The organism is Mesorhizobium sp. B2-4-1 (genome assembly GCF_006442185.1).
In the GTDB taxonomy this organism is placed as follows: Bacteria; Pseudomonadota; Alphaproteobacteria; order Rhizobiales; family Rhizobiaceae; genus Mesorhizobium.
In genome coordinates, this window is sequence record NZ_VFVN01000003.1 from 1 (window position 1) to 57,671 (window position 57,671).

The following is a 57,671-nucleotide window of genomic DNA, read 5'->3' on the forward strand; positions in this document are numbered from 1 at the left end:
AGGATGATGAGGGTAAGGTAGGCAAGCGAGAAGCCGAGCGTCAATCCGAAACCCGGAATGACGCTCGGCTGTCGAAACCGCCAACCCGCCCGAGCGGGTGCTGTGATCATATCGTCCTGAATATCGACTGCTTACTGGGGCTTGTAGATCTGGTCGAATATACCACCATCGCCGAAATGGTAAGGCTGTGCTTTCTTCCAGCCGCCGAATTGTGGGTCGTCGATGGTGACCAGCTTGATCGGCGGTAGCTTGGCCAAGTCCTCTACCGGCACCAGATCGGGCTTGGCCGGACGATAGTGGTTCTTGGCGATGATCGTCTGCGCTTCCTTGGAATAGAGCCAGCCCAGATAGGCTTCGGCGACCTTGCGCGTGCCCTTGGCATCGACATTGGCGTCGACCAAAGCGACCGGCGGCTCGGCCAGGATCGAGGTCGGTGGATAGACGATATCGAAATTTTCGGCACCGAACTCGTCGAGCGCTAGATAGGCCTCGTTTTCCCAGGCAATCAGCACGTCGCCCAGGCCCTTTTGCGCGAAGGTCACCGTCGAGCCGCGCGCACCGGTATCGAGCACCGGAGCGTTGGCATAGAGCTTGCCTACGAACTCCTTCGTCTTGGCCTCGTCGCCACCGTCATTGGCGTTGGCATAAGCCCAGGCGGCGAGATAGTTCCAGCGTGCGCCGCCCGATGTCTTCGGGTTGGGCGTAATCACCTGGACGCCGTCCTTGACCAGGTCGTTCCAGTCGTGGATGCCCTTGGGGTTTCCTTTGCGGACGAGGAAGATGATGGTCGAGGTGTAGGGTGCCGAATTGTTCTCGAATTTCGTGCGCCAGTCCGGATTGATCTTTTTCGACTTGGAGACGATGGCGTTGATATCGCCTTCGAGCGCCAGCGTCACCACGTCGGCGTCGAGGCCGTCGATCACGGCCCGGGCCTGTGCGCCCGATCCACCGTGCGACTGCTGTATGGTGACCGTTTCCCCTGTCTCGGCTTTCCAGTGAGCGGCGAAGGCCTCGTCATAAGCCTTGTAGAGCTCGCGTGTCGGATCGTACGACACGTTGAGAATGGTGGTATCGGCGAACGCGAAACCGAGCGTGCCGAACTGGACAGACGTGGCGACCAGTGCGCCGAGCAGTCTCCTGAAACGAGGTTTGGTCATTTCTGCCTCCGTTGAACCCGCGTCAAATCTACCGAATTGGTAGAATTTAGATGCATTAAATGTTGCCTTTTTTGTTGTTTTGGAGAAAATCTTGGACCTGATTTCGCGGTGCGGAGAAACATTTTCCCTCAAACGTCCGCTGGCGAATCCCCATCGACCTATCTAGGAACAAGCGGGGCCGAAGCAAGGCTGTGGCATTTGGTCGGCACGCTATCCGGCTGGACTGGGAAATCGAAGCGCTGCTTGGCGGAGGGATCGTGGTTCAGGTGCCGCCATTCGCGTGCATAGTTCTTGAATCCGGCCGAGTGCATCGCGCCGAGCAGCAGCTTGCGGTTTGCCGTTGCTTCGCTTGCGGTACAGGAAAATTGTCCGTTCCGGCGTAACGGATATCCTGGCGGATCGAGGGGCCGGCAACGCGGACGAAGTCGGCGGGCAGGGCATCGGCGCGGGCTGGGAGGAGATTGCGGGTAAAGGAACTAGCGTCGCGAGTATTGTCGCCGCTACCGGTGAAGGTCGGCGCGAGGCGCTGTACCTTAGGCGAAGAAGCGCAATCCTCTGAATTGCTTGCGCAATCTTATTCAACAAACACCTTCACACTTGCCGCGCGTCCCGCCGCATCGATTACGGTCAAGGTCGAGTAGCCGGTGCCGTCCGGTTGCCATGTCGCGGTGCGCCGGCGGTCGATGCCGGTCAGCGGCTTGCCGTTGGCCAGCCAGCGGAACGGCGCGCGCCCGCCTTGCAGCTTCAGTACCAGCGGCGAGGCGTCGGCCGAGTTGGTGGCGAGATCGACGCGGGCGCCGTCGGGCGGAAAGATAATGGTCGGCGCGGGCTCTGTGGGGGTCGAGGCCTGAACCAGGCCGTCGGACCCGGCGCCGAAGCGGGCAAGCGTCACAGGCAGGTCGTTACGTCGAGGAGTGAAGGCGCCGGGGGGCTTGCCCGGCAGCGGCACGGTGGCGAGACCCGAGCGGACAAAGCCCTCGAACAGAATTGGGGCTGCCGACACATAGCCGGACAGGCCAGGCACCGCGCCTGCATCGGCCCGGCCGACCCAGACGCCCAGCACGTAACGGCCGTCGAAGCCGACCGACCAGGCATCACGGTAGCCATAGGAGGTGCCGGTCTTGTAGGCGATGCCGCGCTGCAATGCACCCTCGGGCGGCTTGACGCCCGACAGAATGTCGATGATTTGCCAGCTCGCCTGGTCGTCGAGGATGGTCGCGGTGGTGCGCTCGGCATCGGCCGGCTCGGTGCCATCATGCAGCGTGTGCGTCTTGCCGCCATTGGCGAGCCCTGTATAGAGCTGGACGAGATCGCGCAGCGTAATCCCAACGCCGCCAAGGCCGATGGCCAGGCCCGGCGCCTCGTTGACCGGCAGGATCGGGTTTACCCCAGCCTGGCGGAATCGGGCCGTCAGCCGCGCGGGACCGACCGCGTCGAGCACGCGGATCGCCGGCACGTTGAGCGACAGTTGCAGCGCCTCGCGGATGCTGACGTCGCCCTGGTAGCCCATATCGAAATTCTTCGGCCGGTAGCCGCCGAAATCGGCCGGGCTGTCCTCGATCAGCATTTCCTGCGCCACCAGTCCCTGTTCGAAGGCAAGACCGTAGATGAATGGCTTCAGCGTCGAGCCGGGCGAACGCACGACCTTGGTCATGTCGATCCAGCCGGAGCGGCTGGCGTCGAAGAAATTGGCCGAGCCGACTTCGCCCAGAATATCGCCGGTGCGGGAATCGGCCAGCACCATGGCGACGGAGAGACGCGGCCCAAGCTTGGCGGCGGCGTCGCGCGCTACCTGTTCCAACCCTTCCTGGACGCTCTTGCGGATCGTCAGCTTAAGCGGCTGGCCGGGAACCGCCTTGGGCAGCATCGCATAGGCGGCGTGCGCGGCGAGCGCCGGCAAGCTACGGCGCAGGCCAGACACATCGTCGAGCGCGGCGCGCGCGGCCTCGCGTTCGCCAAGCAGGCCAGCCGAGGCCATGCGGGACAGCACGCGGTCGCGGGCGGCGTGCGCGATCGCGAGGTTGCGGTCGGGCCGGCGCTTCTCCGGCAGTTGCGGCAGGGCGACGAGAAGCGCGGCTTCCGAGACGGTGAGCCGCTTCGGCTCCTTACCGAAATAGGCGAGCGAAGCGGCGCGCACGCCTTCGAGATTGCCGCCATAGGGTGCCAGCGTCAGATAGCGTTCGAGGATCTCGCGCTTGGACAGCCGCCGCTCGATCTGGATGGCGCGCAGCATCTGCTTGAGCTTGGAGCCGAGGCTGCGGCTGTCGCGCGGCTCGATCAGGCGGGCGAGTTGCATCGACAGCGTCGAGCCGCCGGACACGATGTGGCCACTGGTGGCGAACTGGCCGGCGGCGCGGGCAAGCGCCAGCACATCGACGCCTTCATGGTTCCAGAAGCGCTTGTCCTCATAGGTGACCAACATGTCGACGAACTGCTTGTCGACCTGATCGATGCGGGTCCCGAGCCGCCAATAGCCGTCAGGCGTGGCGAAGGCGCGCAAAAGCTGGCCGTCACGATCCTGGACTTCCGTCGAGACGGTAAGCTTTTCAGGAAGCGGAGGCGGGAAGGCGCGGTCGAGCTGCCACAGGGTAGCGGCGGAAACAGCAATAACAGCCACCAAGGAGGTGCTAGCGATAGCCGCGCGGCGCAGGAATTTTCTTGAGGGCATGGCGCTGCCCCTCATCCGCCTGCCGGCACCTTCTCCCCGCATAGTGGCGGGGAGAAGGGAGCTGTCGCAATCGTCGGCGCCTTTTCTGTAACGTTGAAAATTGGCGAAAGCCTTGGTGCAGGCCCCTTTCTCCCCGTCACTAAACGGGGAGAAGGTGCCGGCAGGGCAATGAGGGGCAGCGCAAACTTCACGTTCATGTCCGCCTCGACACCTTACGGCGCCTTGACCTCCATCACGCCGGTGGCGGTGCGGGCCGAATATTGCGGCCGGTACATGTCCTCCACCGTTGCGGCCGGATGGGCGTAGGTGCCCGGCGTCACGGCGCGCACGACATAGGCGAGTGTCAGATTGTGGTCGTGGTCGCCGTCACTGGGGTTGAAGGCGGCGACGAAACGGTCGTCGCGGAATTCCAGATGCGCGGCGTCGGTCTGTGCCAGCCAGGAGAAGTTCGACAATTGCGCGCTGGAGACCAGGCCGGGATTGTCGATCTCGAAGCCGGCCGGCAAAAGGTCGGTGATCAAAAGGCGCGAAGGCCAGTTGTTCTGTTCATTGACCTTGAGCACGACGACATAGCGTTCGTTCTGGGTTGCCTCCGTCACATTGGCTTCGGTGCCGTCGAGCTTGTAATAGGTGCGCTCAATGGTGAACCCGTCACCCCCGGCCGGCAAGGGCTGCACCGGCGATGCCACGGTGGTGACGACGGCCTGCAGCGGGGTCTTGCCGGTGTTGGCGATGGTGAGCGGGCTGTCGGCCACATCGCTGCCGTTGATCTGGCTGGAATAGCCGCCGGAATGCGGTGCACCGTTGACGGAAAGCGTGATCGAATCATTGCCTTGTCTGAGGGCGCGGGCCGCCAGCAGCATCCAGGATTCATCCTGGGTGCTGGTCCAGCGGACCTCGGCGCGTTCCCTGGTCACCAGCTTGATCAGCTCCGGTACGACCGACGGCACCGGCTTCGATTCCGCCGCAAGCGCCAGCATTGCCGCCCCGTCGCGCAGCGCCGAGCCGTAGTCGGAGCGATAGTAGTCATAGGCTGTGCTCGACTTGGCGAGCTGCAGGGCGGTCTTGAACGTCGCTTCCGAACGCTGTGTGTCGCCATACAGCGCCAGGCTCGCCGCCAGTTGGGCAACGGCCATCGGGCTGGTGAAGGCCTCGAGCTGGGTGTCCGCGTAATAGCGCAGGTCGCCGATCGAGGCCTTCTTGTTGCGGGCAAGCACGTAGAGCGCGTAGGCGATCTCGCTGCCGCGGTCCTGTACGCTCTGATCGTAACCGAGCGAGTTCTGCAGATTGCCCAACGCCTGGTTCATGGCGAGCGCCGGCACATCGTATTTCTGCTCGCGCGCCCTGGTCAGGAAGTCGGTGACATAGGCGTCGAGCCATAGATCGCCGGAGCCCGGGCCCCACAGGCCGAAGCTGCCGCCCGAAGCCTGGTAGCTCAGCACCTTGTAGATCGCGTCCTGGATGCGGCCACGCAGCTCGGGATCGCTCTCCATGCCGACGCCCGAGGCCATTTCGTTGACATAGAGCAGGGGCATCGCCCGGCTGGTGGTCTGCTCGGCGCAGCCATAGGGATAGCGGTCGAGCGTCATCAGGAGCGAAGGCACATCGAAGGCCGCCGCCTGCGAAACGCCGACACTGACCGAAGCGCCGTCGAGCAGGCTTGCCGCCAAAAGCTCCTTGTCGACGCGCAGCGCGCCGCCATCGCCCTTGAGGTCGACCACCATGCGGGTGGTGACCGGCAGTTGTGCCGGACGGACCGGCACGTAGAGCGTCTGCTCGACCTTGGTGCCGTCGGCGTGCGCTAGCTTGATGGTGAGCGAGGCATTGCCTGCCGTCTGTGCGATCAGCGGCACGGTCAGGGTCTGGCGCTTGCCCTGCGCCAGCGTCAGTTTCTGGGGCAGGGGCTTGTCGCCCGTCGAGAGGTCCCCCGTCGTGTCGATCGACAGCGCATAGTCGCCGGCCGGACCGTCGGTGTCCGCAATGTCGAGCCGCATGACGGCGGCGTCGCCGGGCGCCAGGAAGCGCGGCAGGCCGGCGGTGATCACCACCGGATCGCGCACGATCACGTCCGACTGGGCGTGGCCGACCGCTTCCTTGGTCCAGGCGACGGCCATGACGCGAACCGTGCCGTTGAACTGCGGAATATCGAAGTCGACGCGTGCCTTGCCGTCGGCATCGAGCTGCACCGGGCCGGAGAAGAAGGCGACCAGCTTTTCGGTCGGCGGACTGCCCTGCGCCTGCATGTTGGCGCCGTCGCCGCCGGTCCTGAGCTTGCCCATAGTACCGAGAGAGCCGTCGATCAGGCGGCCGTAGAGATCACGGATTTCCATGCCCAGCATGCGCTGGCCGAAAAACCAATTCTCAGGATCCGGCGCCTTGTAGTTGGTCAGGTTGAGGATGCCGACATCGACGGCGGCGACAGTGACATAGGCGTTGCTGCCGGGCTCTACGCCGGCGACCGCGACCGGGATCGACAGCTGCTGGCGCGGCATGGTCTTGTCCGGCGGGGTAAGGGTGACGGCGAGCTTCTTCGAGCCCGGATCGACCTTCAGCCATTTCACGCCGATGGCGCGGGCCGGCATGCGGCTTTCCTGCGCGTCGCCAGGCCGGAACAGGGTTGCCGTGACATAGGCGCCGGCGCCCCAGTCGTCGCCGACCGGGATGTCGACCGTGCCGCCGCCGGCCGGCACCGACGCCGTGACGGTCTTCAACAGCTTGTCGGAACCGATGTTGACCAGAAGTTCGCCGGCAAAATGCGGCGAGACCTTGAGCCTGGCCACTTCGCCGGCGGCATAATTGCCCTTGTCGAGCGCGATCTCGAGACCATCAGGCGTTTCGGTGGTGGTGGAGGAGACATACCAGCCGCCATCGAACTCATAGCTGGTCGCGGGTCCTTCCGGATCCGCCGTCTCGACCTCGAGCCGGTAGCGGCCCCAGTCGACCGGGATCGACACTGTCGCCTCGCCGTCGGCGCCAAGGTCGACCTGGCCATTGGCGATCGATTTGGTGAAGGTGACGGGTTCGTAATTCCATGAGTTGTTGGAGCGGTACCACTGGTAATTGCGCTCGACCTTGACCAGCGACCATTGCGCACCTTTCAGCGCCTCGCGCTGGCCGTCGGGGTCGACGGCGATCAGGCTGAATTTCGCCGTGCCGCCCTGCGGCACTTCATCATCGGCAAAGTCCGGCCGGATGCCGATCATGTGGCCTTGCGGGCGGATGCCGATATTAAGCGAGCGCTCGATTGCGCGGCCGCCGGTCTCACGCATACGGACCGTCACCTTGGCGTCGATGAGCTTCGTGGTCGACGGCAGTTGCTCGACGGAGACCGGGAAGGTCGCCTTGCCATCCTCGCCGACCACCGGAAGATCGGTGAACGGGGTGACGGTCGGTTCCGACGACTGCTCGTCGGCAAGGCCAAAGGAATAGCCGTTGAAGCGGTCCCAGTCACGCGCGGTCGACAGGGTCAGTTCGCCTTCGAGCGCGAGGCCAGCAGCCGGTGCGCCATAGAGAAAGCGGCCGTCGACGGTGATGTTGGCGGTTTCGCCCTGCGCGATCTCCTGCTTGTCGGCCTTCATGTCGAATTCGATGCGGTCCGGCACAAAATCCTCGACCAGGAACATCTGGCTGGCGACGGCCGGTTGCTTGGGATCGGTATAGATCGATACCGACCAGGTGCCGCGCATGGCGTTTGGCTGGAGCGGCAGATCGACGGCGTGCCCGCCGGCTGACGCGCCATCGCTGACGACGCGGCGATCCTCGACGCCGTCCGGGCGCGAGAAGATGAAGGTCAGCGGCAGGTTCTCGACCGCCTTGGCGGCGCCGTCACGGGCAAGAGCCGCAACATGCACCTCCTCGCCGGCGCGGTAGATGCCGCGCTCGGTCCAGGCGTAGACATCGAGCGCGCCCGGCGCTGCGCGTCCAGTGACGCCGCGGTCGGACAGGTCGAAACCGGCGCGGGCCATGTCGAGGAAGACAAAGTCGTTATCGCCCTGCCTGGCCATCAGCACGGCCGGCACCATGCCGCCGTCGCCGCGCGTCAGGCCGGGATTGAACACGGCATGACCATCGGCACCCGAAGTCGCGGTGCCGAGGATCTCGTTGTTGCGGGCAACCAGCGTCAGTTCGGCGCCCGCTATCGGCTTGGCGCTGCCCAGCGAACGGGCATAGACATTGAGCCCGTCCTGACCGGTATAGGTCGAGAGGCCGATATCGGAAACGACGAACCATTGCGTGGCCATCGAGTTGTAGTCGTCGCTCTTCTCGCTGACAGCCTGGGCAGTCAGCACATAGACGCCGGGCTTGCGCCGCGGCAGCGCCTCGTCGACCGGGAAGGAGGTGGTGACCTCCTTGTTCAGGTCGTTGGCGATGTCGAGCTGGCCTTCCCAGACCGGCTCGCCCATCTGCTCGGAAATGTTTGAGATGTCGTAGCTGTCGAGCTGATGCAGGAACTGGTAGCCGGACAGAAGCTGGGCCAGCGAGCGGTCGCCGATGCGATAGAGCTTCATCTCCGCGGCGTTCATGTTGACGGTGACGACGGGGATGCCGCGGCGCGCACCGGCCGGCAGCACGAAGCTGTCGCCGGTGAAGCGGGCCGAAGGCGCACGGTCCTGCACGTAGATCGACAGCACGACGGGCGCGGCGGTCACTTCGCCGATGGCGGCCGGCAGGCCGGCGCGGAAGGTCACGTCATAATGCTGGCCGTGTTCCAGTCCTTCGACGCAAATCTGCTTGTCCTTGGCTTCAACGCCTTTGGGCGGCTGGTTGTCGACGGTGACGAATTGTGCGTAATCGACGCCGGTCTTGACCAATTCCTCGGAGAATTGGGCGCAGATGCGCGGGGCGCTGGTGTCGGCATCGACGGTGTGGTCGATGACGCGGAAACCCTTGCGAGCCTTGAGATCGGAATAGTCGGCCTGGACCGCAGGCGAAGGTACCAGGGCAAGGCTGGCTTCATAGGCCTGCAGGGCGGGGCGATAGAGGTCGCGCTTGTCGAGGCCGGAGCCGATGAGCGCCAGCGTCTCCGCCCGCGTCCTGGCTGTACGCAGGAGCTTGTAGGCATTGAAGGCGGCCGACGTACCGTTTGCCGGCAAGGTGGAGGCCTCGGATGTGTTGGCCGCCGGCTGCACGGCAAGCGTTTCGCGCGCCAGGTTGAGCCAGAGTTGGCCATCGTCGGGCATGACAGAGACCGCGGCCTCGTATTTCTGCACGGCAGTGCGATGATCGCCGGTGAGCACCGCCTGCTCGGCCGCCGTGGTCAGCGCGGCCATGCCCTCGGTCGGCCTGTCATAGGCCGGGCCGAGCAGCCGGTTACGGTATTGCTGGGCCTGGTCAGCCATCCAGTTGGGGAAGAAGGCGAGTTCCGGCGGCGCGCCGATGTCGGGGTCGCCGTCGATATTGACGACCTTGCCCGCGACCGCGCCGTTGAAGGGCTTCAACTGGTTATAATCGGATTTGAGGAAGCACCATTTGGCCTTGGTGTTATAGGTGAAGGCGCGGCAGGCGGGATCGCCCAGGCAGGTGGTCTTGCATTGATCGAGCGTGACGTTCTGGTCGGACCGGAGGTCGAAACCGAAATAGTCGGAATTGTCGGTCGTTGCGACTCGCCGTGCTTCGGCCGCTTGCGCGACGTTACCCCAGGCCAAGACATTGGCCCAGGCGAAGAAGAGAAGGATCAGGAAAGACAGACGACGAGCCGCGCGCATTGCCATAACACCCTCCAGACAATTTGCAGACGTCCGGGCATGTTCAAGCTTCACTCAGGCTTGTCAACATGAGGACGCGGCAGGGTTCCGCCTGCCAACGGTTTCCTTTCCGGCCAACAGCCGGTAGTACCTCCATAGGACAGGGGATCACGCATTCTTGCGGCAATGCAAAAGGTGTGAATTCCAAGCCCGTCCTATTTCAGACAATTGGATTGTGGCCCCTTTACGAGCGCTTCAGAACTTCATTCCAATTTTTAGTTTGTAAAGTAGGTTGTCTTAATGCCGGCGTATGAAAGGCAGATGTCAGGGGGTACCGAGCCAAAGCGCGTGCTTTCGCGCGCGCTGCTTCTGGCCGTGATCTGCTGCTCGCTGATCGCCGGGCTGGGACCGGCGGCCGCCTTCGAAATCTTCGGCATCAAGCTGTGGGGCTCATCGAGCGATGAGGATGCCGACATCGTCGATCCGATGCGCTACGCCGTGACCATCTCCGCGCCCGACGCCGACAAGGACCTGGTAAAAAAGCTCGAAAACGCCTCGGCGCTGAAGAGCGACGAAGACCATCCCGTCTCCGGCTCGCTCGGTCTGATGGCCAAGGCGCGCAGCGATCGAGAACAGCTTGTGGCGGCGCTCTACGCCGATGCCCGCTACGAAGGCGTCGTCACCATCACCATCGAGGGCAAGCCGCTGGACGAATTGCCGCCGGACGCCGAATTCAAGGGTCCGCAGCCCATTCCCGTGGCCGTCAACATCGCCGCGGGTCCCAAATTCACCCTCGGCGATATCCGGCTGGAGGGTGACGCCGCTGGACTGATGAGCGCCGATTACGGCCTGATATCAGGCGGCGACGCTGGGTCTGGCGCGGTGCTCAAGGCCGAGGCGCTGATCGTGCGCACGCTGAAGGAGCAGGGCAGGCCGCTGGCCGAGGTGACCAGCAGGCACATCGTCGCCGACCATGACACGTCGACCCTCGACGTGACGCTGACGGTTGCTGCCGGGCCAGTCGCCGGCTATGGCGCGACCACGGTGGAAGGCACCGAGAAGGTCGACCGCGACTTCACCGAATACATGACCGGGCTGAAACGTGGCCGGCAATACTCGCCTCAGGAGATCGACGATGCGCGCGACAGGCTGCTGGCGCTCGAGGTCTTCAACAGCGTGACTTTCAAGGAGGCCGACAAGCTCGATGCCGAGGGCAACATTCCGATCGGTGTCCAGGTCAGCGAGCGCAAGCCGCGTTATTTCGGGCTGGGCGGCACCTTCTCGAATACGGAAGGGCTGGGGCTGGAGGGGTATTGGGGCCATCGCAACCTGTTCGGCCGGGCCGAGAAGCTGCGCATCGACGGAGCCATCAGCGGCATCGGCAGCAATGACCTGTCCGAATTGAACTACAATGCCGGCATCATGTTCGAGAAACCCGGCGTGATCGGGCCGGCATCTAAATTCTTCGCCGGCATCAAGACCGTGCTCGAACATCCCGACGCCTACGACCATTTCTCGGTCAAGGGCAACACCGGCCTGTCCTATGAACTGACCAAGAACCAAACCGTGTCGGCCGAGGTCGCGCTCGACTATTCACGCATCCACGATTCCTTTGGCAAACATAAATACCTGATCGCCAGCATCCCGCTGCAATATGTCTATGACAACAGGGACGTCAGGCTGAACCCGACCAAGGGTTTCAGGTTGCTGGCCTATGCCGAGCCGAGCTACGACATATTGAGCGGTGCCGCCTTCCTCAAGCTGAAGGGCGAGGGATCGGCCTATCAGTCGCTGGATACCGCTTCGAAATTCGTGCTGGCGGAACGTGTCGCACTTGGCTCGATCGTCGGCACCAGCCTGCAGAAGGTGCCTGCCGACCGGCGTTTCTATTCCGGCGGCGGCGGCTCGGTGCGCGGCTATGCCTATCAGGGCATCGGCCCCAAGGATTTCACCGGCCAGCCGATCGGCGGCCTGTCCTTCTTCGAGACCTCGGTTGAAATGCGTATCGCCATCACCGACACGATCGGCATCGTGCCGTTCGTCGATGCCGGCACGGTATCGACCAAGTCGTTCCCCGATTTTTCCGACGTCAAGGTGGGCGCCGGCGTCGGCTTGCGCTATGTGACGCCATTCGGGCCGCTGCGTATCGACGCCGCCGTGCCGCTCAACCGCGACCCAGGCGACCCTCATTTCGGCATCTATGCCGGCATTGGCCAAGCGTTTTGAACATGAAGACGGTCTGGCGCATCCTTCGCATTTTTCTCTACACGCTGCTGATCGTGGTAGCAGGCGCCATCGGCGCGCTTTTCGTGCTGACCAAGACCGAGCGTGGACGCGACAATCTCGCCGGCATCATTTCGCGCCTGGCCTCGAGCGACGAGCGTAAGGTCACCGTCAGCGGCATCGACGGTATCTGGTCGGGCGCGCTCAGTGTCGACCATGTCGTGCTGGAGGACCGCGAGGGCGCCTGGCTGGTGGCGCGCAAGGTGGCCATCGACTGGTCGCCGCTGGCACTGTTGTCCAAAAACTTCAGCGCCGACCGCATCGCGGCGGAGCGCATCGAACTTGCGCGTCTGCCGGTGGCCGGCACGCAGCAGCCGGCGCAAGGCGGCGCGACGACGCTGCCGGTTTCCATTGATATCAAGCAGATCGACTTGCCGGAAGTCGCGCTTGGCCAACAACTGGCCGGCAGCGGCATCGCCGAACTCGCCGCCAAGGCCTCGGTGAAGGCCGACGCCGCACCGCTGTCGGTCGAGACGGTGCTCAACATTACCCGCCATGACGGCAAACAGGGCAATGTCGACGCGCAGATCCATTTCGCGCCAGCGGACAACAAGCTCGACCTCAACCTCAAGGCGTCGGAACCGGCCGGCGGCATCATCGCCAATCTGCTCAATCTGCCGGATACGCCGCCGGTCGACATCGTCGTCTCGGGCACCGGCCCGCTGGCCAACTGGAGTGGCGTCGGTACCTTCCTTGTCGATCATCGGATCGTAACCCAGCTCACCGGCCGCCATCAGCTCACCGACAAGGGTAACTATCTCGAAGCCAAGGGCGACGGCGATTTCGCCCGCTTCCTGCCGGAGAACCTGAAACCATTGTTTGCCGGTAAGACCAGCTTCGATATGGCGGGCACCGCCACGACGGCGGGCGGGATCAGTGTCGACCGGGCCAACATCGACAGTGATGCCGTGCACGGCACCGCGACCGGTATCGTCGATCCCGCCGGAGCCAGCGATCTTTCGGTCGAACTCGCCGCCAAGGGGCCACCCGTGGTGGTTAGCGTCGGCAGCAAGGCGCAGCCGATCACGCTGGCGATCAAGAATGCCACCGCCCGGGCGTTCGGCGACGGCAAGGCGCCGGTCGTCGATATCGGCGCCTCCTTCGTTTCGATCGTCGTCGGCGGCACGCGGCTAGACGACCTGGCGGCGCAGATACACTCCGACGGTTTCGACATCCAGAACCGCACCGGGCCGGTTACCGTCAAGCTTGGGGCCGGTGGCCTGAAAACCGACGTCGCGACGCTGGCGCCGCTGGTCACTGGCAAGGTCGATGTCGGCCTGGCTGGTTCCCTCAGCAAGGACGCCATTGTCATCGATCAGGGCACGCTCCGGTCCGATGCGCTCAATGCCTCGCTGACGGCGACCGTGGCGCTCGCCGACCTGTCGATGCAGCTCAAGATGAATGCCGATGCCGTGGCGACCGCCTTCCCGCAGCAGATCGCCTCGGTGCTCGGCGGGCGGGTGAAGTTCTCGGCCACAGCGTCGCGCGATCCGCAGGGCTCGTTCGCCGCCAACTCGATCGAACTCACGTCCGGTTCGCTCAGCGCCAGCGGTACCGCCAGCATGCAAGGTACCGACATCCTGGCCGATATCAAAGGCAGGCTGGGGGATGTTTCGGTGCTGTCGCCGACGGTCGGCGTCCCGGTCGAGGGCGGTGTCGATTTCGCCCTGTCGGCAAGCGGCGCCATGACCGCGCCGGATTTCACGGTTTCCGCCAACAGCGATAGCCTGACGGCCTCGGGCCGCACGGTGAAGTCGATCAAGCTGACCGCGAGCGGCAAGGCCGACATTGCTAGCCCTTCCGCCAATGTTTCGCTGACCGGCGCCGTCAACGACCAGCCGCTCGACATCAAGGCGGCGCTGGTGACGAGCGAAGGCAAGCGCTCGATCAATGGCTTTGCGGTGTCGCTGGGTGACAACAAGGTGTCGGGCGATCTGGCACTGGATGACAAGTTCATGCCGCTGGGCACGCTCATTCTTTCTGCGCCTGCAATCGATCAGCTTGCGGCGCTGGCCGGCCAGGCGGTGACCGGCGACATCAACGGCACCATTCGCTTTGCCAAGAGTGGCGACGTGCCCTCCGTTGCCATTGACGCGAAGAGCACGTCGATCGCGCGCGGCGAGGTGACGGCCAGCACAATCGCCGTCAATGCCTTGATTGCCAACTATCTCAAGGCGCCGGCGATTTCAGGCTCGATCAAGGCCGATGCTGTGACGTCGGGGACCACCCAAGTCGGCGGCATCATCGTCGATCTGAAGCGCGACGGAGACTGGACGAATTTTTCCGGCGGCGCCACCGTATCCGGCATTCCAGCGAAGGCGGCGGGGCGCGTGAAGATCGCCGATGGCGTCACCAGCGTCGAGATCGCCTCGGGCGAGGCTACGATTCGCGGCATCAAGGCGGCAATTGCCGAGCCATCTATGCTCAGTATCGCCGATGGCACCACCAGCATCGAAAAATTAGCGCTCGATGTCGGCGGCGGCTCGGTGGCGCTGTCCGGTACCGCCGGCCAGACGCTCGATCTCGCGGCAAAGGTCTCCGCCTTGCCGGCTGCCCTTGCCAACGGCTTTTCGCCCGGCCTCGATGCCGCTGGAACGCTTGATGGCAGCGCTGAGGTAACGGGCTCGCCGTCGGCTCCGGACGTCCGGTTCAATGTGCAACTGGCCGGTGTCGAAACAAGCCAAACCCGCCAGACTGGGCTTGGGCAGCTCGCAGTCGACGCGGCCGGCCGCTACACCATGGCCGGCGGCGTCGTCCTCGATCACGCGACGCTCTCCGGTGACAAGGTTTCCGGTCAAGCCGCCGGCACGATCAATCCGAACGGCGCCAGCGATTTCGCCCTTGACCTCGTCTCATCCGGTCCAAGTCTGCCGCTCACGGTCGGAAGCGCCGAGAGTCCCATCAAGATCGAGGTCCGGTCGCTGTCGGCAAAGGTGGCGGGCGAGAGCACGCGGGCCCGATTGGATATGTCCGCGATCCTGCCCTCGATCGCCACGAGACCGGCGAAGGTGGACGGACTGAGCCTGGCATTGCACTCGGATGCGTTCGATCTGAAGAACCGCGCCGGGCCGGTTTCGGGCACAGTTTCGGTGGATAGGGTTGGGCTCGACAATCCCACCATCGCGCCGCTGATCGCCGGCAAGGTCACGGCCGCGCTCAGCGGGCGCCTGTCAGCCGACGCTGTCGCCATCGACAGCGGCTCGCTCAAAAGCGACGCGCTCAACAGCCAGGTCGCCGGCCTGGTGTCGCTGCGTGACGGCGCCATCGACCTCAAGCTGAAGGCGGATGCTCCATCGTCGGCCCTGCCGGCCGCAGCACGCGGCATGCTTGGCGAACGGGCGCAGTTGAGCGCCACGCTGAAGCGCGAGCCCAACGGTAATATCGCCATAGGCGGATTGACGCTGGCCTCCGGCGCGCTGACCGCACAGGGGCAGGCGAGCCTTGCCGACAATACGCTGGCCGCCGACATCAAGGGCGTGCTGGGCGATGTTTCGCTGCTGTCGAAGGATGCCAAAGGCGCCATCGCCTTTGCGCTGAATGCGCAGGGCCCGGCGACCGCGCCGGATCTGTCGCTGACCGTCGACAGCGACAAGCTTTCGGTGGCGTCGCGCGAGATCACCGGGCTCAGACTAACCGCCACCGGCAAAGCCGACGCGGCCAAGCCGGCGGCCAATGTGCAGCTGACAGGCAATGTCGCGGGCCAACCCTTGCAAGGCAGTGCGGTGCTGGCGACCGCGGACGGCAAGAGCGCCATCAATGGCCTGCTTTTGTCGCTGGGCCAAAACAGGATTTCCGGCGACCTGGCGCTGGACGACAAGTTCATACCCGAAGGCACGATCTCTCTCGACCTGCCCGATATAGGACCGCTTGCCGCACTGGCGCTGGAAAAAGCGGAAGGCGATGTGCGCGGCACGATTGCGTTCTCGAAGAACGGTGCCGCACCGCAGGTCGCCATCAAGGCTACGACCGCCTCGGTCACGCGCGGCGATCTTCAGGCGAAGGCCGTGTCGATCGACGCATTGATCGCCAATTACCTCGCCGCTCCGGTCATCTCCGGAAAAATCCATGCCGACACCGTCACGTCGGGCGGCACGGTGATCGGCGGCATCGATGTCGACCTGAAGCGTGACGGCGACTGGACCGGCTTTTCCGGCGGCGCGACGGTGAAAGGAATTCCGGCGAGGGCCGCGGGCCGCGTGAAGGCGGCAAACGGCACGACGACCATAGAGCTTGCTTCCGGCGAGGCGACCGTCCAAGGCATAAAGGCTGCCATCGCGCAGGCTTCGACCGTCACCATCGCCAATGGCACGACGACGCTGGACAGGCTGGTGCTCAACCTGGGCGGCGGCACGGCGACGGTGACCGGCAAGATCGGGCAGGCGCTCGACATCAACGCGGCGCTGGCGCGGGTGCCGATCTCGCTTGCCAACAGTTTTTCGCGGGGTCTCGATGCCGCCGGTTCGATTTCGGGCACGGTGAAGGTCACCGGGGCACCAGCCAGCCCCAGTGTGGCGTTCAACCTCGACGCTGCCGGCGTGCAGGCTTCGCGGACCCGCGGCGCGGGGGTCGGTGCGGTGAGTGTCTCTTCCTCCGGCACCTTTGCCGGCAACAAGCTGACCTTCAACGCCAATGTCAGCGATGGGGCCGGCCTTGGTCTCAAGGGGGGCGGCACGGTGACGACATCAGGCACGCCGGCGCTCGCGCTCGACTTCAATGGCGCCGTGCCGTTCGGCATCCTCAGTCAGAAGCTCGCCGCGCAAGGCCTGTCGCTGACGGGGACCGCGAGTGTCAATGTGCAGGTACGCGGTCCCGCGACATCGCCGGTCATCGGCGGCAGCGTCAGCACGTCGGGCGCCCGCCTGCTCGACGCGCGTTCCGGGCTTGCGGTCAACGACATCGCAGCCGAAATTTCCATCGGCAATGGCGTCGCCAGGATCAACCGGCTGACCGGGACGCTGTCGACGCGCGGCAGCCTGTCGGCCAGCGGCACGGTCGGTATCAATCCGGCGCAGGGGTTCCCGGCCGATCTGTCGATCAAGCTCACCGACGGCCGCTACACCGATGGGCGGGTGGTCACCGCCAATCTTGGCGGCGACCTGACGATCAAAGGACCGCTGACGTCGGCGCCGGTGATTGCCGGCACCGTCAACCTTGCCAAGACCGTGATCACCGTTCCGGACAAATTGCCGGGTTCGCTTTCGGCGCTCGATGTCAAACACAAGAACGCGCCCGGCGCGGTCAGGGCGCAGGACAAAGCACTGCGCCCGGCCACGACCAGCGGCAAGACGGGTGGCAGCGGCCTTGTGCTGGATGTCACCGTCAACGCGCCGAACCAGATCTTCATCCAGGGCAGGGGCGTGGACGCCGAACTCGGCGGCTCGCTCAGGCTGACCGGTCCGGCCTCATCGCCGCAAGCGGTCGGCACTTTCACGCTGCAACGTGGGCGGCTGTCGATTCTCGGCAAGCGGCTGACCTTCACCGAGGGCACGGTCGGCTTTTCTGGCTCGCTGGTGCCCTATCTCAACCTGACCGCGACAACGACCACGAGCAGCGCAACCGTCACCATCGTGGTGTCGGGCGCGGCGACCAATCCGAAATTCACCTTCACCTCGGTGCCGGCGCTGCCCGAGGACGAGGTGCTGGCGCAACTGATCTTCGGGCGGTCCATGTCGAACCTGTCGCCGCTGCAGATCGCGCAACTGGCCGAAGCCGCCGGGCAACTCGCCGGTGTCGGCGGCTCGACGTCGCTGCTGGAAAACCTGCGCAACGCGATCGGCGTCGACGATCTCGATGTCACCACCGACGAAAAGGGCGGCACGGCGGTTTCTGCCGGCAAGTACCTCAACGACCGCACCTATGTGACGATCCAGAAAGGCGACAAGCCGGGCTCCGGCAAGGCCACGATCGACCTCAACGTCGGGCGCGGCGTCAAACTGCGCGGCGAGGCGACGGACGCCGGCGAAGCCAAGGGCGGCATCTTCTACGAGAAGGAATATTGAAGCGGAGACTTGGGCTGGCCCTCATCCTGGCGAGGGCTGGTCCTGTCGCAAACCGCGCCAATGTCTCAGTTTAATCGCCTGAAGAGATTTAGTGGAAATCCGTCGCGCACTAGCAATTTTGCGCCAAGACTGTCGCTATCACGCGAACCGCTCCCCCTCCAAAGTTGCACATTCGTCAATATGTTCCCAACCATGCCGTCTTTGACATCATGGCCTGGATGCGGAATGTTAATCGGCGGAAAGCCAACAATGGGAGTTAGTCATGACAATCTACAAGAGTAATGGCGATAGCGTTCCGGATCACATCCTGGCCATGGCCGAAGAGGCCAAGTCGGGTAAGGTCGATCGCCGCGAATTCCTCGCGCTCGCCAGCGTCTTCGGCGCTTCGACGGCCATGGCCTATGGCCTTCTGGGGCTCGCCGCCCCGACGCCGGCCAAGGCCGAGGACGTGCAGGGTAAGAAAGGCGGCGTGCTCAAGGTGGCAATGTCGGTCAAGGATCCCAAGGATCCGCGCACGGCCGACTGGTCGGAAATCTCCAATGCCGAGAGGCAGGCGCTTGAGCCGCTGGTGAAATACACCCACCAGTACACATTCGCGCCCTATCTCCTGGAAAGCTGGGACATCAATGACGACGCCACCGAGTACACGCTGCATGTGCGGCCGGGCGTCGAATGGAACAATGGTGACAAGTTCACCGCCGACGACGTGATCTACAATTTCACCCGCTGGGCCGACAAGGCCGCGGAAGGCAACTCCATGCCGGGCCGTCTCGGCAGCCTCGTCGATGACAAGACCAAGAAATTGCGCGAAGGGTCGGTCATCAAGGTCGACGACATGACCGTCAAGCTGAAGCTCACCAAACCCGATATCGCCATCATCCCCAACCTGACCGATTATCCGGCACTGGTGGTGCACAAGAGCTTCGACGAGAAGGGCGCCAACTTCAAGAACTGCCCGATCGGTACGGGTCCGTTCGAGCTCGTCTCCTACGACGTCGGCCAGAAGGTCGTCTACAAGCGCCGCGAGACCGGCAAGTGGTGGCAGGGCGAAGCCTTCCTCGATGGCGTCGAGTTCATCGATTACGGCACCGATCCGGCCGCAACGGTTTCGGCCTTCGAATCGGGCGAAGTTCAGACCAACCATGAGACGACCGCCGACTACGTCAAGATCATCGCAGACGTCGGCGCGCCGCCTTCCGAGGTCGTGACCGCCGCCACCGTGGTGTCGCGCTTCAACGTCAACGCCAAGCCTTATGGCGACCAGAAAGTGCGTCAGGCGATGTGTCTGGCCGTCGACAACTCGGTGGTGCTGCAGCTCGGCTACGGCAATGCCGGCACGCCGGCCGAGAACCACCATGTCGCGCCGATCCATCCCGAATATGTCGAGCTGCCCAAAATCAAGCGCGACATCGCCAAGGCCAAGCAGATGCTGACGGAAGCCGGCGTGATCGATTTCGAACACGAGCTGATCAGCAACGACGAGGACTACCACAAGAACACCACGGACGCGATCGCGGCCCAACTGCGCGAGGCTGGCATCAAGGTGAAGCGCACCGTGCTGCCGAGCTCGACCTTCTGGAACGACTGGACGAAATATCCGTTCTCGGAAACCAACTGGAACATGCGTCCACTTGGCATCCAGGTCATCGCCATCGCCTACCGCTCGGGTGAAGCCTGGAACGAGACGGCCTACGCCAATCCGGACTTCGACAAGAAGGTCAACGAGGCGCTCGGGATCGCCGACGCGGAGAAGCGCAAGGTGGTGATGAAGGACATCGAGCAGATGCTGCAGGATTCCGGCATCATCATCCAGCCTTACTGGCGCAAGCTCTACATCAACATCAAGCCCGAGGTGAAGAACCACTCGATGCACCCCACCTACGAGCACGACTTCGGCAAGGTCTGGCTCGATCAGGCGTGACCCACAGCCTGTCGGGAGCGGGGCGCCAGCGCCTTTCGCTCCCGCGGCATCGCCGCCGTTGCATTGGATGCAGCGGCGGCGTGACGTCACAAGGTTTTTGATACAGGGTTGAACCTATCTGACCCCAACCCGGCCGGCAGGGGGGTACAATGTTCTCATTCATCGCCAGACGCATCGGCACGATACTGCTCACGATGCTGTGCCTGACGCTGGTCGTCTTCTTCCTCGTCAATCTGGAACCCAACCTGAAGAAGCTGGCGATCAGCCAGACCGAGATGCACACCTCGGCCGAACAGCTGGAAAGCTGGCTGGTCAATCACGGCTACCGGCAGAACTTTTTCGTGCGCTACGGCCAGTGGCTCGGCGTCGTGCCCAAGCAGCCGGTAACCGATCCGGCGACCGGTAAGCCGGCGCAGCGCTTCTCTTTCTGCAATGATCCGGCCGAGCCGAAGTTCTCCGGCGTGCTCCAGGGTGATTTCGGCTGCTCGACCAAATTCAAGACCACGGTGGGGGCCAAGCTATTCCCTGCGCTCGGCGCCACGGGCATCCTGATGTTCTGTGTGCTGGCGGTGATGGTGCCGGTCTCGCTGCTGATCGGCATCCTGGCCGGCATGCGCGAGGGGTCGCGCACCGACCGGGTGCTGTCGGTCGCCTCGATCGCCTCGACGGCGACGCCCGAATATGTATCGGGCGTCATCTTTACCGTCATCTTCGCCTCCTGGCTTGGCTGGCTGAACGGATCCGCCGCATCGGCAAGCCAGGGCATCACCTTCTATAACTTCACGCTGCCGGTGATCACGCTGGCCATCTACGGCATCGGCTACATCGCGCGCATGACGCGTGCCTCGATGGTCGAGGTGATGACGCAGCAATATATCCGCACCGCCCGGCTGAAGGGTCTTTCCTTCAAAAGCGTGGTGGTCAAGCACGCGCTGCGCAACGCTCTGATCGCGCCCTTCACCGTGATCATGCTGCAGTTTCCGTGGCTGCTCACCGGCGTCGTCATCGTCGAGGTGATGTTCCGCTATCAGGGCTTCGGCTACACGCTGGTCGAGGCCGCAGGCAACAACGACATCGACCTTTTGCTCGGCTGCTCGCTGGTCTCGGTGTTCATCGTCCTGATCACGCAGCTCATTTCCGATGCCGGCTACGCGTTCCTCAATCCGCGCATTCGGGTCCAGTAGGGGAGACGGCGCATGCAAGCCCAATATATCGGCGCCTCCACCGTCGTCCTCGAAGTGCTCTGGCGCTTCTGGCCGGTCTGGCTCGCGCTTCTCATCGTCATGGGCGCGAGCTTCCTCTACAAGAAGAAGCTGGCTCTCTACGGCCAACTGTTCGACAGCGGCGTCGGCATAGCGGGGGTGGCCATCTGCCTGTTCTGGCTGTTCACGGCGATCTTCGCCTCGACCATCTCGCCTTTCGATCCGCTCGGCCAGATTCCCATCATGAAGGATACACTGCCCGGAGCCATCGAACCGCAATCGGGCCTCGCTTATCTATTCGGTGGCGACAAGCTCGCCCGCGATGTCTTTTCACGCATGGTCTATGGCAGCCAGATCGTCCTGATCATCGCACCGGCGGCGACCGGCTTCGCGCTCATGGTCGGCATCACGCTCGGCCTGCCGGCCGGCTATTATGGCGGCAAGATCGATACCGTTTTGTCGTTCCTGGCCAATCTCGTGCTGGCCTTCCCGGTTATCCTGCTGTTCTACCTCCTGGTGACGCCGGGCATCATGGACACGCCGATCCCCTACGCGCTGGCCGGCGTTTTCTTCCTGTTCCCGATTATTTTCTTCTGCGTGCTGTTCTGGACGCGCTACAAGAACCGTTCCGACCGGATCTACATCCTGCTCGGACTGACGCTGGTGGTCGGCGGCTGGATCTATGCCGGCCTGGTGTTCGATGCCGACCCGCTGAAGATCGTGCATATCGATCCCAACCAGCTCAACATCTTCGTGGCGGTGGTGTTCGCCTCCAGCCCGGGCGTGTTCCGCATCGTGCGTGGCCTGACCATGGATATCAAGACGCGGGACTATGTGGCGGCGGCCCAGACGCGCGGTGAGTCGCCATGGTACATCATGCTGTGGGAGATCCTGCCCAATGCGCGCGGACCGCTGATCGTCGATGCCTGCCTGCGCATCGGCTACACAACCATCCTGCTCGGCACGCTGGGCTATTTCGGCCTCGGGCTGGCGCCGGAAAGTCCCGACTGGGGCACTGCGATCAAGGATGCCAGCCGGCTGCTGCGTTCCTTCATCCACCCGGCACTGCCGCCGACGATCGCGCTGATGTCGTTCGTGCTGGGGCTAAACCTGCTCGCCGATTCCCTGCGCGAGCAATCGATGAAGGATTGATGGCGGGGTCCTCGACCCTACTTGCCCGGAAGAACCAAGGATTGGAGCGACCCATGAACGAGGCAGTTCGAAATCCGGCCAGGCCGAACAATGGGCCGATCATCGAGATCGAGAACCTGTCGATCTCCTTCTTCACCCGCAAGGGCGAGATACCGGCCGTGATGGATTTTTCCTGCACGGTCATGCCCGGCGAGGCGATGGGCATTGTCGGCGAATCCGGCTGCGGCAAGTCGACCGTGTCGCTCGGCATCATGCGCGACCTCTCCAACATCGGGAAGATTGTCGGCGGCAAGATCAAGTTCCAGGGCAAGGACATGGGCGAGCTCTCCGAGGAGGAGCTGCGCAGCATCCGCGGCAACAAGATCGCCATGATCTACCAGGAGCCGATGGCGAGCCTGAACCCGGCGATGAAGATCGGCCAGCAGTTAATGGAAGTGCCGCTGATCCATGACAAGGTGTCGAAGGAAGAGGCCTATAAACGTGCGCTCGAAATGGTGCGCTCGGTGAAGCTTCCCGATCCGGAACGCATGATGCGCTCCTATCCGCACCAGCTTTCGGGCGGCCAGCAGCAGCGCATCGTCATCGCCATGGCGCTGCTGTCGAAGCCGGCGCTGCTTCTCCTCGACGAGCCGACGACGGCGCTCGACGTAACGGTGGAGGCGGGCATCGTCGAACTGGTCAAGGGGCTGGGCGAGAAGTTCGGCACCTCGATGATCTTCGTGTCGCACAATCTTGGCCTGATCCTGGAGACCTGCGACCGCATCACGGTGATGTATTCGGGCGAGGCCGTCGAGACCGGCAAGATCAAGGACGTGTTCGACCGGATGCGCCATCCCTATACGCAGGGCCTTTTCCGCTCGATTCCACTGCCGGGCGCCGACAAGAACTCGCGGCCGCTGATCTCGATCCCCGGCCAGCTGCCCCTGCCGCATGAAAGGCCGAAGGGCTGTAATTTCGGTCCGCGCTGCCACCATTTCGTCGAGGGCGTCTGCAACGCCGCCGAAATCCCGATGATCGAAGTCGCGGGACATGAAGGTCATTTCTCGCGCTGCGTGCGCTTCAACGAAATCGATTGGGACGCCCTGCCGCCCGGCGCCAAAAAGGTCAATGAGAAGGTCGTGCCTGGCGCACCGGTACTCAAGATCGAGGATCTGAGAAAATACTACAAGGTTGGCGGCAGCGAGGTGTTCGGCTCAAGCGAGGGCCGCGTCGTCAAGGCCAACGAGACGATTTCGTTTACGGCGCGCGAATCCGAAACCGTCGCCATTGTCGGCGAATCCGGGTGCGGAAAATCGACGCTGGCCAAAGTACTGCTCGGGCTCGAGACGGCGAGCTCCGGCAAGGTCACGCTCGCCAACAAGGAAATCCAGTCGACCGGCATCGAGAGCCGCAGCGTCGACACGGTGTCGTCGATCCAGATGGTGTTCCAGAACCCGTTCGATACGCTCAACCCCAGCCATTCGGTCGGCTCGCAGATCATCCGCACACTGGAAAAATTCAACGTCGGCAAGACCGTCGCCGACCGGCGCAAGCGCATGCTGGAATTGCTTGACCTGGTGAAGCTGCCGCGCGCCTTCGAGAGCCGCAAGCCGCGCCAGCTTTCGGGTGGCCAGAAGCAGCGCATCGGCGTGGCGCGCGCCTTTGCCGGCGATGCCAAGGTGGTGGTGGCCGACGAGCCGGTCTCGGCGCTCGACGTGTCGGTGCAGGCGGCGGTGACCGAGCTGCTGATGGACATCCAGCGCAAGAACAAGACGACGATGCTGTTCATCAGCCACGATTTGTCGGTCGTGCGCTATATCGCCGACCGGGTCGTCGTCATGTATCTCGGCTATATCGTCGAGCAAGGTACGACCGACCAGATCTTCGCGCCGCCCTATCATCCCTACACCGAGGCACTGCTTTCGGCGATCCCGATCGCCGACACCAGCGTGGTCAAGAAGCACATCGTGCTGGAGGGCGACATACCCTCGGCAATGAACCCGCCGACAGGCTGTCCATTCCAGACGCGCTGCGGCTACAAGAGACTGGTGCCGGATAATCTCTGCGAAACCAAGGTGCCGCCGGTAAAGAACCTGGGCGGCGGGCACATGAGCCTGTGCTGGCTCTCGGACGACGTTCTGGCGACGATGGAGCCAGTGATCAAGTTCGACAAGCAGCATGCCGACCATGAGGGCGTGCCGGACGACGCGCCGCATGGGGCCGGCCCGGGCTTTGCCGGTCAGCCACCCAACCGACCACATGGCAAGACCGCCAGTGCGGAAGCCAGCGCGGTGGGAGAGGACGCCGAGGAGACAGAAGCCGTGTGGCGAGCCCGCCGCCACGAGGTGCGCGACGAGGTCTCCGAAACAGGTGCACCGGCGACCGATGCCAACGCGACCTCCGCGCCTTTCACGCCGAGAACGCTTGGCGAGGGCCGCCAGGCAGAGAATGCGCGTGTCGCACCAATTAGCGGCCGTGCGGCCAGACCAGGCGCGGCGCGTGATGGCGCGGCCGACAGGAACCGACCCGCCGGCATCTCCAAGCCTGCCAAGCCGGACGACTTGAAATTGATATCCGGCGTGGGTCCGAAGACGGAAGCCATCCTCAATGGCCTCGGTATCTTCACCTACGCTCAAATTGCCTCGTGGAAGAAGGCCGAACGGGAGTGGGTCGACGACCATTTGAGATTCCAGGGCCGCATCGAGCGCGAGGACTGGGTCAAGCAGGCGAAGGCGCTCGCCAAGGGCGGCGAGGCGGAATACATCAAGGTGTTCGGCAGGAAGCCGCGCTGACAGATGCTGTCGTTGTAGCGGGAGCCCTTTAGCTGCCGCACTGCCTTAGCTGTTCGGCATAGTCGCGGGCCATCTTGTCGGTGGCCCGGGCATAGCTCTGGACGCCGGAATCGCCACGATTGCCGCGGCCATAGGCGGTCCAGCCGAGATAATAGGCAAGGTAGAGATTGTAGGTGTCGTTGCGGGCGACGCCGTAGGTATCCGCTGTCTTGGAATGGTACCAGCCGACGAAATCGACGGCGTCGGAGAATTTGGTCCGGCGGGCCGCCCAGTTGCCCGTTTCGCTCTGATATTGCGACCAGGTCCCGTCCAGCGCCTGCGAGAAGCCGGTGGCCGACGAGACGTGCTTCCAGGGGATGAAACCGAGCAGTTTGGTGCGCGGCGGCCGGGCGTTGCTCTTGAATCCCGATTCCTTGCGCACGGTCGCCATCAGCACGGGGACGGGCACGCCGTATTTCTGCTCGGCGCGTTCGGCGGCCGACTGCCAATTGTCGAACCAGCCGTCATTCTGGTCGAAGACGGCGCAGACATTGTTGATGTGGCTGGGGGCCGTCGCACAGGCCGAAAGTGCCAGCAGCATACCAACCGCTACAATTTTACTAAAACTCGACCTACGCATCGGCAGAGCAATAGGCTCAAATCATAAAGGGAATCTTGCTGCCCTCGTTAACGGGCCGCCGAGGCGGGCGCTTCAGAAAAATGCCATATTGATCACCCGACATATCTTGTCGCTTTTCATAAATCGATGTTTCGAAAATGCCGCCTCGGTTAAAATCGCGCCCGCAAACGGCGTATTTCTGACAGCTGGCGCGGTTTGTCGAGGCTTTGATGCCTGGCATGAACGAACCAAGACGCAAGCGCGGCGCCGAGCGCACCAGCAACCGGGGACCAGGGCCTATCCCGCAGCTGCCGGCGAGGCGGGTGACCAATCCTTATCCGCCGATGGCCTTGCTGTCGCCCGACCAGATCGAGGCGATCCACCAGGCGTCGATGCACATATTGGAGAATTTCGGCATCGAGGTGATGAGCCCGCGGGCGCTCTCGCTGTTCGAGCAGGCCGGTGCCAGCGTGGACCACGCGTCGGCGAACGTGCGCATTGACCGCGGCATGGTCGACGAGGCGCTGAAGACGACGCGGTCCAATTATTCCCTTACACCGCGCAATCCGGCCAACGCCGTTCATCTCGGCGGCAACACAATCAATTTCACGCTCGTTGCGGGGCCGCCCAATGTGCACGACATGGCGCGGGGCCGCCGCCCCGGCAATTTGCGCGACTATGCGGACCTGACCCGGCTGGCGCAGCATTTCAACTGCGTGCACATGCTCGGCAACCAGGTCTGCGCGCCGGTCGAATTGCCGGCCAATTCGCGCCATCTCGACACCTATTTCACCAATCTGACGCTGACCGACAAAAGCTTCCATGTCTCGGCGATCGGCCGGGGCAGGGCGCTGGACGGGATCGAGATGATGGCGATCGCGCGCGGGCTGACGCTGGACCAGTTGCGCGACGATCCCGGCATCGCCACCATCATCTCGGTCAACTCGCCGCGCCGTTTCGACGAGATGATGGCCGAGGGGCTGATGACGATGGCCGAATTCGGCCAGTCTGTGGCAGTGACGCCGTTCACGCTGATGGGCGCGATGAGCCCGGTGACGCTGGCGGGTGCGCTCGCGCAGCAGAATGCGGAAGCACTGTTCGGCGTAGTCCTGACGCAACTTGTGCGTCCGGGCGCGCCGGTCATGTATGGCGCCTTTACCTCCAATGTCGACATGAAGTCGGGCGCGCCGGCCTTCGGCACGCCTGAAAACACCAAGGCCAACATCGCGTCGGGGCAATTGGCACGGCGTTACGGGCTGCCCTACCGAACAACGCCGGGCTCGGCCTCCAACGCCGCCGATGCGCAAGGCGCTTACGAGACGTTGATGGCGCTGTGGGGCGCTGTGCTCGGCCACGGCAACCTCGTCTATCACGCCGCCGGCTGGCAGGAGGGCGGGCTGACGGCGTCGTTCGAGAAATTCATCATCGACGTCGAAATGATCCAACACATGATGGAGTTTTTGCGCCCGATCGTGGTCGACGAGGCCGAGCTTGCCGTCGAGGCGCTGGGCGCGGTGCCGACCGGCGGCCATTTCTTCGGCGAGCCGCACACGCTGGAACGTTATGCGACGGCCTTCTATCAGCCGATGCTTTCGAACTGGCAGAATTTTGAAGCCTGGCAGGAAGCCGGCGGCCTCGACGCAACCGCGCGCGCCACGCGGTTGTGGAAGAAGGCGCTCGAAGACTATGTCGAGCCGCCGATGGACGTCACCGTGCGCGAAGCGCTGGAGGCCTACGTGACCAAGCGCAAGGAAGCGATTGGGGCGGGCGAGCCGTGATGCGCCACGAACGTCCCGTTTTGAATCATCTAGCCCATCCAACTCACTGATATCAGAGAAGAACCCATGAAATCGCATGCAAAGGTCGTGGTCATTGGCGGCGGGGTTGTCGGGTGTTCCGTGCTGTTCCATCTCGCCCGCCATGGCTGGACCGACGTCGTGCTTCTGGAGCGAGACGAGCTGACTTCAGGCTCGACGTGGCACGCGGCCGGCGGCATGCACACGATCAATGGCGATCCCAACGTCGCCAAGCTGCAGAAATACACGATCAACCTCTACAAGGAGATCGAGGAGCTTTCCGGCCAGGCGACCGGCGTGCATCTGACCGGCGGCGTGCTGCTGGCGGCGACCGAGGCACGGCTCGACTGGCTGCGTGGCGTCGTCGCCAAGGGTCGCTATCTCGGCATCGATCTCGAAGAAATCTCGCCGAAAGAAGCGGCCGAACTGATGCCTCTGCTCGACCCCAAGCAGTTCGTCGGCGCTGTCCGCAACAAGGAGGACGGCCATCTCGATCCCTCCGGCGTCACCCATGCCTATGCCAAGGCTGCGCGTAAGCTGGGCGCCGAGGTCGAGCGCTTCACCAAGGTCGAGGACATCGTGCGGCGTCCCGACGGGCTGTGGCGCGTCATCACCAACAAGGGCGAGGTCGTGGCCGAGCATGTCGTCAACGCCGGTGGCCTTTGGGCGCGCGAGGTCGGCCGCATGGTCGGGCTCGAACTGCCGGTGCTGGCCATGGAGCACATGTATCTGATCACCGAGGACATGCCGGAGGTCGCCGCCTGGAACGCCAAGACCGGCACCGAGATCATCCACGCCGTCGATTTCGACGGCGAGCTCTATTTGCGCCAGGAGCGCGGCGGCATGCTGATGGGCACCTATGAGAAGGCCAACAAGGCATGGTCCGAGCACCAGACGCCGTGGAATTTCGGCCATGAATTGCTGGAGCCGGACATCGACCGCATCGCGCCGTCGCTGGAAGTCGGCTTCCGGCATTTCCCGGCCTTTCAGAACACCGGCATCAAGCAGATCATCAACGGACCCTTCACCTTCGCGCCTGACGGCAACCCGCTGGTCGGGCCGGTGCGCGGTTTGCCGGGCTTCTGGGTGGCCTGCGGCGTCATGGCCGGTTTCAGCCAGGGCGGCGGCGTTGGGCTCGCGCTGTCCAACTGGATGATCGAGGGCGATCCCGGCGCCGACATCTGGGCCATGGACGTGTCGCGCTATGGCGACTGGGCGACGATGGCCTACACCAACGCTAAGGTGCGCGAGAACTATTCCAGGCGCTTTTCGATACGCTTCCCCAATGAGGAATTGCCCGCCGGACGGCCGCTGAAGACCACGCCGGTCTATGACCTGCTGTCGGCCAAGGGCGCGCAATGGGGCGTGTCCTATGGGCTGGAAGTGCCGCTCTGGTACGCGCCCGAAGGCGTCAAGGACGAGTTCTCGTGGCGTCGCTCGAGCGATTTCGCGCATGTCGGCAGGGAGGTTGCAAACGTTCGCGGGGGCGTCGGCATCGCCGAGATTTCGAATTTCGCCAAATACGGCGTGACAGGCGAGGGGGCTGCTGCATGGCTCGACCGGCTGCTCGCCTGCAAGCTGCCGAGGCCAGGCCGCATGACGCTGGCGCCTATGCTGAAGGAGGACGGCAAGCTCATCGGCGATTTCACGCTGGCCAATCTCGGCGGCGAGGAGTGGTTCATCGCCGGTTCCGGCATTGCCGAGCAGTACCATATGCGCTGGTTCGAAAAGCATCTGCCCGCGGATGGTTCTGTCCGCATCGAGGCTTCGGGCGCGAAACTCACCGGCCTTGCCGTCGCCGGGCCGAAGGCGCGGGACGTGCTGGCCAAGGTTACGCGGACGGACGTCTCGAACGCCGCCTTTCCCTTCATCGCCATCGGCAAGATGGATATCGGCATGGCGCCGTGCCTGGTAGGCCGCGTCAGCTACACCGGTGATCTCGGCTATGAAATCTGGGTGGCGCCGGAATATCAGCGCGCGGCGTTCCAGGCGCTGATGGCGGCGGGCGAGGAGTTCGGCATTGGCCTGTTCGGCTCCCGTGCGCTGAACGCACTGCGGCTGGAAAAGAACTATGGCTCGTGGGCGCGCGAATACCGGCCGATCTACGGACCGCTGGAGGCAGGGCTCGATCGCTTTGTCGCCTATGGCAAGGAAGCCGATTTCATAGGCAAGACCGCGGCGTTGGCAGAGCGCAAGCAGGGCGGCAGGCTCAGGCTGCGCGCCTTCATCGTCGAGGCTGCCGACGCCGATGTCATCGGCGACGAGCCGATCTGGTTCGGCGGCACGGTGCGTGGCTGGGTGACGTCAGGCGGCTATGCGCATCATTCAAGGAAATCGGTGGCCATGGGCTACGTGCCGAAGGAGATCGCCGAGGAGAGCGAAGGCTTCGAGATCGAAATCCTCGGCAAGCGCCATGCCGCACGCATGCAGCCGGTGCCGCTGTTCGACGCCAATTTGGAGCGGATGCGGGCGTGAAAAATCCGCATCCGGCTCGCATCAGGCAGCGCGGCGATTGTCGAGCGCAAAGGCGCCAGGGCCGGCGAAGAACAGATAGAGGAAGATGAAGCAGAACGAGATCGCCAAATCGCCGCCATTGTTGACCGGGAAGAAGCCGCGCGGCATGTGCGCCATGAAATAGGCGATCGCCATCTCGCCCGCCAGAAGGAAGGCGACTGGGCGGGTAAACAGCCCCAGCGCGAGCAGGATGCCGCCGGCGAACTCGAGAATGCCGGCTGTCAGCGTCAACCCGCTGAGGGCGTGGGGTTCGGCGCTTGCCGGGAAATTGAACAGCTTCTGGCTGCCATGCTCGATGAATTGCAGCGCGGTTATGATGCGCAGAACGCCGAGCGCCTGTGGCTGGTATCGGGCCAAGCCTTCAAAAAGCGCCATCTGAAACTCCGTTTTCACCCCCCAGGTCCGGCCTAGATTATCGCCCCGAGATGGACCATTCACTTCCCGCTACCGGACATCAACAATCGGTGATGCGAGATGTTCCGCAACGCGTCGATATTTTCTCCCTAAGGTTGCATTATTATCCCTCTGGTTGTATCGATCTGTAGATAGTTGAAATCGTTTGGGGGTCTCTCGCTATGAAAAAAGTCGTCATCAGCTTTTTCGCAATCCTTGCCGGTACCAGCTTCGCGATGGCCGAGGATGCCGGCTGCGAGGCTTTCAAATGGCCGGTAACGCGCGAGCAGGCGCTGTTCGCCGCGCCTCCTTCTGCTGCGTCGGGGACGACGCTGGCGGTCGGCGCTGCCGCCGATCTGGTTCTGGTGCCGGCCGAGACAGCGGAATTCGCCCTCCCGCCGGAACGTGCCCCGGCGCCTGGCACGTTCGGCGCTGTCGCCAGCATGGTTGTGCCGCCGGAAGGGGGCATCCAGATAAGCCTGTCGGGCGAAGCCTGGATCGATGTCATTCAAGACGGCCATACCGTGAAATTGGCCGGCTACAGCGGGGTCAAGACCTGTCCGGACATTCGCAAAAGCGTTCGGTTCAAGCTTGCGCCCGGCCCGGCCACCGTCCAGTTCAGCGGTGCAAAAAAGGCAGGCCTGAAAGTCGCGGTGCTGACGCCGGAATAGCTCGGCGCCAAGCGAGGACACGGCCCTCAATCTTACGATCAAAGGCCGTCCTCCTGTGCGACGTTGAGCCCCTTACCGTCCGGGCGCCATCAAGGCGAAATGGGCGCCTTGCGGATCCTGGCACTGCACGATCCAGCTGCCGCCGGGGACCTCCATCGGGCCCATTAGGATCTTGCCGCCATTGTCGGTCACCTGTTTTGCCGCCGCGTCGATGGCGGTTACGTTGAAATAGAACTGCCAGACCGGCACCGGGATCTGTTCGGGTTTGTTCATGATGCCGCCACCGGATTCGGGGCCGGCCGCGAAGGTTTGATAGGTTCCCATCGGCCCCATGTCGAAATCGCCGGCATTGGTCCATCCGAACTGGCTGGAATAGAAGTCGAACGCGGCCTTCCAGTCGGTTGTGTAAAGCTCGTGCCAGCCGATATGGCCCGGCGTGCTGGCCGGCACGACCGGCTGGTCGGGCCCGTTCGGCTGCAGGAACATGAAGGTCGCGCCTTGCGGATCGGCGACGACGGCGAAGCGGCCGACGCCCGGAATGTCGTCGGGCTGGCGATGAACGGCGCCGCCGGCCTTCTGCAGCGACGCCGCGGCAGCATCGACATCCCTGGTGTGGATGTAGCCAAGCCAGGCGGGAGGCATGCCCATCTTGGCGGCATCCTCAGGCATCGTCATCAGCCCGCCGACGCCACGCTCGCCGACATTCATGACGATGTAGCGCGGCATGCCGGGAGCCTTGTCGAAGGCTTGCGCGGTCCAGCCGACCACCTTGGTATAGAACGCCTCGGCGGCGTCGAGGTCTGATGTCATCAATTCGTACCAGAAGAAGGGCATTGGGGATTTCGGCATCGTCGGTCTCCTCACCTTTTGCGTCGATCGTCCTTCGATCCATCATAGGACGATCTTCGAGACGGAAATCCGACAGCGGAGGAAAAATTGCGGCTCGACAGGCATGCCATGATTACGGCCTGCCGCTTAGCGGACCGTCCTTCCTCGAAGGTTCGACATTCGCGCATTACGATATTAAACGTGAACTAAATTATCATGTTTTATTCGAGCCTTTTCAGAGGCTTATGTAGAAAATTGACCAATTGATAAAAAAATAAAACGTGCTAGCCTTCCCTAAAACGAAAACAAGGGGAACTGACGATGGCAGAAGGCCAGTTCAGGGAAGGCATTGCAGGCGGCCGGCTGCCTGCCGATCAGTATGCGGACAATTTTTCCGACCTGCATCCGCCGCTCGACCACCACGAGGCGCTGGTCGAAGCCGACCGCTGCTATTTCTGCTACGACGCGCCGTGCATGAACGCATGCCCGACCTCGATCGACATTCCACTGTTCATCCGCCAGATCTCCACGGGCAATCCGATCGGCTCGGCCAAGACCATTTTCGACCAGAACATTCTGGGCGGCATGTGCGCCCGCGTGTGCCCGACCGAAACGCTGTGCGAGGAGGTCTGCGTGCGCGAAGTGGCGGAAGGCAAGCCGGTGCAGATCGGTCGGCTGCAGCGCTATGCCACCGATATCGCGATGAGCGAGAACAGGCAATTTTATCCACGTGCCGCACCGACAGGCAAGGCGGTCGCCGTGGTGGGCGCCGGGCCGGCCGGCCTTGCCGCCGCACATCGGCTCGCCCGCCATGGCCACGACGTCACAATCCTGGAAGCGCGCGCGAAGGCGGGCGGGCTCAACGAATACGGCATCGCCGCTTATAAGAGCGTCGACAATTTCGCCCAAGCCGAGGTCGAGTACGTCACCTCGATTGGCGGGATTGATATCCAGAACGGTAAGGCGCTCGGCCGCGACTATCAGCTCTCCGACCTGATCCGCAATTATGACGCGGTGTTTCTGGGCATGGGGCTCGGCGGCGTCAATGCGCTGCGCGCCGATGGCGAGGCCGCCGTGGGCGTCACCAACGCCGTCGAGTTCATCTCCGAGCTGCGCCAAGCCAGCGATCTCTCCGGCCTGCCGGTCGGCCGCCGCGTCGTCGTCATCGGCGGCGGCATGACGGCGATCGATGCCGCGGTGCAGTCGAAGCTGCTTGGCGCCGAGGAGGTGACGATCTGCTACCGGCGCGGCCAGGAACATATGAATGCTTCCGAATTCGAGCAGGACCTGGCGGCCGCCAACGGCGTCGTCATCCGACACTGGCTACAGCCGAAGCGGGTGATTGCCGAAGGCGGCAAGGTCAATGCCATCGAGCTTGAATACACCGCCATGAACGGCGACAGTCTTGCCGGCACCGGCGAGACGCTGACCCTCGTTGCCGACCAGGTGTTCAAGGCGATCGGACAGAGTTTCGTCCCCGCTGCGCTCAACGGCAGCGGTGCTGCGATCGAGCTCGAGGCCGGGCGCATCAAGGTCGATGCGGAAGGGCGCACCTCGCTGGCCAAGGTCTGGGCCGGCGGCGACTGCATATTCGGTGGCGACGACCTGACCGTCTCGGCCGTGGCGCAAGGGCGTGATGCGGCGGAATCCATTCACCGGGCACTGACCTCGAACGGGAGGGCATGAGCATGGCAGATATCAGGAATAATTTCGTCGGCATCAAATCGCCCAATCCGTTCTGGCTGGCCTCGGCGCCGCCGACCGACAAGGCCTACAATGTCGTGCGCGCCTTCAAGGCCGGTTGGGGCGGTGTCGTCTGGAAGACGCTGGGCGAAGAGGGCCCGCCGGTGGTCAACGTCAATGGCCCACGCTACGGCGCGATCTGGGGCGCCGACCGCCGTCTGCTCGGCCTCAACAACATCGAGCTGATCACCGACCGCGACTTGCAGACCAATCTGCGTGAGATGAAGCAGGTCAAGATGGAGTGGCCCGACCGGGCGCTGATCGCCTCGATCATGGTGCCTTGCGTCGAGGAAAGCTGGAAGGCGATCCTGCCGCTTGTCGAGGAAACCGGCGCCGACGGCATCGAGCTCAATTTCGGCTGCCCGCACGGCATGTCGGAGCGCGGCATGGGCGCCGCCGTCGGCCAGGTGCCGGAATATATCGAAATGGTTGTGCGCTGGTGCAAGCAGTACACGCGCATGCCCGTCATCACCAAGCTGACGCCCAACGTCACCGATATCCGCAAGCCGGCGCGAGCAGCACATGCCGGCGGCACCGACGCGGTGTCGCTGATCAACACCATCAACTCGATCACCGGCGTCGATCTCGACAGCTTCGCGCCTATGCCGACCATCGACGGCAAGGGCTCGCATGGCGGTTATTGCGGCCCTGCGGTGAAGCCGATCGCCATGAACATGGTGGCCGAGATCGCGCGCGACCCCGAAACGCAGGGGCTGCCGATCTCCGGCATTGGCGGTATCACCACCTGGCGCGACGCTGCCGAGTTCATGGCGCTCGGCGCCGGAAACGTGCAGGTGTGCACGGCCGCGATGACCTACGGTTTCAAGATCGTGCAGGAGATGATCGCCGGTCTCGAAAACTGGATGGACGAGAAGGGCCATCGCTCGCTCGACGACATCATCGGCCGTGCCACGCCCAATGTCACGGACTGGCAGTATCTCAACCTCAACTATGTCGCCAAGGCGCATATCGACCAGGATGCCTGCATCAAATGCGGCCGCTGCCACATCGCCTGCGAGGACACCTCGCATCAGGCGATCACCAGCATGGTCGACGGCGTCAGGCATTTCGAGGTGATCGAGGCCGAATGCGTCGGCTGCAATCTTTGCGTCAATGTCTGCCCGGTTGACAACTGCATCACCATGGAGCCGCTGGCCGCCGGGGTGATGGACCAGCGCACCGGCATGCCTGTGTCGCCGGTCTACGCCAACTGGACCACGCACCCGAACAACCCAATGGCCAAGGTGGCGGCGGAGTAGGGCGGAACAATCAAGGAAAAAGCGGCGTCCTCGGGCGCCGTTTTCATTTTGCTATTGCAGATACAAAATATCCAGGATATAAGTTATCCATGTATTGGAGATTGGTATCATGAAACTCGGCGATGGCGTCGAAGCGGCCATCCACTGCGCGGCGACGCTGGCTGGCGTCGATGGCGACAGCACCATGCCAGGTGCGGCCCTGGCGGAGGCGTTTGGCCTGTCGCCGAGCTATCTCCTGAAACATCTCAACATGCTCACCGCTGCGCGCATCCTGGAATCCGTTCCTGGGCCGGCGGGCGGCTACCGGTTGGCGAAACCGGCCGAACGCATCACGCTGCTGGACATCGTGCTGGCGGTCGAAGGGCGCGAGCCGGCTTTCCGATGCGGCGAAATCCGCCAGCGCGGCCCGACGAAACTTGATGCATCGGCCTATGTCAGGCCGTGCGGCATCAATGCTGCGATGCTGAAGGCGGAGCGCGCCTATCGCGCGGCGCTGGCCGAGGTCAGGCTGTCCGACATCGTGTCGGACTTCATGAAAGGCGCCGATCCGCGGTCGGTCGCGGCAAGCTGCGCTTTCACCGAGCGCCACCAGCGGCAGCAGAAATCCAGTTCAACCAAGCAAGCATGAAAGGAAAGATGATGAGACAGAGGCTCCAGTTCTTCGCCAAGGCGCCCGAGATCATGAAAGCGGTGTCGGCGCTCAATAAGGCGGTCGACGAATGCGGGCTCGAGGAAAGCCTGCTGCACCTGATCAAGCTCAGGGCCTCACAGATCAATGGCTGCTCCTTCTGTGTCGAGATGCACAGCCGTGAGGCGAGGCGCGACGGCGAGACCGAACAGCGGCTTTATCTGGTTTCGGCCTGGAAGGAATCGCCGCTGTTTTCGGAGCGCGAGCGCGCCGCTTTGGCCTGGACCGAGGCCGTGACGCTGATCGCCAACAATGGTGTTTCGGACGAACTCTATGCCCGCACGCTGGAACATTTCTCGGAAGAGGAGTTGGTCAAGCTCTCCGTGGCGCTGGGCATGATCAATACCTGGAACCGGCTTTGCATTCCGTTCCACGCCATTCATCCGATGCCTGCCGCCAAGGCCGCCTGATTGTTCGATCACGATCGGAGCGCCAAGGGAGGCGGCGCTCCCATTATTTCAAAGGGAGAGCGTTTGATGCTTGCCGATTTACCCGCCGCCTTGTTGGTTCTCGGCCGGCTGTTGCTTGGCGGCGGGTTTGTCTTCGCCGGCTTGCGCAACATCCAGAAACGCGGGTTTCTTGACGGGGCTGATGGTCGCGCGCGGTGTGCCGCAGGCGCGGCTGGCACTTTGGGCCGGCATCGTGTTGCAGATCGTCGCCGGCGTGCTGGTGGTGACGGGCTTCTGGACCGCCACTGCCTGTGCGGTGCTGGTGCTGTTCCTGATCGTCGCCACGCCGATGTTCCACAATTTCTGGGATCATCAGGGACAGGAGCGTGCGTCGCGTATCAATGGTTTTGTTGGCAATGTCGCGCTGAGCGGCGGCTTCCTGACACTGATCGCCCAGTCGCTTTGACAGTTGCAGCTAGGCCGCGAACCGCAAACCACCATCGCAGGTTAATACCTGGCCGGTCATGAAGCCGTTGGAGACGAGGAAGGCTATGGCCGAGGCGACGTCCTCGGCGCGGCCGATGCGGCCGACCGGTGTCTTGCCGGCATAGTCGGCAAAGATCGCCTGCCGCTGCTCGTCCGGCAGAAAGTCCCACCAGGGCGTGTCGATGACGCCGGGCGCCACGACGTTGACGCGCAGTGGCTTCAGCTCGACGGCCAGGATCGGTGCCACCGTCAGGAGCATGCCATTGACGGCGCCGATGCCGGCGACGCCCGGCGTGGCGAGCTGGGCGGATACCGCCGAGATGAAGGTGACCGATCCTGATTTGTCCAGCGTTGGCAAGGCCGCCTGCAAGCAGGATAATTGCGGCCGCACCTTTTCGTCGACGCCGCCAGCGATATCGGCAAGGTCGAGTGTTTCGAACGGGCCAAGGCCCTTGCCGCCGCTCGCCGCCAAAACGAGATGGTCGAACGGGCCGATGCGCTCGAAGAATTGGCGCACCTCGTCGGGCTTGGCGGCATCGAACGCCGCCTTGTCGACGGCGCCACCGAGACTTTTCCATGCGCTGACGAGCTTGTCCTGATTGCGCCCGGTGATGGTCACCTTCATGCCGGGGCCGAGCAGTTTGCGCGCGGTCGCCAGGCCGATCCCGGACGAGCCACCGATGACGACTGTATGTTCGATCTTGCTGGTCATGAACGCTCTTCCTTCTTCACTGTAGCCTGCCCGACTAGGTCGAGGCTCAAGTCGCGCAATTGTTGTCTTGCTCTGGCGTCGTAAGCCTGGGCGTCGGCGCGGGATCGCGCAGGCCGTCGAAATAGAGGCCGCTGCGCGCTTCGAGCGCGGGGGAGGTGGCGAGATTGACAATGGCCTCGGCGCCGGTCTCCACCGAGCTCCATGGCGTGACGCCTGCCTGGCGGACCATCGTGGTGTTCATGTAGCTCGCCGGGTGCAGGGCGTTCACAGTAACCCCGCTGCCCTTGAGCTGCTCGGCGAGATCGATGGTGAACAGGATCTGCGCCAGCTTGCTCTGGCAGTAGGCGCGCACGCTGCTGTAGCCATGGGTAAGCATGACGTCGCTAAAGTCGATGGCCTGCTGGCCCGCCGAGGCGACGTTGACGATACGCGCCGGCGCGCTGGCCTTCAGCAGGGGCAGCAATTCCTCCGTAAGCAGGAAGCCGGCGAGATAGTTGACGGCGAAGCGCAGTTCATAGCCGTCGGCGCTGACCTGCCTTTTGGCGTTTTGGCCAGCCGTGCCGACGCCGGCATTGTTGATGAGGATGTCGAGCCGAGCGGTTTTTTCACGCACGGCCTCGGCGAGCCGGCGCACCTCGGCCAGCGAGGCGAGGTCGGCTGCGAAGAACTCGGCCTTGCCGCCGGCCGCCTCGATGTCCGCGACCGTGGCCTTGCCGCGCGCCGCGTCGCGTCCGTGCACCAGCACCCGGGCGCCACCTGCGCCCAGCCGTTGCGCGACGACCCGGCCGACACCGTCGGTCGAGCCGGTGATCAGGATTGTCTTGTCTTTCAGGTCCATGTTTGAGCCTCCATTCGTTGCTCTCGACAGAAGATGGGGCAGCGGGTGCGCGCCAAACAGTTCAAACTTTATCCTGGTATCGGTACTGCTATAATAGGGTCATGGATGCTCCTTCTCATTCCGCTGAAGACAGCCGCCGGCGCGAGCTCGGCGCCTTCCTGCGCTCGCGCCGCGAGAGGCTTTCGCCACAGGCCGCCGGCATTGCCTGCGGCGCGCGGCGGCGCACGCCGGGCCTGCGGCGCGAGGAGGTGGCGATGATCGCCGGTGTCGGCACCACCTGGTACACCTGGCTGGAACAAGGCAGGGATGTCAGGCCCTCGGTGGAGGTGCTGGCGGCGCTCTGCGAGGCGCTGCGCCTCGACGCTGTCGAGAAGCGGCATTTGTTCATCCTCGCCGGCCGCCAACAGCCGGAGCGTCGTGGGGCAACGCCCGAAAAGGTCGACGGGCCGTTGCTGCACATGCTGCAAAGTCTTGTGCTGCAACCCGCTTATGTGGTTGGCCGGCGCTGGGACGTGCTCGCCTGGAACCCGGCAGCCGTCGCGGTGTTCGGCGATTATGGCTTGCTGGAAGGCGACGCCCGCAACATCGTCCACATGGTGTTTACAAGCCCGCAGCACCGTCGCCTGCTCGTCGACTGGGAAGAGCTTGCTCGCGTGGTGCTCGCTTCGTTTCGCGCCGAAAGCGCCAAATATGTCGGTGATCCCGATTTCGACCGGCTGATCGCGCTGATGATGCGCTCGAGCCCCGAGTTCCGCGATTGGTGGCCCCGACGTGACGTAGCGCGAAAGCTGACGGGTCTGAAGCACGTCCGCCATCCGACGGCCGGCGCCATGGCCTTCGAGCATATGAGCCTGTCGATTGACGATGGATCCGACATGCGGCTGGTCGTCTACACGCCGCTGGCCGAGCAGAACTCGATCGCCAAGCTGCAGAGCTTGCTTGATGCACTGCCGGCCGAGCGGCGCAGCGCCTGAGCCTTCAGCGCAGGGTCAGGCCTTCGGCTTCAACCCGTCGAGAAATAATTGCTCCAGGAATCTCGCTGCGTCCTCGAAGCGGCCGTCGCCGCCGCGGTTCGGGCCGAGCACGGCGCGGACCTGGACGTCGAAATCGGCATAGTGCTGGGTCGTCGCCCAGATCGAGAAGATCAGGTGCCAAGGATCCGTCCTGGCGATCTTGCCAGCGCGCATCCAGCCCTTGATGACGGTTGCCTTCTCGTCGACCAGCGTCTTCAGTTCGCCGGTCAGCAAGGGCATGATGCGTGGTGCGCCCTGCAGAATCTCGTTGGCGAACAGCCGGCTCTCGCGCGGAAAATCGCGCGCCATTTCAAGCTTGCGCCTGATGTAGCTCCTGAGCTCGGTCAGGGGATCGCCGATGTCGTCGAGTTCCCTGAGCGGCGCCAGCCATGTGTCGAGCAGGCGCTGCATCAGCGTCTCGTGAATGTCTTCCTTGCGGCGAAAGTAATAGAGCAGGTTGGGCTTCGACATCCCAGCGGCTTCGGCGATCTGGTCGATGGTCGAGCCGCGGAAGCCATTGGTGGAGAACACCTCGAGCGCGGCTTCGAGAATGAGTTCGCGCTTCTCCTGCTGGATGCGGGTACGGCGAGGGGCTTCCGTGCTGGTGTTCACCGTTGCGCGCCCTCGTGTTGAAAGCGGTCTGGCCCAATTCTCTGGACCAGTTTTTCCCCGGCCTGTGGAACGCACTTCAGGAGCCGCAATTTCCGCTAGTAATCCCTTGACCGCCGACAGGGCGGTGCTAACGGGAAGTCTTGGTCATGTCCAACCGGCTGAAAGTCACGCCGAACGATCTCAGTGCATTCTGGATGCCGTTCACGGCAAACCGGCAGTTCAAGCAGGCGCCGCGCATGTTCGTGTCCGCCAAGGACATGCACTACACGACCAGCGATGGCCGCAAGGTGCTGGACGGCACCGCCGGCCTCTGGTGCGTCAATGCCGGCCATTGCCGGCCCAAGATCACCGAGGCGATCCAGCAGCAGGCCGCCGAGCTCGACTACGCTCCGGCCTTCCAGATGGGCCACCCGATCGTGTTCGAACTGGCCAACCGCCTGGTCGACGTCGCGCCGAAGGGCATGGATCACGTGTTCTTCACCAATTCCGGTTCGGAATCGGTCGAGACCGCATTGAAGATGGCGATCGCCTATCACCGCGTGAAGGGCGAGGGCTCGCGCACCCGTCTGATCGGACGCGAGCGCGGCTATCACGGCGTCAATTTCGGGGGCATCTCGGTCGGCGGCATCGTCACCAACCGCAAGATGTTCGGCACGCTGCTCGGCGGCGTCGACCATATGCCGCACACCCACCTGCCGGAGAAGAACGCCTTCTCCAAGGGCGTGCCGGAACATGGCGCGGAGCTTGCCAACGAGCTGGAGCGCATCGTTGCGCTCCATGACGCCTCGACCATCGCGGCCGTCATCGTCGAGCCGGTCGCTGGCTCCACCGGCGTCATCCTGCCACCCAAGGGCTATTTGCAGAAGCTGCGCGAAATCTGCACCAAGCACGGCATTCTGTTGATCTTCGACGAGGTCATCACCGGTTTCGGCCGTCTTGGCGCGCCGTTCGCGGCCGATTATTTCGGCGTCACGCCTGATATCATGACCACCGCCAAGGGCGTCTCCAACGGCGTCATCCCGATGGGCGCGGTGTTCGTGAAGAAGGAAATCCACGACGCCTTCATGACCGGCCCCGAGCACATGATCGAGTTCTTCCACGGCTACACCTATTCCGGCAATCCGATCGCCTGCGCCGCGGCGCTCGGCACGCTCGACACCTACAAGGAAGAGGGCCTGCTCACACGCGGCGAGGAACTGGCGCCCTATTGGGAAGACGCGCTGCATTCGCTGAAGGGCGAGCCGCATGTCATCGATATCAGGAACATCGGCCTGATCGGTGCGATCGAGCTGGCGCCGATCGCCGGGCAGCCGACCAAGCGTGCCTTCTCGGCCTTCGTCAAGGCGTTCGAGCGCGGCGCGCTGATCCGCACTACCGGCGACATCATCGCGCTGTCGCCGCCGCTGATCATCACCAAGGGCCAGATCAACGAACTGATCGATCATGTGCGTGAGGTACTGAGGTCGATCGATTGAAGAACTGGGCGCGGATATCCCTCCCTCTCGAGGGGAGGGTGGCCGCGAAGCGGTCGGGTGGGGTCGGTGCGACGGGGTGCCGACCTGATCTGTTGCCGCGAGGCTGCCGTTGATGCCCCGCACTCGCGTGAGCTACGAAATGCGCCAAAAGGCGCGCGCGCTTCGAGTTCACGCAACCAGGGGTGAATCCTTGCTCTGGTATGAACTGCGCGAGCTGAAATCGGCCGGCATCAAGTTTCGTCGTCAGTGTCCGATCGGGCCTTATATCGTTGACTTTGCCTGCCTCGCCGTGAAGCTGATCGTTGAAGTTGATGGCGATCTGCACGAACACGAGAAGGGCAAGCGGCATGATGCCGTTCGTGATGCCTATCTGCGCTCGCTCGGCTTTGATGTCTTTCGCGTCGATGAGCCCGATGTCATAAACAACCCTTGGCATGTTGCGCAGGTGGTCAAAGGGAAGGTCGAGCGCATGTCCGGCGACCCCACCCGACCGCTTCGCGGCCACCCTCCCCTCAAGGGGGAGGGGAACGCCACGCAATTGGAGAGGTTTTGAATGGCCGCACCCGGCGAGAATCTGCGAATCAATTCAGACCGTTTGTGGGATTCCATCATGGAGATGGCGAAGATCGGCCCCGGCATTGCCGGTGGCAACAATCGCCAGACCGTGACCGACGAGGACGGCGAGGGCCGGCATCTGTTCAAGCGCTGGTGCGATGCCGCCGGGCTCGAAATGGGCATCGACGAGATGGGCACCATGTTTGCCAGGCGCGAAGGCGCCGACCCCAGCCTGCCGCCGGTCTATGTCGGCAGCCATCTCGACACGCAGCCGACCGGCGGCAAGTATGACGGCGTGCTCGGCGTGCTCGGCGGCTTGGAAGTCGTGCGCTCGCTCAATGATCTCGGCATCAAGACCAAACATCCGATCGTGGTCACGAACTGGACCAACGAGGAAGGCTCGCGCTTTGCCCCGGCGATGATGGCGTCCGGCGTATTCGCCGGTGTGCTCGACCAGGCCGACGTCTACGAGCATACGGACAAGAACGGCAAGAAATTCGGCGAGGAACTGGAGCGCATCGGCTGGAAGGGCACGGAGAAGGTCGGCGATCGCAAGATCCACGCCTTTTTCGAACTGCATATCGAGCAAGGGCCTATCCTCGAGGACGAAGGCATCGACATCGGCGTCGTCACCCATGGACAGGGGCTGAAATGGCTGCAGGTGACGCTGACCGGCAAGGAGGCGCATACCGGCTCGACGCCGATGCCCAAGCGCCGCAATGCCGGGCTCGGCATGGCGCGCGTGATCGAACTGGTGCACGAGATTGCCATGGACTACCAGCCGGACGCCGTCGGCGCGGTCGGCCACATGGAAGTCTATCCGAACTCGCGCAACATCATCGCCGGGCGCACGGTCTTCACCATCGACATCCGCTCGCCGGAGAAGGAAGTGCTCGACGCCATGGATGGGCGCATCCGCGAAGGCATCGACACGATATGCGAGGCGCTCGACATCCAGTACAAGATCGAGCAGGTCGGCCATTTCGATCCGGTCACCTTTGACAAGGGCTGCGTCAAGGCGATCCGTGATGCCGCCGACCGGCTCGGCTACACGCACCGCAACATCGTCTCGGGCGCGGGCCACGACGCCTGCTGGATCAACCGCGTCGCGCCGACCGCCATGGTGATGTGCCCCTGCGTCGACGGTCTCAGCCACAACGAGGCCGAGGAGATCTCCAAGGAATGGGCGGCGGCAGGAGCCGACGTGCTGTTCCATGCCGTGGTGGAGACAGCGGTCATCGTGGAGTAAGCTGGAAAGCTGGATTTCCAAACGCTGCTCGCAAGAAGCGCGAAGGAACAAGGGAACGTGAAAAATGACCAAAGTCATCAGAAACGGCACCATCGTTACCGCCGACCGCACATGGAAGGCCGACGTGCTGATGCAGCACGGCAAGATCGTCGCCATTGGCTCCGACCTACACGGCGACCATGAGTTCGACGCCACCGGCTGTTATGTCATGCCAGGTGGTATCGATCCGCATACTCATCTCGAAATGCCGTTCATGGGCACCTATTCGGCCGACGATTTCGAGTCCGGCACGCGCGCGGCACTAGCCGGCGGCACGACGATGGTGGTCGATTTCTGCCTGCCGTCGCCGCAGCAGTCGCTGCTCGAGGCCTTGCAGATGTGGGACAACAAGACCTCGAAGGCGTCCTGCGATTATTCCTTCCACATGGCGATCACCTGGTGGGGCAAGCAGGTGTTCGACGAGATGGCCACCGTCGTCGACAAGGGCATCACCTCGTTCAAGCATTTCATGGCCTACAAGGGCGCGCTGATGGTGGACGACGACGAGATGTATGCGTCGTTCCAGCGCTGCGCCGAGCTCGGCGCGCTGCCGCTGGTGCATGCCGAGAATGGCGACGTGGTCGCGGCGCTCTCGCAGAAGCTGCTTGCCGCCGGCAACAATGGCCCGGAGGGGCACGCCTATTCGCGCCCGCCGGAAGTGGAAGGCGAGGCGACCAACCGCGCCATCATGATCGCCGACATGGCCGGCGTGCCGCTCTACGTCGTGCATGTTTCCTGCGAGCAGGCGCACGAGGCCATCCGCCGGGCGCGTCAGAAAGGCATGCGGGTGTTCGGCGAGCCACTGATCCAGCACCTGACGCTGGACGAGAGTGAGTATTTCGACAAGGACTGGGACCATGCGGCGCGCCGCGTGATGAGCCCGCCCTTCCGCAACAAATTACACCAGGATTCGCTGTGGGCCGGCCTGCAGGCGGGATCGTTGCAGGTGGTGGCGACCGACCACTGCGCCTTCACCACGGACCAGAAGCGCTTCGGCGTCGGCAATTTCACCAAGATCCCGAACGGCACGGGCGGCCTCGAGGATCGCATGCCGGTGCTGTGGACCAGGGGCGTCAACACCGGGCGGCTGACGATGAACGAATTCGTCGCCGTAACCTCGACCAACATAGCCAAGATCCTCAACATGTACCCGAAAAAGGGCGCCATTGTCGAAGGCGCGGATGCCGACATCATCGTGTGGGATCCCAAGCGCAAGAAGATCATTTCTTCGAAGAAGCAGCAGTCGGTCATCGACTACAATGTCTTCGAAGGCGTCGAAGTGACAGGCCTGCCGCGCTATGTCTTCTCGCGTGGCGAATTGTCGATCGAGGAGACCGAGGTGAAGGCCAAGCCTGGCCATGGCCAGTTCGTTGGCCGCGAGCCGAACGCGGCGGTTAACCGGGCACTGTCGACCTGGAAGGAGATCACCGCGCCGCGCAAGGTGGAGCGGACAGGCATTCCGGCGACTGGGGTTTGAGCTTGCGCAGCTCGAAAAGCGCCAAGAAACTGATGATCGCCGACAAGGACGGCACCGTCTGCGGGGAAGTTTCCGGGTGCTGATGATTGCCGAAGTTGGTGCTGCCCCTCATCGCCCTGCCGGCACCTTCTCCCCGTATAGGGACGGGGAGAAGGGAACTGAACGCAATCTTGGCGCCCTTTCCGGCAACGCTGGAAATCGGCGAAATCCTTCGCGAAATCGTCCTTCTCCTCGTCCCTATACGGGGAGAAGTGCCCGGCAGGGCGATGAGGGGCAGCGCAAACCTCAAGCAATTGGCCGATGGGCGCTTAGCCCCGCAAGGCCGGCTTCAGGCGACCAATGCATCCAGTTCCGGCAGCAGGACGACGCTTTCCTGCTCTTTGGGATCGGTGCGGGCAATGACGGCCGAAGACGGGGCCCCACTCAGATTGGCGGGCAGATGCGGCACGCCGGCCGGAATGTAGAAGAGGTCGCCGGCTTTGGCGACGATGTGGTTCTCAAGCCGGTCGCCGTACCAGGTATGGACCTCGCCGGAGAGCACGTAGATCGCCGTTTCATGGTTCTCATGCAGATGCGCCTTAGCGCGGGCGCCGGGCGGCATGGTGAGCACATGCATGCAGATACCAGATGAGCCGACCGACTCGGTGGCGATACCGGCGAAATAGGTCAATCCCTGCTTGCCTTCATAAGAGCTTTCAGGGCGGATAAGATGGCAAGTGGGTTGAGGCGACATCGGGGAAACTCCGGGCGTCGAATGAGTGGAACAAGACCAATGGGACTGGGCGAGTGGAAAACAACATCGCGATAAAAGCAATCGGAATCGGGCCGGCACTAAAGGGGCAGGAACAGGCAGGCCGCGGCCGATGACGGGGATTTCGCCAGCCGTCGTCGCGGCAAGCAAGCTTGGCCTGACCTTCCAGACCAATGACGGGCCGGTACAGGCGCTGTCCAATGTCGACCTGACCATCGGCAAGGGTGAGTTCGTTTCCTTCATCGGGCCGTCGGGCTGCGGCAAGACGACCTTGCTGCGGGTCATCGCCGATCTTGAGAAGCCGACCTCGGGGACCATTTCGGTCAACGGCATGACAGCAGAACAGGCGCGCGAGAAACGCGCCTACGGCTATGTCTTCCAGGCCGCCGCCCTGTTTCCCTGGCGCACCATCGAGCGCAACGTCGCGCTGCCGCTGGAGATCATGGGTCTGTCCGGGGCGGAGCAGGGAGAGCGGATCAGGCGCACGCTCGATCTCGTCAACCTTTCCGGCTTCGAGAAGAAGTATCCTTGGCAGCTTTCCGGCGGCATGCAGCAGCGCGCCTCGATCGCTCGCGCGCTCGCCTTCGATGCCGACCTTCTGTTGATGGACGAGCCGTTCGGCGCGCTGGACGAGATCGTGCGCGACCATCTCAACGGGCAATTGCTGCAATTGTGGGCGCGCACCAACAAGACCATCTGCTTCGTCACGCACTCCATTCCCGAGGCGGTGTATTTATCGACGCGCATCGTCGTCATGTCGCCGCGTCCGGGCCGCGTCAGCGACGTCATCGAATCGACGCTGCCGAAGGAGCGGCCACTCGACATCCGCGAGACGCCGGAGTTCCTGGCGATCGCCGCACGGGTGCGAGACGGCTTAAGGGCAGGGCACAGCTATGATGATTGAGCGGGGGCAGGATGGACTGGCGGCAGCGCCCCGAAAGGCGCCTCCACCTCACGAAGGAGCGGCCACCTACGCCTTCGTCATTCTAGGGCGGAGTAGCCGCGAAGCGGCATACGTAGACCCTAGGATCCATGCCGTGACGCCTGCCGAAAGGCGCAAACAGTCGAGAATATTCGGCAGGCTAAGCGGCGCGGAGGGAGCCATATTCCGAATGGTCGCGGAGCGGAGAGGTAACGGCATGAATTCTAGGGTCTGCGCCGCGTCGCTTCGCTCCTTGCTTCGCCCTAGGATGACGAAGGCAAGGGCCCCCGACCTCCGCTTCGCTCCGGCCACCCTCTCCCCGGTGGGGAGAGGAGAAGGGCGGCGCTAGATGGACACCTTCCGCTCAAAGGTCATCCCGGTAACCTCCATCCTCGCCGGCGTGGTCGTACTCTGGTACGTCTTCGCCGTCATACTCAACACGCCGTTCCAGCGCGATCTCGACCAACGTGCCAACGAAACGCCCGGCACCGTCGAGTTCATCGGCAAGACGCTCTCGCAGCCGAAGCCGACGCTGCCGGCGCCGCACCAGGTGGCGGTGAACTTTTTCGAGAACACGTTCCTGCGCAACGTCACTTCGAACCGCAGCCTGGTCTACAATGCCTGGGTGACGCTGTCCTCGACGCTGCTGGGCTTTGCCTTCGGCACGGCGCTCGGCATCATCATCGCGGTGGGCATCGTACATGTGGCGACGCTCGACCGCAGCCTGATGCCATGGATCATCGCCTCGCAGACCATCCCGATCCTGGCGGTGGCGCCGATGATCATCGTGGTGCTGGCGGCGATCGGCATCACCGGCCTGATCCCGAAGGCGATGATTTCGACCTATCTGTCGTTCTTCCCGGTGACGGTTGGCATGGTGAAAGGCCTGCGCTCGCCCGAGATCATGCATCTCGACCTGATGCACACCTACAATGCCAGCCGTGCACAGACCTTCTGGAAGCTGCGCGTGCCGGCCTCGGTGCCGTTCCTGTTCACCTCGATGAAGGTGGCGGTGGCGGCCAGTCTGGTCGGCGCCATTGTCGGCGAACTGCCGACGGGCGCCGTCGCCGGCATCGGCGCCAAGCTGCTCGCTGGCGCCTATTACAGCCAGTCCATCGACATCTGGTCGGCGCTTGTCGCGGGCTCGATCGTGGCCGCGCTGCTGGTCATGGTGGTCGGCATTGCCGGGCGCCTCGTCGACCGCGCCATGGGCGGGAGGCCGGCATGAAGTACCTACCCTCGTGGCAATGTGTCCTTGCCAGCTTGCTAGCGGCCGCATCGCTCTTTTCCTTGCCTGCGAACGAGTTTTTTGCCGGAAACGAGGAAGGAGGTGTCATATACGTGACGATTGCCGGGCTTGTCGCTCTCATCATCATCATTGCATGCCTTTATGATGCGACCCGGGGGGGCGCCAGAATCGTGGCTCCGATACAATTTGTATTGGCGCACACCGCAACATTCCTGCTGTTCTTGATCGCACCTGCGAATGGTCTCGCCGGCCCCGACACTTATATGTTGCTCGCCGCCTGCTGGCTGCTCGCTTGGCGCTGCGTGACCTTGCTGTCCACGATCAGGCCCGTTAGCCGGACCTGGGACACGGCGCTGCGCCTGATCATCCCCGCCATCTTCGGCGCCTGGATCCTGATCATCTGGGAAGCGGTGACGCGTGGCGCCGGCATCCCGTTCATCCTGTTGCCGCCGCCGAGCGCCATCGGCGCGCGCATCGCCAGTTCGCTGCCGATCCTTGGCGCCGATGTCCGGCAGACCATCTTCAAGGCTGTTATCTTCGGATATGTCGTGGGCAGCGGCGCCGGCTTTGTCACGGCCATTCTCGCCGACCGGGTGCCGTTCCTGCGGCGCGGCCTGCTGCCCATCGGCAACATGGTCTCGGCGCTGCCGATCATCGGCGTGGCGCCGATCATGGTGATGTGGTTCGGCTTCGACTGGCAGTCCAAGGCGGCTGTCGTCATCATCATGACCTTCTTCCCGATGCTGGTGAACACCGTCGCCGGTCTGGCCGCGTCCGGCCATATGGAGCGCGACCTGATGCGCACCTATGCGTCGGGCTACTGGCCGACGCTTATCAAGCTCAGGCTGCCGGCCGCCGCTCCCTTCATCTTCAACGCGCTGAAGATCAACTCGACGCTGGCGCTGATCGGCGCCATCGTCGCCGAGTTCTTCGGCACGCCCGTCGTCGGCATGGGCTTCCGCATCTCGACCGAAGTCGGACGGATGAACATCGACATGGTCTGGGCCGAAATCGCAGTTGCAGCCCTTGCGGGTTCGGTCTTTTATGGTGTGGTCGCTCTTGTCGAAAGAGCCGTCACGTTTTGGCATCCCTCTGTCCGTGGTGGATAGGGGCGGTGGGTTTGGGCACTAACTCCAGAGGGAAAAAAATGAAAAGACTGATTGTTCCTGTACTGGCCGGCGCGATGTCGCTGGCCGCGTTCCAGGCAATGGCCGCCGACAAGGTGACGTTGCAGCTGAAATGGGTCACGCAGGCCCAGTTTGCCGGCTATTACGTCGCCAAGGCGAAGGGCTTCTACGAGGCCGAGGGTCTCGACGTCGACATCAAGCCGGGCGGTCCCGACATTGCGCCCGAGCAGGTGATCGCCGGCGGCGGCGCCGATGTTATCGTCGACTGGATGGGGGGGGCGCTGGCAGCCCGCGAAAAGGGCGTGCCGCTGGTCAACATCGCCCAGCCGTTCAAGAAGGCCGGCATGGAACTGGTCTGTCCGAAAGACGGCCCGATCAAGACCGAAGCCGACTTCAAGGGCCACACGCTCGGCGTCTGGTTCTTCGGCAACGAATATCCGTTCTACGCCTGGATGAACAAGCTTGGCCTAAAGACCGATGGCGGCCCGGACGGCGTCACCGTTCTCAAGCAGAGCTTTGACGTGCAGCCGCTGATTCAGAAGCAGGCGGATTGCATCTCGGTCATGACCTACAATGAATATTGGCAGCTGATCGACGCCGGCTACAAGCCGGAGCAACTCACCGTGTTCAACTACTCGGCGATGGGCAACGACCTGCTCGAGGACGGGCTTTATGCCTCGGAGGACAAGCTCAAGGATCCGGCCTTCGAGGACAAGATGGTGCGTTTCGTGCGCGCCTCGATGAAGGGTTGGAAATACGCCGTCGACAACAATGACGAAGCGGCGGAGATCGTCATGGATGGTGGCGGCCAGGACGAGAACCACCAGAAGCGTATGATGAGCGAAGTCGCCAAGCTCATCGACAATGCCGACGGCAAGCTCGACCCGGCGACCTATGAGCGTACCGCCAAGGCGTTGCTCGACCAGAAGATCATCACCAAGGAGCCGAAGGGCGCCTATACCACCGCGATCACCGACAAGGCGATCAAGTAGGCCTCAAAGCGGCCTCGTGACGGGGCTTGATGGACGATGTTGGAGGGGCGGGCGACCGCCCCTTTTTCATGCGGCCAAATCACAAAAGCGTGTGCCTGGATACATTGGGGCGGCCGAGCGTTGCGTCGGAGGCATGCGCGTGCGGGGAGCCACGGCGGATGCTACAGCCAATCGGAGGTTCTTCATGCGCACACAGACCGTCTTGCCGACGCTTTCGGCGCTGGCCATTTCGACCGCTTTCCTGTTCGCGTCGCCGGCCCTGGCCGACATGATGAAGTTCGAGGCGACGCTCGATGGCAGCCAGCAGAGCCCACCCGTTACCACCAAGGGCAAGGGAACCGCCACATTCACCTTTGACACCGCCAAGAAGAAACTCAGTTGGAACGTCAAATACTCCGGCCTCAGCGGGCCGGCGACGGCCGCACATATTCATGGCCCGGCCGCGAAGGGGGAAAATGCGGACCCCGTAATCCCGTTCAAAAAACTCAAGAGCCCGATCAAGGGATCGGCGACATTGACCGATACGCAGGTGACCGATCTGGAAGCCGGCAAATATTACGTCAACATCCACACCGCCGCCAACAAGGACGGCGAGATCCGCGGTCAGATCGAAAAGGCGGCGGCGTCGATGTAACGCGACGTCGCTCGGGGCGCGCGCCCGTATTTGCTTGCGAAAGCTTTGCGGGACAGCGCCGCCCTTTCTCCTGCCGGAAACCGACTTTCAGGCCTTGTCTCTTATCTGCGTCATCGTTCGGGTCGGGGTGATTGCCTCCGGATCGAGCCGGATTTCGACGATTGCCGGCTTGCCGCTGGCGCGAGCACGCTCGAAGGCAGGGGCGAAGTCGGCGGTTTTCTCCACCGTTTCGCCATGGCCACCATAGGCACGCGCCAGGGCGGCGAAGTCCGGATTCTTGAGGTCCGTGGCCACCACCCGCCCGGGGTATTCACGCTCCTGGTGCATGCGGATGGTGCCGTAGATGCCATTATTGACGACGATGACGATGATCGGCAACCCGTATTGTACGGCGGTGGCGAATTCCTGCCCGTTCATCAGGAAGCAGCCGTCGCCGGCGAAAGCGACTACGGTGCGATCCGGATAAAGCGCCTTGGCCGCTACCGCCGCCGGCGTTCCGTAACCCATCGAGCCTGAGGTCGGCGCGCCCTGTGTGGCAAAGCGGCGGAAGCGATGGAAGCGGTGCACCCACGTGGCGTAGTTGCCGGCGCCGTTGGTCAGGATGGCATCGTCGGGCAGCACCGTTTCGAGATAGGTCATGATCGGCCCCATCTGGACGGCGCCCGGACCGCTTTCCGGTGGGGTCGACCAGTCGAGATAAGCGGCATGGAGCTTTGCCGTCTCCGCCGCCCAGCCCGGCGATGCCGGTCCCTTCCGGTTGGCGAAGGCGCGCACGAAGGCGGCGGGCGAGGCGTTGATCGCAAGCGTTGGACGGTAGACGCGGCCTAGTTCGCCGGCATCGGGGTGGACATGGACCAGCGTCTGGTCAGGGTAGGGGCTCTTCAGCAGCGTATAGTCCGAGGACGGCATCTCGCCCATGCGGCCGCCGATCAGCAGCACCAGATCGGCCTGCTTGATTGCTGTCGCCAGCTTCGGGTTGATGCCGATGCCGACATCGCCGGCATAGTTCGGGTGCAGATGATCGAACAGCATCTGGCGGCGGAAGGAGCAGCCGACCGGTAGCGACCACGCCTCGGCGATGCGGGTGATTTCCTGAACAGCCTGGAAATCCCAACGTGTGCCGCCCAGGATCGCGATCGGTCGTTTGGCGGCATTGAGCAGCGCCTCGAGCCGGTCGAGTTCGGCTTCGGCGGGGCTGGTCTCGACCGGGGTGTAGGCGATCGCGGCCGGTGCATCGACGACACTGGTCAGCATGTCTTCCGGCAGCGAGATGACGACGGGACCTGGGCGTCCGGAGGTCGCCACGGCAAAGGCGCGGGTGACGAATTCGGGAATACGCGACGCATCGTCGATCTCTACCACCCATTTTGCGATGTCGCCAAAGAACCTGACATAGTCCACTTCCTGGAAGGCCTCGCGCTGCTTGGCGTGGCTGGCGACCTGGCCGATGAACAGGATCACGGGAACCGAATCCTGCATGGCGATATGGATGCCGGCGGAGGCATTGGTGGCGCCGGGGCCGCGGGTGACGAAGCAGATACCGGGTTTGCCGGTCAGGCGGCCTTGGCAGTCGGCCATCATGGCGGCGCCACCCTCCTGGCGGCAGACGATGGTGCGGATCGCCGAATCGTGCAGCGCGTCGAGCACCGCGAGGTAGGATTCGCCTGGCACGCAGAAGATACGGTCGGTGCCGTTGGCCTCGAGCGCGTCGACGATCAATTGTCCGCCGGTTTTCATTTTGCTCTCTCCAGTTCGGCAAGGATTTCGTCAGTATGTTCGCCCAGGCGGGGCGAGGGGCGCTCATAGACGAGCGGTGTTTGGGACATGATCATCGGTGCGCGAACCGACGGCAGAAGATTGCCATGGCCGTCGTCGAGGTCGAGCCGCATGCCGCGCGCGATCGCCTGCGGGTCGGCGAACATCTGTCCGATCGTGTTGATCGGGCTCGCCGGCACGCTGGCCGCTTCCAGCTTGGCCAGCAGCGGGTCGCGATCCTTGGTCTTCAGCGCCTCGACGATCCGCTCGCGTAGCGCCGCCCGGTTGGCGACGCGGGCCGGATTGGTGGCGAAATCGGGATTGCCGGGCAATTCGTCCAGCCCGACCACCGCGCAGAACCTGGCGAACTGGCCGTCATTGCCGACCGCCAGGATGATGTGACCGTCCCGGACCGGCAGCACCTCGTAGGGCGCGATGTTCATATGCGCGTTGCCCATCTGCACAGGCGACTTGCCGGAGACGAGATAGTTGAGGTTCTGATTGCCGAGCGCCGAGATCTGGGTGTCGAACAATGCCATGTCGATGTGCTGGCCTTCGCCGGTTTTTTCGGCGTGGCGAAGTGCCGCCTGGATGGCGATGACGGAATAGAGGCCAGTGAAGATGTCCGAGATGGCGACGCCGGCCTTCTGCGGCTCGCGTCCCGCCTCGCCGGTGATCGACATCATGCCGGCCATGCCCTGGATGATGAAGTCGTAGCCGGCGCGCGGCGCGTAGGGACCGTCCTGGCCGAATCCGGTGATCGAGCAATAAACGAGGCGCGGATTGATCTTGCGCAGGCCCTCATAGTCGAGCCCGTATTTCTTCAAGCCGCCAAGCTTGAAGTTTTCGATCAGCACGTCAGACGTTGTCACCAGCCGGCGCACGGTTTCGGCGCCCTGCGGTGTCGAAAAATCAATGGCGATGGAGCGCTTGCCGCGATTGCAGGAATGGTAATAGGCGGCCGACAGGTTCTCGCCATCCTTGCCCATGACGAAGGGCGGGCCCCATTTGCGGGTGTCGTCGCCGCCATCAGGGCTTTCGACCTTGATGACGTCGGCGCCGAGATCGGCAAGCAACTGCCCGGCCCAAGGCCCGGCAAGGATGCGGGCGAGTTCGACGACGCGGACGCCTTTCAGCGGGGGCTCAGCCATAGATCACCAGAATTGGTCGGAACCGAAGCCTCTATCAACAGAGATTGCCGCTGTCACGGCTCTTGCGATGGGCCAACGCTTCATCGCTTCAAGGCGGTTTCGGCCCACGCTGCGAAATCGTCCATGACGATGTCGCGATTCACCTCGTTCAGGCTTTCGTGGCGGGTCTCGCTGTAAACCTTTGAAACGAGATTCGAAAAGCCCATTTTGCGCATGCGTCCGGCAAGCTGGATGATCCCCTTGCCATAATCCGAGGCAGGGTCTTTTTCGCCCCCCACGACGCTGACGGGGAGGTCGCGCCGAACGCCGACGAAACCGGCGTCCCTGCCGCCATTGAGCGCCATCTGCACGACATCGCGCCACATCGACACCGAGGCGTCCCAGCCGCATAGCGGGTCGGCGATGTATTTGTCGACCTCGGCGGGATCGCGTGACAGCCAGTCGAACAAGGTGCGGTGGTTGGGCACCGCCTTGCCCCAGGCCTGGAAGGTGAGTTTCGGCAGCAGACGCGATGGGACATCCGAGCCGAGCCGCATCCTCTCCCATGCAAGGATGCCGAGCGCCACCTGCCCGAGCAGGCCAGCTGAAAAATTGCCATTCCAGATGGCGGCGGCGTGAACGCGGTTCGAATGCGCCAGGAGAAAGTTCAGCGCCACGGACGCGCCCATCGAATGGCCGAACAGGATGATAGGTAGGCCGGGCTGCTCCCCGGCGATGAGATCATGGATGGCGCCGACATCGGCGATGACCTTGGCGGGGCCGTCCTCATGCGCGAACCTGCCCAGCGGTGCGTCGGGCGCCTTCGTTGCGCCATGGCCGCGATGATCGTGAACATAGACGCTAAAGCCGCGCGCGCCCAGGAAATCGGCAAAACGATCATAGCGCGCCGCATGTTCTGCGAGCCCGTGATTGATCTGGATGACGGCGCGCGGATGGCCGTCGGCCTGCCGGACCAGAAGATTGAGGTCGGCGCCGGTCGGCGAACGGACCATGCGCTGCTGGCTGAATGACATTCAGTGATTTCCACCCTGGCCCGCCTCGGTGGCGCCAGCCTTGTTTGCGCCGCGGCCGGTTCAGCGTCAATCCGCCCTTCCGGATTTCTCGCGATGATGTTTCTTGCATTTGGCCGGTGGAATATCGCAATTCTGACATGGACACAGCTTCAGTCTGTCGCCCACCTTTTTCACCCAAGGATTCCCCATGCGCATTGCTGTTGTTTTCGGATTGGCCATGTTGGCGGCATCGTTAACGGGTGCGGCCCATGCCGACGTCAGGATGAGTGGCACCTTCGTTGCCGACGCCTCCTGTCCGGCGACGCAAGCCATCAAGAACGGCAAGAATCCCGGCAATGTCTCGACTGATGCCGGACAGAGCTATCAGCTGCTGGCGGGCAACAAGGATGCGCCGACGCACTATCTCATCCTGGTGCCGAGCGCAGATCCGGATCGGCGCTGGGTGAAGGTCAGTTGCGGACATCTCTCCGGCAGCAGCGCAGCAACGCTGCCGGCGACCCCCGGCGGGCAGGGCAAGCCTGCGGCATCGGGAAAACCCGAATATGTCTTCGCGCTGAGCTGGCAGCCGGCTTTTTGCGAGACCAAGTCCAGCAAGAGCGAATGCAAGGCACAAAACCCGAATGAATTCGATGCCAGCAACTTCACCTTGCACGGCCTGTGGCCGCAGCCGAACGGGAACTTCTATTGCCAGGTACCGGCCAGCGACAAGGCCAACGACAGTCCGGCGCACTGGAAGGATCTTCCGCCTGTCAATTTGGACGCCGGCACGCGCACGGAACTCGACAAGGTGATGCCGGGCACCGCTTCGCAGTTGGAGCGGCATGAATGGATCAAGCACGGCACCTGCTACGGCAAGAACCAGCGGGAGTATTTTTCCGACGCACTCGGCCTGATGCGCGCGGTGAACGGCTCAGCGGTGCGCGATCTCTTCGCCAAGAACATCGGCGGCAAGCTGACAGCGGACCAGATCCGCGGCGCCTTCGACCAGGCCTTTGGCGCCGGCGCCGGCGATCGCGTGCGCGTCTCCTGTGTCATCGATCCGTCGAGCGGCCGGCGGCTGATCGGAGAGTTGACGCTCGGCCTTGCCGGTCCGATCGGCCCAAACAGCTCGCTCAAGGACCTGCTGCTGGCCTCGGTGCCGACCAACAAAGCCGGTTGCCCGACCGGAACCGTCGACGCGATCGGGTTCCAGTAGGTCCTGAGCTCATTCCAGCCGGCAGGCAGGCCGGGGCAACGCCAGCGCCTGTCGTTAGTACGGCCTGTGATCGGTTCGATGCGGCGAAAGCGATTGCCGTTCGGCTCCGCATCGCCTACATAGCGGCCAACCTCCATTCAGATCGACAAATCAGTCAGTTTTTCAGGGAAAGCGCGCGTGGCACGCCAGTTCATCTATCACATGTCAGGCCTGTCAAAGGCCTACGGCACCAAGAAGGTGCTCGATAACGTTCATCTGTCCTTCTACCCGGATGCCAAGATCGGCATTCTCGGTCCTAACGGCTCGGGTAAGTCGACCATCCTGCGCATCATGGCCGGGCTCGACAAGGAGTTCCAGGGCGAGGCGTGGCTGGCCGAAGGCGCGACCGTGGGCTACCTGGCGCAGGAGCCGCAGCTCGACAACAGCAAGACCGTGCGTGAAAACGTCATGGACGGCGTCGGCAGGAAGACCGCCATCATCGAGCGCTACAACGAATTGATGATGAACTATTCCGACGAGACGGCGGACGAGTCGGCCAAGCTCCAGGACGAGATGGATCGGCTCAACCTTTGGGACCTCGAGCAGCAGGTCGAGATGGCGATGGACGCGCTGCAGTGCCCGCCGGCCGATTCCGAGGTGACCAATCTGTCAGGCGGCGAGCGCCGCCGCGTTGCGCTGTGCCGGCTGCTCCTGGAACAGCCCGACCTGCTTTTGCTCGACGAGCCGACCAACCATCTCGACGCCGAGACCACGGCGTGGCTGGAAAAGCACCTGCGCGACTATCCGGGCTCGGTGCTGATCATCACCCACGACCGCTACTTCCTCGACAACGTCACGGGATGGATCCTCGAGCTCGATCGCGGCCGTGGCATCCCTTACGAGGGCAACTACACCAAATATCTCGACGCCAAGGCCAAGCGCCTAATCCAGGAAGGCCGAGAGGACGACGCCCGCCAGAAGTCGATCTGGCGCGAGCGTGAGTGGATCCAATCCTCGCCGAAGGCGCGCCAGACCAAGTCCAAGGCCCGTATCAAGGCCTATGAGGAACTGGTCGAGCAGTCGCAGAATCGCAAGCCGACCGACACGCAGATCGTCATTCCGTCGGGCGAGCGCCTCGGCAATGTCGTCATCGAGGTTGAAGGGCTCACCAAGGGCTTCGGCGATGAGCTTTTGATCGAGGATCTGTCGTTCAGGCTGCCGCCGGGCGGCATTGTCGGCGTCATCGGCCCGAACGGCGCCGGCAAGACGACGCTGTTCAAGACCTTCACTGGCCAGGAAAAGCCTGATGCGGGGTCGATCCGCATCGGCGAGACGGTCAAGCTCGGCTATGTCGACCAGAGCCGTGACGCGCTGGACCCGAACAAGACGGTGTGGGAAGAAATCTCCGGTGGCGCCGAAGTCATCAAGCTTGGCAAGCACGAGGTCAACAGCCGCGCCTATTGCTCGTCCTTCAACTTCCGTGGCGGCGATCAGCAGCAGAAGGTCGGCAACCTTTCGGGCGGCCAACGCAACCGCGTGCATCTGGCCAAGATGCTCAAAGGCGGCGGCAATGTGCTTTTGCTCGACGAACCGACCAACGACCTCGACACCGAGACGCTGAGCGCACTCGAAGATGCGCTGGAAGCCTATGCCGGCTGCGCTGTCATCATCAGCCACGACCGCATGTTCCTCGATCGCATGGCGACCCACATGCTCGCCTTCGAGGGCGACGCGCATGTCGAATGGTTCGAAGGCAATTTCGAGGAGTATGAGAAGGACAAGCTTCGCCGCCTGGGCGCGGAGGCGGCGGCCCCGCACCGCATGACGCATAAGAGGCTGACGCGGTAAGGGCCGTTATTGCAGTGGCGGTTCCGGGTCGGCGACGACGGGATCGTCACCCAATTGGGATAGCCGGCTTGTCGCGCCGGTCATGGAAGGTGGCAACCGCCGCGAGGTCTTACCGTTGAACAGCCCAGCAAAGCCCGATTGGTCCGCCGCCCAATATTTGAAGTTCGAGGACGAGCGCACGCGTCCTGCGCGCGACTTGGTGGCGCAGGTGCCGGTCGACTTCCCCCGCAGGGTTGTCGACATAGGCTGCGGGCCGGGCAATTCGACGGAGCTTCTGGTCGCGCGCTGGCCGGATGCACAGGTGAGCGGCTTCGACACGTCTCCCGACATGATCGAGAAGGCTAGGGCACGCCTGCCCAATGTCAGCTTCGACCTTGCCGATGCCTCGACATGGGCGCCGGCTCAACCGGTCGATGTGATCTTCGCCAATGCCGTGTTCCAGTGGCTGCCGGAACATCCTGATGTCTTCCAGCGGCTGATGGGTTTTCTTGCGCCCGGCGGCGCGCTCGCCGTGCAGATGCCAGACAATATGGGCGAGGATTCCCACAGGCTGATGCGCGAGACCGCCGCCGAAATGCCGTTCGCAGCCAAGCTGAAAGGGGCGGCGCGCGCGCCGCTGCCGCCGGTGTCGTTCTACTATGATCTGTTGTCGCCGCTCTCGGACCGGCTCGACATCTGGCATACGATCTACAACCATCCGCTGGCCGACGCCGAGGCGATCGTCGAATGGGTGAAGTCGACGGGCTTGAAGCCTTTTGTCGACCCGCTCGATGCGGACGAGAAGATGCTGTTCCTCGAAAGCTACACGGCCAGGATCGCCAAGGCCTATGAGAAGACCGCAAATGGCAAGGTGCTGTTGCGTTTCCCGCGCATCTTCATTGTC

The 57,671-nt window shown here is 63.3% G+C and carries 37 protein-coding genes and 4 pseudogenes (1 of these 41 running past the window's edge); 27 read left to right on the forward strand and 14 right to left on the reverse strand.

Annotated features, from left to right (window positions below):
* The 4 genes and pseudogenes from FJ949_RS08385 to FJ949_RS08410 form a co-directional block, all read right to left on the reverse strand.
* Positions 1–110 (reverse strand): annotated as a pseudogene (locus FJ949_RS08385) (molybdate ABC transporter permease subunit); the annotation flags it as partial.
* 21 nt (positions 111–131) lie between these two features.
* Positions 132–1,157: a sulfate ABC transporter substrate-binding protein gene (locus FJ949_RS08390; RefSeq protein ID WP_140495068.1), complete on the reverse strand. Its 1,026-nt coding sequence runs from the start codon at positions 1,155–1,157 to the stop codon at positions 132–134.
* A gap of 574 nt (positions 1,158–1,731) precedes the next feature.
* Entirely contained in the window at positions 1,732–3,825 is a 2,094-nt protein-coding gene (gene pbpC / locus FJ949_RS08400) for a penicillin-binding protein 1C (RefSeq protein WP_140495072.1), read from the reverse strand.
* 212 nt (positions 3,826–4,037) lie between these two features.
* Entirely contained in the window at positions 4,038–9,536 is a 5,499-nt protein-coding gene (locus FJ949_RS08410) for an alpha-2-macroglobulin family protein (protein WP_140495073.1), read from the reverse strand.
* A 273-nt stretch (positions 9,537–9,809) separates the two neighbouring features.
* Here FJ949_RS08410 and FJ949_RS08415 point away from each other — a divergent pair, with 273 nt between their 5' ends.
* The 6 genes and pseudogenes from FJ949_RS08415 to FJ949_RS08440 all read left to right on the forward strand — a co-directional run.
* A complete protein-coding gene (locus FJ949_RS08415; RefSeq protein WP_140495075.1) occupies positions 9,810–11,735 on the forward strand; it encodes an autotransporter assembly complex family protein in 1,926 nt (641 codons plus the stop codon).
* Between the two features lie 2 nt (positions 11,736–11,737).
* Positions 11,738–17,791: a translocation/assembly module TamB domain-containing protein gene (locus FJ949_RS08420; protein ID WP_140495077.1), complete on the forward strand. Its 6,054-nt coding sequence runs from the start codon at positions 11,738–11,740 to the stop codon at positions 17,789–17,791.
* A gap of 262 nt (positions 17,792–18,053) precedes the next feature.
* The gene (locus FJ949_RS08425) at positions 18,054–19,712 is read left to right on the forward strand and encodes an ABC transporter substrate-binding protein (RefSeq protein WP_140495085.1); all 1,659 of its coding nucleotides are present in this window, start codon (positions 18,054–18,056) and stop codon (positions 19,710–19,712) included.
* 149 nt (positions 19,713–19,861) lie between these two features.
* On the forward strand, positions 19,862–20,896 hold the full coding sequence (locus tag FJ949_RS08430; RefSeq protein ID WP_140495087.1) for an ABC transporter permease: 1,035 nt from the start codon (positions 19,862–19,864) through the stop codon (positions 20,894–20,896).
* Between the two features lie 12 nt (positions 20,897–20,908).
* Complete coding sequence (locus tag FJ949_RS08435) at positions 20,909–22,066, forward strand: ABC transporter permease (protein WP_140495091.1); 1,158 nt, start codon at positions 20,909–20,911, stop codon at positions 22,064–22,066.
* A 53-nt stretch (positions 22,067–22,119) separates the two neighbouring features.
* Positions 22,120–24,321 (forward strand): annotated as a pseudogene (locus FJ949_RS08440) (ABC transporter ATP-binding protein); the annotation flags it as partial.
* Positions 24,322–24,865: 544 nt separating this feature from the next.
* On the opposite strand, the gene FJ949_RS08445 reads toward FJ949_RS08440, so the two are convergent.
* Entirely contained in the window at positions 24,866–25,456 is a 591-nt protein-coding gene (locus FJ949_RS08445) for a transglycosylase SLT domain-containing protein (RefSeq protein WP_140495095.1), read from the reverse strand.
* A gap of 218 nt (positions 25,457–25,674) precedes the next feature.
* Between FJ949_RS08445 and FJ949_RS08450 the strand changes: the two genes are divergently transcribed.
* Positions 25,675–27,213, forward strand: a complete 1,539-nt coding sequence (locus tag FJ949_RS08450) for a trimethylamine methyltransferase family protein (RefSeq protein ID WP_140495097.1) — start codon at positions 25,675–25,677, stop codon at positions 27,211–27,213.
* A 66-nt stretch (positions 27,214–27,279) separates the two neighbouring features.
* Positions 27,280–29,706 (forward strand): FAD-dependent oxidoreductase, encoded by a 2,427-nt coding sequence (locus FJ949_RS08455; protein ID WP_140495099.1) that lies wholly within the window; start codon positions 27,280–27,282, stop codon positions 29,704–29,706.
* Between the two features lie 21 nt (positions 29,707–29,727).
* Here the strand turns inward: FJ949_RS08455 and FJ949_RS08460 are convergent, their stop codons facing one another.
* Positions 29,728–30,120 (reverse strand): DoxX family protein, encoded by a 393-nt coding sequence (locus FJ949_RS08460; RefSeq protein ID WP_140495101.1) that lies wholly within the window; start codon positions 30,118–30,120, stop codon positions 29,728–29,730.
* A gap of 200 nt (positions 30,121–30,320) precedes the next feature.
* Between FJ949_RS08460 and FJ949_RS08465 the strand changes: the two genes are divergently transcribed.
* On the forward strand, positions 30,321–30,809 hold the full coding sequence (locus tag FJ949_RS08465; protein ID WP_140495103.1) for a hypothetical protein: 489 nt from the start codon (positions 30,321–30,323) through the stop codon (positions 30,807–30,809).
* 72 nt (positions 30,810–30,881) lie between these two features.
* On the opposite strand, the gene FJ949_RS08470 is transcribed toward FJ949_RS08465, so the two are convergent.
* A complete protein-coding gene (locus tag FJ949_RS08470; protein WP_140495105.1) occupies positions 30,882–31,658 on the reverse strand; it encodes a VOC family protein in 777 nt (258 codons plus the stop codon).
* 300 nt (positions 31,659–31,958) lie between these two features.
* Between FJ949_RS08470 and FJ949_RS08475 the strand changes: the two genes are divergently transcribed.
* From FJ949_RS08475 to FJ949_RS08495, 5 genes and pseudogenes are all read left to right on the forward strand, one after another.
* Complete coding sequence (locus FJ949_RS08475; RefSeq protein ID WP_140495107.1) at positions 31,959–33,323, forward strand: NAD(P)-dependent oxidoreductase; 1,365 nt, start codon at positions 31,959–31,961, stop codon at positions 33,321–33,323.
* 2 nt (positions 33,324–33,325) lie between these two features.
* Positions 33,326–34,639: an NAD-dependent dihydropyrimidine dehydrogenase subunit PreA gene (gene preA, locus FJ949_RS08480; RefSeq protein WP_140495109.1), complete on the forward strand. Its 1,314-nt coding sequence runs from the start codon at positions 33,326–33,328 to the stop codon at positions 34,637–34,639.
* A gap of 109 nt (positions 34,640–34,748) precedes the next feature.
* The gene (locus FJ949_RS08485; RefSeq protein ID WP_140495111.1) at positions 34,749–35,267 is read left to right on the forward strand and encodes an Rrf2 family transcriptional regulator; all 519 of its coding nucleotides are present in this window, start codon (positions 34,749–34,751) and stop codon (positions 35,265–35,267) included.
* 11 nt (positions 35,268–35,278) lie between these two features.
* Complete coding sequence (locus FJ949_RS08490) at positions 35,279–35,737, forward strand: carboxymuconolactone decarboxylase family protein (RefSeq protein WP_140495113.1); 459 nt, start codon at positions 35,279–35,281, stop codon at positions 35,735–35,737.
* Between the two features lie 66 nt (positions 35,738–35,803).
* Positions 35,804–36,182, forward strand: a pseudogene (locus FJ949_RS08495) (DoxX family protein).
* Between the two features lie 9 nt (positions 36,183–36,191).
* On the opposite strand, the gene FJ949_RS08500 reads toward FJ949_RS08495, so the two are convergent.
* Positions 36,192–36,914: an SDR family oxidoreductase gene (locus FJ949_RS08500; protein ID WP_140495115.1), complete on the reverse strand. Its 723-nt coding sequence runs from the start codon at positions 36,912–36,914 to the stop codon at positions 36,192–36,194.
* Positions 36,911–37,752: pseudogene (locus tag FJ949_RS08505) on the reverse strand (SDR family NAD(P)-dependent oxidoreductase). The gene FJ949_RS08500 and the pseudogene FJ949_RS08505 overlap by 4 nt, the downstream one beginning before the upstream one ends.
* A gap of 101 nt (positions 37,753–37,853) precedes the next feature.
* Here FJ949_RS08505 and FJ949_RS08510 point away from each other — a divergent pair.
* Positions 37,854–38,726: a helix-turn-helix transcriptional regulator gene (locus FJ949_RS08510; protein ID WP_140495117.1), complete on the forward strand. Its 873-nt coding sequence runs from the start codon at positions 37,854–37,856 to the stop codon at positions 38,724–38,726.
* A gap of 15 nt (positions 38,727–38,741) precedes the next feature.
* Here FJ949_RS08510 and FJ949_RS08515 read toward each other — a convergent pair whose 3' ends face one another.
* On the reverse strand, positions 38,742–39,377 hold the full coding sequence (locus FJ949_RS08515; RefSeq protein ID WP_140495120.1) for a TetR family transcriptional regulator C-terminal domain-containing protein: 636 nt from the start codon (positions 39,375–39,377) through the stop codon (positions 38,742–38,744).
* 146 nt (positions 39,378–39,523) lie between these two features.
* Between FJ949_RS08515 and FJ949_RS08520 the strand changes: the two genes are divergently transcribed.
* From FJ949_RS08520 to hydA, 4 genes are all read left to right on the forward strand, one after another.
* Positions 39,524–40,852 carry an aspartate aminotransferase family protein gene (locus tag FJ949_RS08520; RefSeq protein ID WP_140495122.1) on the forward strand — a complete coding sequence of 443 codons (1,329 nt, stop codon included), beginning with the start codon at positions 39,524–39,526 and terminating at the stop codon, positions 40,850–40,852.
* A gap of 139 nt (positions 40,853–40,991) precedes the next feature.
* Positions 40,992–41,405, forward strand: a complete 414-nt coding sequence (locus FJ949_RS08525; protein ID WP_224646776.1) for an endonuclease domain-containing protein — start codon at positions 40,992–40,994, stop codon at positions 41,403–41,405.
* Complete coding sequence (locus FJ949_RS08530; RefSeq protein WP_140495126.1) at positions 41,406–42,656, forward strand: Zn-dependent hydrolase; 1,251 nt, start codon at positions 41,406–41,408, stop codon at positions 42,654–42,656.
* A gap of 64 nt (positions 42,657–42,720) precedes the next feature.
* Entirely contained in the window at positions 42,721–44,172 is a 1,452-nt protein-coding gene (hydA, locus tag FJ949_RS08535) for a dihydropyrimidinase (RefSeq protein ID WP_140495127.1), read from the forward strand.
* Between the two features lie 328 nt (positions 44,173–44,500).
* On the opposite strand, the gene FJ949_RS08545 is transcribed toward hydA, so the two are convergent.
* Positions 44,501–44,905: a cupin domain-containing protein gene (locus FJ949_RS08545; protein ID WP_140495129.1), complete on the reverse strand. Its 405-nt coding sequence runs from the start codon at positions 44,903–44,905 to the stop codon at positions 44,501–44,503.
* Positions 44,906–45,035: 130 nt separating this feature from the next.
* Between FJ949_RS08545 and FJ949_RS08550 the strand changes: the two genes are divergently transcribed.
* From FJ949_RS08550 to FJ949_RS08575, 5 genes are all read left to right on the forward strand, one after another.
* The gene (locus FJ949_RS08550; protein ID WP_140495131.1) at positions 45,036–45,827 is read left to right on the forward strand and encodes an ABC transporter ATP-binding protein; all 792 of its coding nucleotides are present in this window, start codon (positions 45,036–45,038) and stop codon (positions 45,825–45,827) included.
* Between the two features lie 367 nt (positions 45,828–46,194).
* Positions 46,195–47,073: an ABC transporter permease gene (locus FJ949_RS08560; protein ID WP_140495135.1), complete on the forward strand. Its 879-nt coding sequence runs from the start codon at positions 46,195–46,197 to the stop codon at positions 47,071–47,073.
* On the forward strand, positions 47,070–48,203 hold the full coding sequence (locus FJ949_RS08565) for an ABC transporter permease (protein WP_140495137.1): 1,134 nt from the start codon (positions 47,070–47,072) through the stop codon (positions 48,201–48,203). The genes FJ949_RS08560 and FJ949_RS08565 overlap by 4 nt, the downstream gene beginning before the upstream one ends.
* A 38-nt stretch (positions 48,204–48,241) precedes the next feature.
* Positions 48,242–49,213, forward strand: coding sequence for an ABC transporter substrate-binding protein (locus tag FJ949_RS08570; RefSeq protein WP_140495139.1), 972 nt, complete (start codon positions 48,242–48,244; stop codon positions 49,211–49,213).
* Positions 49,214–49,397: 184 nt separating this feature from the next.
* Positions 49,398–49,847, forward strand: coding sequence for a CHRD domain-containing protein (locus tag FJ949_RS08575; protein ID WP_140495140.1), 450 nt, complete (start codon positions 49,398–49,400; stop codon positions 49,845–49,847).
* A gap of 87 nt (positions 49,848–49,934) precedes the next feature.
* Here FJ949_RS08575 and FJ949_RS08580 read toward each other — a convergent pair whose 3' ends face one another.
* The 3 genes from FJ949_RS08580 to FJ949_RS08590 form a co-directional block, all read right to left on the reverse strand.
* Positions 49,935–51,584 carry a thiamine pyrophosphate-binding protein gene (locus FJ949_RS08580; protein ID WP_140495142.1) on the reverse strand — a complete coding sequence of 550 codons (1,650 nt, stop codon included), beginning with the start codon at positions 51,582–51,584 and terminating at the stop codon, positions 49,935–49,937.
* Entirely contained in the window at positions 51,581–52,753 is a 1,173-nt protein-coding gene (locus FJ949_RS08585) for a CaiB/BaiF CoA-transferase family protein (protein ID WP_140495144.1), read from the reverse strand. The genes FJ949_RS08580 and FJ949_RS08585 overlap by 4 nt, the downstream gene beginning before the upstream one ends.
* 80 nt (positions 52,754–52,833) lie before the next feature.
* The gene (locus tag FJ949_RS08590) at positions 52,834–53,766 is read right to left on the reverse strand and encodes an alpha/beta hydrolase (protein ID WP_140495146.1); all 933 of its coding nucleotides are present in this window, start codon (positions 53,764–53,766) and stop codon (positions 52,834–52,836) included.
* Between the two features lie 187 nt (positions 53,767–53,953).
* Here FJ949_RS08590 and FJ949_RS08595 point away from each other — a divergent pair, with 187 nt between their 5' ends.
* The 3 genes from FJ949_RS08595 to tam all read left to right on the forward strand — a co-directional run.
* The gene (locus tag FJ949_RS08595) at positions 53,954–54,961 is read left to right on the forward strand and encodes a ribonuclease (protein ID WP_140495148.1); all 1,008 of its coding nucleotides are present in this window, start codon (positions 53,954–53,956) and stop codon (positions 54,959–54,961) included.
* Positions 54,962–55,138: 177 nt separating this feature from the next.
* Positions 55,139–56,788 carry an energy-dependent translational throttle protein EttA gene (gene ettA / locus FJ949_RS08600; RefSeq protein ID WP_140495150.1) on the forward strand — a complete coding sequence of 550 codons (1,650 nt, stop codon included), beginning with the start codon at positions 55,139–55,141 and terminating at the stop codon, positions 56,786–56,788.
* Positions 56,789–56,903: 115 nt separating this feature from the next.
* On the forward strand, positions 56,904–57,671 hold the 5' portion of the coding sequence (gene tam, locus FJ949_RS08605) for a trans-aconitate 2-methyltransferase (protein WP_224646765.1). The gene runs 15 nt beyond the window's last position; the window shows 768 of its 783 coding nt (coding positions 1–768); it begins with the start codon at positions 56,904–56,906; its stop codon lies off the right edge, out of view.

Bases quoted from the DNA above. Each gene is read 5' to 3' on its own strand.
- FJ949_RS08585 (WP_140495144.1), bottom strand. From the start codon at position 52,753: ATGGCTGAGCCCCCGCTGAAAGGCGTCCGCGTCGTCGAACTCGCCCGC.
- FJ949_RS08435 (WP_140495091.1), top strand. From the start codon at position 20,909: ATGCAAGCCCAATATATCGGCGCCTCCACCGTCGTCCTCGAAGTGCTC.
- FJ949_RS08415 (WP_140495075.1), top strand. From the start codon at position 9,810: ATGCCGGCGTATGAAAGGCAGATGTCAGGGGGTACCGAGCCAAAGCGC.
- FJ949_RS08565 (WP_140495137.1), top strand. From the start codon at position 47,070: ATGAAGTACCTACCCTCGTGGCAATGTGTCCTTGCCAGCTTGCTAGCG.
- FJ949_RS08575 (WP_140495140.1), top strand. From the start codon at position 49,398: ATGCGCACACAGACCGTCTTGCCGACGCTTTCGGCGCTGGCCATTTCG.
- hydA (WP_140495127.1), top strand. From the start codon at position 42,721: ATGACCAAAGTCATCAGAAACGGCACCATCGTTACCGCCGACCGCACA.
- FJ949_RS08590 (WP_140495146.1), bottom strand. From the start codon at position 53,766: ATGTCATTCAGCCAGCAGCGCATGGTCCGTTCGCCGACCGGCGCCGAC.
- FJ949_RS08500 (WP_140495115.1), bottom strand. From the start codon at position 36,914: ATGACCAGCAAGATCGAACATACAGTCGTCATCGGTGGCTCGTCCGGG.
- FJ949_RS08390 (WP_140495068.1), bottom strand. From the start codon at position 1,157: ATGACCAAACCTCGTTTCAGGAGACTGCTCGGCGCACTGGTCGCCACG.
- FJ949_RS08450 (WP_140495097.1), top strand. From the start codon at position 25,675: ATGAACGAACCAAGACGCAAGCGCGGCGCCGAGCGCACCAGCAACCGG.
- pbpC (WP_140495072.1), bottom strand. From the start codon at position 3,825: ATGCCCTCAAGAAAATTCCTGCGCCGCGCGGCTATCGCTAGCACCTCC.
- FJ949_RS08410 (WP_140495073.1), bottom strand. From the start codon at position 9,536: ATGGCAATGCGCGCGGCTCGTCGTCTGTCTTTCCTGATCCTTCTCTTC.
- FJ949_RS08550 (WP_140495131.1), top strand. From the start codon at position 45,036: ATGACGGGGATTTCGCCAGCCGTCGTCGCGGCAAGCAAGCTTGGCCTG.
- FJ949_RS08490 (WP_140495113.1), top strand. From the start codon at position 35,279: ATGAGACAGAGGCTCCAGTTCTTCGCCAAGGCGCCCGAGATCATGAAA.
- FJ949_RS08470 (WP_140495105.1), bottom strand. From the start codon at position 31,658: ATGCCGAAATCCCCAATGCCCTTCTTCTGGTACGAATTGATGACATCA.
- FJ949_RS08445 (WP_140495095.1), bottom strand. From the start codon at position 25,456: ATGCGTAGGTCGAGTTTTAGTAAAATTGTAGCGGTTGGTATGCTGCTG.
- FJ949_RS08420 (WP_140495077.1), top strand. From the start codon at position 11,738: ATGAAGACGGTCTGGCGCATCCTTCGCATTTTTCTCTACACGCTGCTG.
- FJ949_RS08570 (WP_140495139.1), top strand. From the start codon at position 48,242: ATGAAAAGACTGATTGTTCCTGTACTGGCCGGCGCGATGTCGCTGGCC.
- FJ949_RS08455 (WP_140495099.1), top strand. From the start codon at position 27,280: ATGAAATCGCATGCAAAGGTCGTGGTCATTGGCGGCGGGGTTGTCGGG.
- FJ949_RS08530 (WP_140495126.1), top strand. From the start codon at position 41,406: ATGGCCGCACCCGGCGAGAATCTGCGAATCAATTCAGACCGTTTGTGG.
- FJ949_RS08460 (WP_140495101.1), bottom strand. From the start codon at position 30,120: ATGGCGCTTTTTGAAGGCTTGGCCCGATACCAGCCACAGGCGCTCGGC.
- FJ949_RS08475 (WP_140495107.1), top strand. From the start codon at position 31,959: ATGGCAGAAGGCCAGTTCAGGGAAGGCATTGCAGGCGGCCGGCTGCCT.
- FJ949_RS08485 (WP_140495111.1), top strand. From the start codon at position 34,749: ATGAAACTCGGCGATGGCGTCGAAGCGGCCATCCACTGCGCGGCGACG.
- FJ949_RS08465 (WP_140495103.1), top strand. From the start codon at position 30,321: ATGAAAAAAGTCGTCATCAGCTTTTTCGCAATCCTTGCCGGTACCAGC.
- FJ949_RS08580 (WP_140495142.1), bottom strand. From the start codon at position 51,584: ATGAAAACCGGCGGACAATTGATCGTCGACGCGCTCGAGGCCAACGGC.
- FJ949_RS08525 (WP_224646776.1), top strand. From the start codon at position 40,992: ATGCGCCAAAAGGCGCGCGCGCTTCGAGTTCACGCAACCAGGGGTGAA.
- FJ949_RS08425 (WP_140495085.1), top strand. From the start codon at position 18,054: ATGACAATCTACAAGAGTAATGGCGATAGCGTTCCGGATCACATCCTG.
- FJ949_RS08560 (WP_140495135.1), top strand. From the start codon at position 46,195: ATGGACACCTTCCGCTCAAAGGTCATCCCGGTAACCTCCATCCTCGCC.
- preA (WP_140495109.1), top strand. From the start codon at position 33,326: ATGGCAGATATCAGGAATAATTTCGTCGGCATCAAATCGCCCAATCCG.
- FJ949_RS08510 (WP_140495117.1), top strand. From the start codon at position 37,854: ATGGATGCTCCTTCTCATTCCGCTGAAGACAGCCGCCGGCGCGAGCTC.
- FJ949_RS08545 (WP_140495129.1), bottom strand. From the start codon at position 44,905: ATGTCGCCTCAACCCACTTGCCATCTTATCCGCCCTGAAAGCTCTTAT.
- FJ949_RS08520 (WP_140495122.1), top strand. From the start codon at position 39,524: ATGTCCAACCGGCTGAAAGTCACGCCGAACGATCTCAGTGCATTCTGG.
- FJ949_RS08430 (WP_140495087.1), top strand. From the start codon at position 19,862: ATGTTCTCATTCATCGCCAGACGCATCGGCACGATACTGCTCACGATG.
- FJ949_RS08595 (WP_140495148.1), top strand. From the start codon at position 53,954: ATGCGCATTGCTGTTGTTTTCGGATTGGCCATGTTGGCGGCATCGTTA.